Source organism: Streptomyces sp. Ru71 (genome assembly GCF_002920535.1).
In the GTDB taxonomy this organism is placed as follows: Bacteria; Actinomycetota; Actinomycetes; order Streptomycetales; family Streptomycetaceae; genus Streptomyces.
The window spans coordinates 55,121-111,645 of the sequence record NZ_PQSS01000015.1; the positions used below are offsets into that span (position 1 = coordinate 55,121).

Here is a 56,525-nt window from a genome sequence, read left to right on the forward strand (position 1 = left end):
GCCACTGGTGCGCGAGCGCCTGGGCGAGCGACTCCTCCCGCGGGGAGTCGGGTTCCGGCACGCGCAGGTCCAGGACGAGCAGCGTGATGGCGATGGCGAAGACGCCGTCGCTGAACGCCTCCAGCCGAGCCGTGCTGAAGTCGGTCGCGCTGCGGGGCTCGGGAAGGCCAGGCTCGGTGTTCATACAAGTCACCCTTCACTCGTGCGCGCTTCACCCGTTCGCAGGAAAGAGTGGCCCCGCTCGCGGCTCACCGCATGGACGACGCGCCGCGGGGGAGACTCGGACCGCCACCTTCCCGTGGCGAGGCAGGCGGCCACGGTCCCGTGGCGGCGAAGGGAGTGCGCCCATGAGCGAAGCCGTCTTCGTCGCCGACTTCGCCTCCGCCAGCCAGTGGGTCGCGGGGCGCACCTGGGCCTATCCCGACGGTGGCCCCACCAATCCGGGCGACGACAAACTCGACCGCCTCACCGCCGACCCCGGCCACTCCCGCACCGGCACCTTCCGCGCCACCCGCCGCGCCGACGGCCTGTGGGACACGGGTCTGCTGACCACCGAGGGCAGCACCGAGGCCTTCATGGTCCGCACCGGCGACCGTCTGGAGACCCGGGTGCGCCTGCCGGTCGGGCTGGGCGCCTGGCCGGCGATCTGGACCTGGCGGGACGGCGGCAACGAGGTGGACGTGTTCGAGTACCACCCGGACCACCCCGACCTGCTGGAGCTCACCAACCACGTCCGCCACGGGGGAGCGTACGTCCGCGACGACGCCGTCCGGCCCGGCGCCGTCGTCGACCTGAGCGTGACGTTCGGCCGGCGCGACGTGGTCTGGCGGCTCAACGGGCGCGAGGTCCTCGCCGACGGCCGGGGTGTGGGGCCCGCCTGGCGGGCCTACCTCATCGTCAACCTCTCCGTCTGCGCGGGCCGCTACCACCCGCCCCCCGACGCCGCCGCGACCGAGCTGTCCTACGAGGTGCAGGCCCTCACCGTGCACCGCGACCGGCACCAGGCCGCGGCGGCCGGCGGCTGACGGCGGGGGCTTGGGTACGGTGAGGGCCCCGACCCAGGAGAGTGCTGTGCCCGTCCGCCCCCGTGTGCTGTTCGTGACCGATCTCGCCTACCAGGCCCGGGGGCGGCGCTACTGCGACGAGGACATCTTCCTGTCGTCGCGGCTGCGCGGCGACTTCGACATCGCCCTGTGCCATCCGCTGGACGCGGCCGCCCTGCTGGACGCCTTCGACGTGGTCGTGGTCCGCAACAGCGGACCGGTGCTGCACTACCAGCAGGAGTACGACGCCTTCCGCCGCCGGGCCGTCGAGCGCGGCGCCCTGGTCTACAACCCGCTGTCCGGCCGGGCCGACATGGCCGGCAAACAGTACCTGCTGGATCTCACGGCCGCCGGCTACCCGGTCATCCCCACCGTCGACCGGCCCGAGGACCTCCACGCGCTGCCCGAGACCGACCAGTACGTGATCAAGCCGAAGGCGGGCGCGGACTCCATAGGCCTCACCTTCGTCCCCCGCGAGCGGCTGGGCGGCTTCGACCACGGCGACGTGCTGGTCCAGCCCCGCGTCGACTTCCGCCACGAGGTGTCGTTCTACTACGTCGACGACGCCTTCCAGTACGCCCTGTACGCGCCCGACCCGGATCGGCGCTGGGTCCTGGAGCCCTACCGGCCGACCGAGGCCGACCTCGACTTCGCCCGCCGCTTCATCGACTGGAACACCCTCGACCACGGCATCCAGCGGGTGGACGCCTGCCGCACCCGGGAGGGTGACCTGCTGCTGGTCGAGCTGGAGGACCTCAACCCCTATCTGTCCCTGGACCGGGTCGACGAGCCGGTCAGGGACGCCTTCGTGCGCAGCATGACGCAGTCCCTGCACCGGCTCCTGGACACGGGTCAGCGCATCAGGCGGTGACGCCGGCCGCCGCGGCGGAACCGGGTGGCCCCGTAGACGAGGTCGGCCACCAGGACGACGACACCGATGATCAGCAGGTAGAGGAGACCGTGGACGGTCGCCCCGATGATGCCCAGGATCAGGGCCACGATGATCAACAGTAGGAACAGGCTCATCCTGTCCTCCCGGTCCGTGCCGGTCAGCGACGGGCGAGGCGCCGTTCGCCCCCGGCACCAGGGGTGTACTCGATGTCGTAGTGGGCGAAGACGGAGGGCTCGTCCTCGGCCGGGAGTACCCCGTCCACATTGATGGACGGAGCCTTCTTGACCAGGTTCTTGGACGGGGCGACCTTCAGATAGCCCGGGCCGACGGTGGCTCCGTCGAGCGGGACGAACACCAGCCGGCGACGAGTGGGCAGGCCGACGGTGACGGTCGCGAAGAACGGCTGGTCGCTCGTCGTGTCCACGTAGACCGACTCCAGCGCGCCGATCTTGTGGCCCTCGCTGTCGACCACGTCGTGTCCACGCCAGTTACGGATGTCGTCGGCTTCGAACATGAAGGCCTCCCGTCGCGCAGACCCTTGAAGGGACTCCATGCCGGTACCACCGTGGGGCACGTCTCACACCCGTGCGGCCCCGGGCACGGCCACTCGGCCCCAGCCCGACCCACCGTCGAGACACAACCACGGGTTGTGCCTGTGCGATCGGTCGGTTGTTTGATCTCCAGGTGAGCTCCCGGCTTTGATACCGAGGGTCAGCAGGTGGTTGTCCGCGAGCGGTGAGGGGCACGTCGGGGATGAGGAATGGGCGGGCACTCGGACGCGGGTTCGCGTGGCTGTGGGCGGCGTATGCCGTCAGTGCGTGCGGCACCTGGCTCGGGTTCGGGGCGTTCCCCCTGCTCGCGGTCCTCGTACTGCACTCCGGGCCGGCCCAGGTGGCGGCCCTGTCCGCCGCCGGGCGAGCGGTGGGGGCCCTGGTCGCGGTGCCCTTGGGCCCCTGGGTGGAGTTCCGCCGCAAGCGGCCCGTCATGATCGCGATGGACCTGATCCGGTGCGCGGCGCTGATGAGCGTCCCCGCCGCCTTCGCCCTCGGCCGGCTCGACTTCGCGCAGCTCCTCGTCGTCTCCGTCGTCGTCGCCGCGGCGGACATCGCCTTCAACGCGGCCGGCGGTGCGTATCTGAAGGCGCTCCTGCCACGGCGGGACCTGCTCGTCGCCAACGGCCGGCTGGAATCCACGACATGGACCGTGACCATGATCGGACCACCGCTCGGCGGTGCCGCGATCGGACTGTTCGGCCCGGTGACGACCGTGATCGCCAACGCGGTCAGCTTCCTGCTCTCCGCACTCGGCATCCACGCCGCCGGCGGAACCGAGCCGCGGCGCGTACGGACCGGTGCGCCACGGATGAGAGCGGGCGATCTGCTCGAAGGCTGGCGCCACATCCTCGGCCGGAGCGCGCTGCGCCCGCTGTTCTTCAACACGATCGCGGTCAACGGCCTGATCATGGCCTCCGAGCCGCTGCTCGCCGTACTCCTGCTGGACCGCCTCGGGTTCACGCCCTGGCAGTACGGCCTGGTCTTCGCCGCACCCTGCGCCGGCGGCCTGGTCGGCTCGCGCCTGGCACGCCGGCTCGTGGCGCGGTGGGGCACCCACCGGGTGCTGCGCACCGCCGGACTGCTGCGCGCGTGCTGGCCGGTGGGACTGGCGTTCGTCCAGCCCGGCACGCCCGGGATCGTCCTGGTCGTCGCCTGCCAGCTCGGCCTGGTGACCTGCTGCGCGGTGTTCAACCCCGTGCTGGCCACCCACCGGCTCGACCACACCGACCCCGACCGGGTGGCCCGCACCCTGGCCGCGTGGTCGGTCAGCACCAGCACCGGCATCGCGGTCCTGACCGCCCTGTGGGGCCTGCTGGCCGCCGTGACCGGCCCCCGCATCGCGATCGGCGCCGCCGGAGTGCTGCTCCTGGCCACTCCGCTGCTCCTGCCGCGCCGCGCGAACCCGCCGCACGACAGAGTGAGTGAGCGGTTGGAAGTCCCCACGGCCACGGACAGGACCGGCGATCGGTAGGTTCCCGAGTCCGCGCTCGTCACTTCCGTCACAAGACCGGCGTTTCGGCCACAACCGGACCGCCCTGCGGCCGTGCACCGCCGCGTCCGGGCTCGTCGCGCCCTGGAAACTCCGGGTCCGTACGACGTCCGAATCGAGCGCGTTCGATTCCCGCGCGGCCTCGTTGTGCTGAGCATCGCCGGACCATCCAGGTGCGGCGCCGGCCCAAGGAGGACGCAGGTGCCCATGACCGACGCCTCGACCGAAAGCTCCCCGACCCCACCCCCTCCGCCCCCGGCCACGATCAGCTTCGGGGGCAAGTTCGGCAAGAACCCGCTGGAGGACGCGGGGTTCACGACGATGTGCGCACGGCTGCCCTCCGTCCTCGGGCACACCGCGCGCATGGCCTGGACCGTCGACCGGTCGGCGGCCGTCCTGCTGCTGGCCTGCCAGGTGCTCACGGGCGTCGCGGCCGCCGTCGTCCTCGGTTTCACCGCCAGGGCCATGACGCACGTCCTCGGCACCGGCACCGTGCCCGAACGCCTGCACGCGGCACTGCCCGCCCTGACCGTCGTGACGATGGCCGCCGCGGTGGGCCGGATCAGCGGCGCGCTGGCCTCCTACGCGGACGGCAGGATCACCCCGCGCCTGGTCACGGAGGCGGATGTCGCACTGGTCGCCGCCGTCTGCCGGGTCGAGGCGGCGGCGTACGGGGAGGACGGCTTCGCCGACCGGCAGGAGGCCGCCGAGGTCGGCGTCACGCGCACCACGATGATGGTCAAGGACGCCCAGCGGTTCATGGCCGCCCTCATCCGCATGATCGCCGCGGCCGGTGTGATCACCGCCCTGCACTGGCTGATGCTCCCGCTGTTGCTGCTGGCCGTGCTGCCCGCCGGAGCGGGCGCCGTACTGTCCGCCCGCGTCGACTACGAGACGCACTACGCCAACGTCGGCGACCGCAATGTGCGCGGCATGATGCGCTGGTGGGCCACCTACTCCCGGCACGGTGACGAGGTCCGCGCCAACGGCATGACCGGCTACCTCGTCTACTGGTACCGCGCCCTGTCCGAACGCATCGACCGGCGCACCCTGACCGCGGCCCCGCGCATGCTCCGGATCGTGCTGGCCACCTCCGCCCTGGGCGGCGTGTTCCTGCTGCTCACCTGGGCCGCCCTGGCCTGGCTGGCCGGCAGCGGACGCATCGCGCTGCCGGTCGCGGCCACCGCCGTCGTCGCGGTGCAGACCACGCTGGGCGCGCTGTCCCAGCTCGTCCAGAACGGCGCCGCGCTCTTCCACACCTCCCTCTACCTCGCCGACATGCGCGCCTTCCTCGACATGGCCGCCGAGAAAGCCCCCCGGCGCGGCGGGGCGACGATCCCCGAGCGGGTGGAGGAGATCCGGCTCGACGAGGTCGTCCACCAGTACCCCGGCAAGGACGAGCCCGCCGTCGCGGGGGTCTCCCTCACCCTGCGCCGCGGCGAGATCCTGGCGATCGTCGGGGAGAACGGCTCCGGCAAGTCCACGCTGACCAAGCTGATCACCGGAATCCTGCTCCCCGACAAGGGGCGTGTGCTGTGGGACGGCACCGACCTGGCCCAGGCCCGGCCGGACTCGGTGTGGCAGCGGACCTCCCTGGTGCCGCAGAACTTCGCCTGCTGGCCCCTGCGCGCACGGGAGAACATCACCCTCGGCCAGCCCAGGACGTACGACGACGGCCCGGTGTGGGAAGCCGTCGACGCCGTCGGCATGCGCGAGACGATCGAGAAGCTGCCCCAGGGGCTCGACACCCTGCTCGCCCGCGAACTGTTCGGCGGGGCCGAGCTGTCCGGCGGGCAGTGGCAGCGGCTGGTCTGCGCACGGGCCCTGTACCGCCGTACGCCCTTGCTGGTCCTCGACGAGCCCACCTCGCAGATGGACCCGCGCGGTGAGCACCAGATCTTCCTGGAGATCAAGCGCATCGCGGCCGAACGCATGACGATCGTCGTCACGCACCAGCTGGAGAACACCCGCCTCGCGGACCGGATCGTCGTCATGCGCGCCGGCCGCATCATCGAACAGGGCAGCTACGACGACCTCGCGCACGCCGGCGGCCTGTTCGCCGAACTCCTCGCCCTGGCCAAGGACCGCTGAGCCCCCCCACCGCTCAGGTGGTGCGGGTGCTGCGCCGTGGGCCGCCGTACTCCTCGTCCGTGACGTGCTCCAGCCAGTCGACCTCGTCGGTCTCCCACAGGGCGATGTGGGTCATGAAGTGCTCGGGGGCCGCACCGTGCCAGTGCTCCTCGCCCGGCGGCGTCCAGACGACGTCGCCGGGGTGGGCCTGGAGGATCTCGCCGCCACGCGACTGGATCAGGGCGATGCCCTCGACGATGTAGAGGGTCTGGCCGAGGCCGTGGGAGTGCCAGGCGGTGCGGGCGCCCGGCGCGAAACGGACCGCGTTGGCGCGGGCCCGGGACGGCTCCTCGCCGCGGTGGATGACGTCCGCCCAGGCGTCCCCGGTGAACCACTCGGCCGGCAGCTTCATGGTCGGCTGCTTCTTCAGAAGTTCCATGTGCCGTCTCTCCGTGCTGCTGGTGTGCCGCTCAGGCGCCGCGCTCGTCGGCGATCTGCTTCAGGCGGGTGATCGCGGACATGGCGTTGGGCCAGCCCGCGTAGAAGGCGAGGTGGGTGATCGCCTCGGACAGCTCCTCCACGCTGAGCCCGTTGTCGAGGGCGACACCGAGGTGGTAGCCGAGCTGATCGCCGCGATAGAGGGCGGCCAGCACACTCACGGTCACCAGACTCCGGTCGCGCGGCGACAGCCCGGGCCGTTCCCAGACGTCACCGAACAGGACGTCATCGGTGACCTCGACGAGCTTGGGCGCGACGGCGGCCAGCTCGGGGGGTGCGGACTGCTTCGGCATGACGACGACTCCTTGGTCGAAACGGGGGTTCCACGGCTGCCGTCTTCGAGGAAACCGCAGGCCGGCCGGGTGAAGAAGGGCCTGCCGTCACAGGTACTGACAGAACCCCCCAGGGCTGAGCCGTCCGTCCTAGCCTGGGGCGTGTGAGTACCGAGAGCGACATCCGCGAGTTCCTGGCCTCCCGCCGCGCCAAGATCACCCCACAGCAGGCCGGTCTGCCCGCCTACGGCGGCAACCGGCGCGTGCCGGGGCTGCGCCGCGAAGAGGTCGCCCTGCTCGCCGGTGTCAGCATCGACTACTACGTCCGCCTCGAACGCGGCCACCTCGCCGGGGCCTCGGAGGAAGTCCTCGACGCCGTCGCGGGCGCCCTCCAGCTCGACGACGCCGAGCGCGCCCACCTCTTCGACCTGGCCCGCGCCGCAGCCAAGCGTCCCGCCCGCCGCACCCGGCGCCCGCGCGGCCCGCTCCCGGACAGCGTCCTGCGCGTCCTGCGGTCCATGACCGACTCCCCGGCCTTCATCCGCAACGGCCGCCTGGACATCCTCGCCACCAACACCCTCGGCCGCGCCCTGTACGCCCCCCTGTTCCCCGACCCCCGGGCCCGCACGGCCAACATCGCCCGCTCCCAGTTCCTCACCCCGGCCGGGCGCGACTTCTTCCCCGACTGGGACGAGTCCGTGAACACCACCGTCGCCCTGCTGCGCACCGAAGCGGGACGCGCCCCGCACGACACCGAGCTCACCGGACTCATCGGCGAACTCGTCACCCTCAGTGAGGAGTTCCGCACCGCCTGGGCCAAGCACAACGTGCGCCTCCACCACACCGGCCGCAAGTCCTTCCGCCACCCCGCCGTGGGCGTCGTCACGCTCGACTTCGACGCGATGGAACTGCCCGCCCAGCCCGGCCTGACCCTCACCGCCTACAGCGCCGCCCCCGGAACCCCCGACCACGACTGCCTGCGGCTGCTCACCGCCTGGGCCGCCACGGAAGCCGTCGAACCCACCGGCAGCCCCGCACCCGGGACATACTGATCAACACGTCTGTTGTTCCCGACCCGAGGGATCGCGTCATGCGCACTCTGATCAGCACGGCCTTCGTCTCGCTCGACGGTGTGGTGGAGGCGCCCGGCGGCGAGCCCGGCTACCGCAACTCCGGCTGGACCTTCAAGCACACCGAGTTCGTCCCCGAGGCGTACGAGATCAAGGGCCGGGAGCAGAAGGAAGCCTCCGCGATGCTGCTGGGCCGGGTCAGCTACCAGGCCTTCAGTGCCGTGTGGCCCGCGATGGAGGAGTTCGCCGACTACAAGGTGATGCCGAAGTACGTCGTCTCCACCACGCTCACCGACGACCAGCTGGTCTCCGACTGGGGTGAGACGACGATCCTGCGCTCGCTCGACGAGGTCGCCGCGCTGAAGGAGACCGAGGGCGGCCCGATCATCGTCCACGGCAGCGCGTCCCTGAACCACGCGCTGTCGGACGCCGGCCTGATCGACCGTTACCACCTGCTGGTCTTCCCGCTGCTGCTCGGCGCGGGCAAGCGGCTGTTCAGCACCACGGACAAGGACGTCCAGAAGCTGAGGCTCGTCGAGTCGGAGGCGTACTCCAACGGCCTGCAGAAGATGGTCTTCGACGTCGTCCGCTGAGGACGCCGGCGGCCTTCCTGCACGCACGGTCCCGGCCGGCGCGGTGAGCGACCGGCCGGGAGAGGGAGAATCAGCGGGTGCGTCGCAGATCGAACCGGTCCAGGTTCATCACCTTGTCCCACGCCGACACGAAGTCGCGTACGAACTTCTCGCCCGCGTCGCTGGAGGCGTAGACCTCCGACAGGGCGCGCAGCTGGGAGTGCGCGCCGAAGACGAGGTCGACGGCGGTGGCCGTCCACTTGACCTCGCCCGTGACGCGGTCCCGGCCCTCGTAGACGTTCTCGGTGGAGGTGGACGCCTTCCACTCCGTGCCGAGGTCGAGCAGGTTGACGAAGAAGTCGTTCGTCAACGTCTCCGGCCGGTCGGTGAGGACGCCGTGCGGGGAGCCCTTGAAACCGGTGTTCAGCGCCCGCATCCCGCCGATCAGGACCGTCGTCTCGGGCGCGGTCAGGGTCAGCAGGTTGGCGCGGTCGAGCAGCAGGGTCTCCGGGGACAGCTTCTCCCCGGTGCGCAGGTAGTTGCGGAACCCGTCGGCCCTCGGTTCGAGCACGGCGAAGGAGTCCACGTCGGTCTGCTCCTGCGAGGCGTCCGTGCGTCCGGGTGCGAACGGGACCGTGATGTCGTGTCCGGCGTTCTTCGCGGCCCGCTCGACGGCCGCGCACCCGCCCAGCACGATCAGATCGGCGAGGGAGATCCGCTTCCCGCCGGTCTGAGCGCCGTTGAAGTCCTGCTGGATCCGCTCCAGGGTCCGCAGGGTCTCGGTGATCTCGGGCAGGTCGTTGACCTCCCAGTCCTTCTGCGGCGCGAGCCGGATGCGCGCCCCGTTGGCCCCGCCGCGCTTGTCGGTGCCGCGGAAGCTCGCCGCCGACGCCCAGGCGGTGGTGACCAGCTGGGGGATGGACAGCCCGGAGGCGAGGATCGTGCCCTTGAGGGCCGCGATGTCCTCCTCGCCGACCAGTTCGTGATCGACCTCGGGGACGGGGTCCTGCCACAGCTGCGGCTCGGGGATCCACGGGCCGAGGTAACGGGACACGGGTCCCATGTCGCGGTGCAGCAGCTTGTACCAGGCCTTGGCGAACGCCTCGGCGAGCTGGTCCGGGTTCTCGTGGAACCGCTTGGTGATCGGCCCGTAGACCGGGTCCACCTTCAGCGCGAGGTCCGTCGTCAGCATCATCGGAGCGTGCCGCTTCGACGGATCGTGGGCGTCGGGAACGGTGTCCCTGGCCGCGGGGTCGGTGGGCGTCCACTGGTGCGCGCCGGCCGGACTCCTCGTCAGCTCCCACTCGTAGCCGTACAGGTTGTCCAGGTAGCCGTTGTCCCACTGCGTGGGCCGGTTGGTCCACGCGCCTTCGAGACCACTGGTGAGCGCGTCGGCGCCCACACCGGTGCCGTAGGTGTTCCGCCAGCCGAGGCCCTGCTGTTCCAGGGGCGCGGCCTCCGGCTCCGGTCCGATGTAGGAGGGATCGACGGCACCGTGGCACTTGCCGAACGTGTGACCGCCGACGATGAGGGCGACCGTCTCCTCGTCGTTCATCGCCATCCGGCTGAACGTCTCGCGAATGTCCCGCGCGGCGGCCACCGGATCCGGATTTCCGTTCGGACCCTCCGGATTGACGTAGATCAGTCCCATCTGCACGGCGCCGAACGGAGTGGCGAGTTCCCGGTCGCCGCTGTAACGCTCGTCCCCGAGCCAGGTGTCCTCCGGTCCCCAGAAGATCTCCTCGGGTTCCCAGATGTCCTCCCGTCCGAATCCGAAGCCGAACGTCTTGAATCCCATGGATTCCATGGCGCAGTTACCGGCGAAGACCAGCAGATCGGCCCAGGAGATTTTCCGGCCGTACTTCTGCTTGACGGGCCAGAGCAGACGGCGTGCCTTGTCCAGGCTCGCGTTGTCCGGCCAGCTGTTGAGCGGGGCGAAGCGCTGGGCACCGCTGCCGCCGCCGCCCCGGCCGTCGGCGATGCGGTACGTCCCGGCGGCGTGCCAGCTCATACGGATGAAGAGGGGGCCGTAGTGGCCGTAGTCCGCGGGCCACCAGTCCTGGGACGTCGTCATCACCTCGAAGACGTCCCGTTTGAGGGCCTCGACGTCGAGGGTGGCGAATTCCGCCGCGTAGTCGAAGTCCTCGTCCATCGGATTGGCCCGTGGCGAGTGCTGATGGAGAACCTGCAGGTCCAGCTGATTCGGCCACCAGTCCCGGTTGGTCCGGGGCCGGGTCGACGTGGGGGTCGGGGAGGGGATTACTGGGTTTTCGCTTTCGCTGCCGGACACGTCCGCCCTTCTTCCTGTCTTCCGTGTTCCTTCTGTCGGCGTCCGTATGGTCGCGCACCGGCGACCGCGTCGCTGCGAGAACACGCAGGGCGCGCATTCCTGTGTATCCAGGAAACCCAGACTAGAACGGTTCGGCTTTCGGCTCGACGGTGCACGCGTCACCGCATGGCGCCGGTGGTGAACGGGCCGGACGGGCCCCCGCCGGTCCGCCGGCCGGAGTGCGGCCCGGCGGCGTGCGCCGGGCCGTGGTGGATCAACGGCACGGCGTGCGCCGGGCCGAGGTGGATCATCGGCACGTCGTCCCGTTGCCCGTGTGCTCCTCGGGCTCGTCGGGGTCACGACGGGTGCGCATACGGGTCGGCTCCATGGGGCTCTCCTCACTGCGTGAGTCCGCTGCCTACGGTCGTCGGAAAGCCCTGCGCAGGTTCCGGCCCCTGTTGTAGGGCCCGCCGCGAGGCGCCGGCAACGCCCTTCGCCGCAGGTCGGAGGAACCCCGGAAAACCGGAAAACGCCCGCCCTCGTCAGCGGCCCCTCAGCCGGTCCGCCTCCCGGCCCCGCCGGCCCGCTCCCGGGTCACGACGGCCCGCTTCCCGGCTCCGCGACGGCGGTTGGCCAGCCCCAGCGCGAGCGCCCCGGCCAGCAGGCCCGTGCTGCCGTAGCAGACCGGGCCGGGCCTGACCGGTCCCTGACCGGTGATCACATACGGTGCGCACACCAGCCACGACGTGACCGGCACCAGGACCGCCGTCCAGATCGCGACATGCCGGCCGCTGCGCGACGCCGAACCCATGCACCGGCCCGGACGCTCCCCGCACCACAGGCACCAGGTCGCCACGGCCGCGGCGTGGCCGAGCAGCGGCGCGATCAGCGCCGTCCGCAGGTCGGCGAGCGCGCCCGTCTCGCCGTACGCGCTGCCCGAGGCGGCGAAGGACCACGCACACGCCACCTGGACCCCGAGCAAGACCGGCGGGAGCACCGCGACCCGGACCGACCGCACCAGGGCACCGCCGCCCAGCAGCGCCGCCTGACCCAGCACTTCCAGCGCCCGGGTCACGGCGGACACCAGCAGGCGGGTCACGCAGACGAGGACACGCCAGAGCAGGTTGCCGAGCGCCACGAGCGCCCTCAGCAGCAGGTCGGCGGAGACGATGAGGATGTCGAGGACGACGCACGCCGCCGCCACCGCGGCCATGAGCAGCAGGTCGGCCAGCGCACCCACGACCAGGACGAGCTGGTCCAGGGGGCCGTGGCCCGCGGCCGGGCGCGGCCGCCAGCGAGGCCTGGGCACCTCGAACAGGGGCAGCGGCCGGGGACGCGGGATCAGCGGGGCCACCGTCGCGTCGAAGGTGCGCACACCGTGCAGGAGACCGGCCAGCACGGCGGTGAGCAGGGCACCGAGGACCGCGAGCCAGGGTGCTCTGGTCAGCCAGAGGCGGACCGCCTGCGGCGGATCCCACAGCCACCCGTCGGGGGAGTACCGCAGTGCCGCCTCGACGGCCAGCACCGGCAGCGCGCCCGCGGCCGCACCGAAGGTCAGCGCGCCCGGGAGCATCCACGCCTCGTGCCGGTCACGCGCGGCGCGGCCGGGCAGGCCCGGGCCGCGTGGGCGGGCCACCGTGCGCGCCGCGAGCCCGGTGTGGCCGCCGTGCCAGGCCATCCGGCCCGCGCACCAGGCCCACAGCAGGGCCGATGCCGCGAGCAGCGACGTCAGCGTGACCGTCCGTGCCGTGGCGCCGCCCCAGTGGACCACCGCGCCGGTCACCCCGGCGAGCAGCAGCAGGAGCGCCGCGACGCGCCGCGTGGTCGGGTAGGGGCGCAGCGGCGCCAGGGTGAACAGGGCCGCGCAGCCCAGTGCCGGGAGCAGCAACGGCAGCGGACTGTGCCAGCGCGCGCTCAGACTCACGGACCCCGGCAGCACCAGCGCCGGCAGGGACAGCACGACGCGCCGCACCCCGGGTGAGGCGTCTCGCAGCGGCAGGAAGCCGCCCGCCGGACAGAACAGGTCCGTCGGGGCGACGTCGTCCGGGTGGGAGCCGGAGCAGTCCGGGTGGCAGACCCGGGAGGGCGCAAGAGCGGGTTCCGCGCCCCAGCGCAGATACCAGGGGCGCGTGTCGCGCGCGGCGGGGACCGCACGGCCGTCCCAGGGCTGTGCGGGATCGCGTGGATCCCTCGTGTACGGACTCATCGCGGTTCCCCTCTGCGTCCACGGCGGCGGACGCGGCGAAAGATCGGACGGAGACGGACGGCTCGGCGCCGGGCCGCGGACACGGCATAGCGGGCCAGCAGCCGGAAGCGGTGCCAGGGCGCGTACTGCACCGAGCGGACGTGCGCCCAGTACTCGCGCGGCCCGAACACCCGGTCGGCACCGGGCAGCAGCACGGTGCGCGCGGCTCCCGCCACGGAACCGAGCAGGGTGTAGAACGCGGTCAGCTCCCGGTAGCGGGCGGCCAGTTCGGCGTCGGACGCCCGCGCGGCCTGCGTGGACGCGGTCGCGGACGGCGGCTCGTAGGTGTCGCGCAGCCGCCGGTGCCGGTAGCTCACCCAGGCCAGCAGGTTCCCCGCTTCGAGGACCGTCTCGGTGGGGCCCTCGGTGGCCTCCCGCCCGCGCGGCTGACCGGTGCCGATGCGGCGCAGGCTGTCCCTGAGATCGCTGCGGGTGGCGAACAGCGAGGCGCCCGCCGCCCGGGACACCTGCTCCAGGTCGGCGTGGTGCCGGCGGGCCAGGCGCCGCCCGAGGGGCCGCAGCTCCGGGGTGTAGGTCATGTGCTCGACCACCCGGCCCGCGGTCTCGCTCAGCATCAGATACTCGGCGCCGCCCCGGGCGAACCTCCGTCGGCGCAGCCGCAGCCACCCGTAGGCGGGCAGCAGCCGGCCCTGCACCCACAGCGAGGCCCCGATCCGCTCGGCACGCGCGGCGGCCAGCCGGCCACGGGCGCCCCCGGGAGCGGTACGGCGCCACATGCGGCGCAGATCGCGCCAACGCCCCTGCTCCCACAGCCACTCGGACCGAGCCCACCAGCGTTCCTCGTCGGACACGGCGCTCAGCCGTGAGCCGTCGGCGAGCATGGCCCCCAGCCGCCGGTGCAGCCCCAGCTCGCGGCAGAGCACGAACGTGCACGCGGAGCGCAGCGGATCGTCCGGCGCCAGGGCGAGGGTCGTGGCCTTCCTGGCGCCGGGCCGGTCCGGCAGCCGGGGCTCCGGACCGAGGTCCCAGCGCTCCCGCAGCAGCGGGTACAGCCGCGCCGTGTGGCCGCACACCACCGTGACGGTCGCGCCGGCCGCCGCGAGCAGCCGCACCAGCCGGGGCACCGAGGCGTCCTGCCGGGGCACCTCGTGCCAGGGATGGCCGGGCTGGAGGTGATGAGCGACCCACACCACGCGCAGCCCCGCCAGCGTCCCCGGCGGCCACCCGGCGACGGTGGTGTCCACGTCGAAGAAGTCGCTGCCCGAGTAGCCGAGGACGACGAGGAGCCGGCTGCTGCGCAGCGTGCGCAGCAACTGGCCGGCGTGGGCCGGGTCCAGCCCGCCCTGGGTGCTCGCGAGTGTCGCGCCGAGGCCCTCGCCGTCCGGGTTGCCCGCGAAGGAGTGGTGGAAGTGCTGCACCGCTCCGCCCGCTGGCAGGGCACCGGTCAGCTCGCGGTACCGCCGCTCGACACAGTCGTCGAAGTTGGCCGTGATGTGCAGTCCGCCGGCGGCGAGGTGCCGGGCGAAGAAGTCGTGCCCGGCGTTGGGCAGGGCGTCCCGTACGTCGGCCATCACCTCGATCGCCTTGTACGGTGTGCCCGCGCAGGCCCGCACCACGGCGCCCAGCACGGTCTCCAGCCGGGGGTGGGCGGGACCGGGCGGGCGGGCCGGGACCGTCCCGGCGCGGTCGAGCGGGCAGTTCGGCGGCAGCCACCAGCCGAACGCCGCGTGCAACTCGTGGATCTCCGCGAGCAGCCCGGGCTCCAGGAAGGCGTCGAAGACCCGCCGGGTCAGCGTGGGCCCGGACGGCAGACGGGACGGCGCGTCCAGGGAGATCCCGGCGCCAGTGAGGAAGACGCAGCCGCGGGGCCCGAAGCCGGCGACGAGATCCACGACGTCCGCGAACCGGTCGGGCACGAGACCCGCGACGGCCGCGAACCGGTCGGGCACGGGGTCGGTGTCGGACCGGCACCGGTTGGCCACGGCGTCCGTGTCGGCCGGGTGCCCGTTGGCCACGGGGTCCGTGTCGGCCGGGTGCGGGCCGGCCGCCGAGCCGCCGGCCGTCCCGCCGCCGGCGGCGGAGCCGGTCATGACGCCTCGTCCGGCGCGTCCGGATGGGCGGCCTTCCACAGGGCGTCGTACCGCCCGACCCAGTAGTCGAGCCACCGCGGCGACTCGTGCCCGGAGATGCGCAGATGCATCCGGTCGGCGATGTTGTCGTCCTGGAAGCCGTGGAACTCGACGATCGCGTACGCGTCCGGTCGGTGCGCGTTGACGATCAGCAGGCTGAACCCCGGGTTGAAGGCGAGCCTGCGGAAGTCGAACCTCGGCTGCTCCCGGGCCAGTCGGCGCAGGATCTCCACCGAGTGCGCGAGCGCGGAGCCGAGGTCGACGCTGTCGTCGAGCTGCAGCGTGGCGCCGGCGATCGCCGCCTCGTCCTGCGCGAGGACCACGCAGCGCACCGAACCGCCCTTGGCCAGCACGAGCCTGCGGATGTCCGCGTTGTGCAGCAGGACATGGGCGGCGGTCGGCCCGTAGATCCACAGGTCCTCCACGCCCGGCAGCAGCGACCCGAACGGCTGGAAGGCCTCGCGCCCGCGCAGCACCCGGTCCAGGGACGGGCCTCGGTCTCCTCCGGTGCGCCGCGAGGAGAAGAGGAGGACGTTGACGCCCAGCAGCAGGGCGGCCAGTTGGTAGTGGAGCGCGACGGCGTCGGCCAGGCTCAGCGCGGCGACCGCGAGCCCCACCAGGAACACCGTGTACGCCTCGATGTTGCGTTGCTGTCGCACGTCGGCGACGATCGACGTCACCGCCCGCCGCAGCCGCCGGGGTATGCCTGCCATGCCACCTTCCCTGTTCGCGTGGGAGCGCGCGGGCCCCTGACGTGTCCGCGCATGGCGGTAGGAGACAGCACCCGCGCACCGGCACGAGCCAGGGAGCGAGAAGGCGCGGGATACCCGCGAGTTGCCGTGGGCGCGGCCGAACGGGGGGCCGGTCGCCCCACCATGGCAAGCCCGACCACGCGGCACGCCGTGCCGCCCGAACCCGCGCGGCCGTTCGCGGTACCGCCCCAGCACGGCGTTTCGGCGTACCGCCCGGGCGCACGCGACCGTCCGCGTACCTTCGTGGTGCGGCCGTCCGCCTACCGCCACCCCGGCCTGTGACCGCCCGCGCCCGGACCTGCTCAGCGAAGGAGGAACCGCGTGGCACACCGCCCGTTCGACAACACCGAGGCCACCCGGCAGTTCATCGAGCAGTGCCTGACGGTCCTGCGCGGGCAGCGACGGCCGGTCGGTGCCGCTGCCGTCGGACAGGCGCTGGGGGTGTCCGAGAGCACCGTGCGCGGTTACCTCGCCGGGACCACCGACTCGGTTCCGGCCGGCTTCTGCGTGGAGCTCGGCCGGCTCGCGCAGATACCCGACCACGACGTGCTGCGCGCGCTCGGCCTGCTGTCACCCGGACCGCCCGAGGCCCCGGCGAGCTCCATGCCCAGTGCTCCGCTGCGTGCGGTGGAGGCGCTGCTGCACGACCCCGAGGGCGCGGAGCGCTTCGCCGCCCACCTCTTCCGGATCTCCTCCGGACACCGCTACCGCTGCCCGAGCCACGAGGTCGCCCGCTTCACCCTGCGCCCCGGCCACGCGCCCCTGCCCTACGACGACGTCGAGCGGCTGGCCCGGCTCGCCGCCGTGGAGGGCCGCCCGGAGGCGGAGCAACTGCACCGCGACGGGGAGTACTGGTCGCTCCGCCTGGAGCTGCGGGCCCGCGTCGAGGCGGCGCTGCGCTCGGCCGGCGAGCACAGCTGGCAGGGGGACCCCGGCACCGATCTGTGGGACCGGCTGCGCGCCGCGGACGGCCGCGCACCGCAGGTGCTCGTCCAGGACCCGGTGGCCGGCACGTCCACCGGCCCGGTCACCGCCCCGGACGGCAGCCTGCCGACCCTGCTGTTCGTGGGCGGGCGGCAACTGGTCGGCACGCCGCGGCGTTGCTCGCGCAGGCGCTCGGCCGCCAGTACGTCCTGGTGCGGTCGCTGACCGAAGTGGCCGAGGGCGGAGCGCTGGTGCCGGTGCGGCGCGACCTCGTCGGCGGCCGCACCACCGCGTGGACCTCGGTGGCGACCCACATCCGCGAACGGCACCTGGCCGGAACACCGTGGCCGGCCGTGGTCGTGGTGCGGCCCTATGCCTTCTCATCCAAGGGCGGCCTCGACGAGGTGGCGCTGGACCATCTGCGGCACACCCCGGCCCGGATCGTCTTCTGCCGTCCGTCACCCGCGATGCTCGCCTGGTGGGCGAAGCGGCAGGAGAGGACGGCGGGACGCGCCCGCTACCACGGGCCGGCCCGCCGCGCCGAGGCCGAACGGGTGCTGGACGCCGTGGCGGCGGTGCTCAGGGAGCGGGCGCGGGGCGACGACCTGCACCTGCGGCTGCCCGAGCCGCACCGGGAACACGACGAAGGGGCGGAGCCGGAGTTCGCCGCGCAGTTCCCGGCCGCCGTGGCCGATCTGCAGGCCCGGGTGGCGTGGTGGGTGCTGCGCCGGCTGAGCGAGACGGACCCGGGCTGTCTGCCCCGGCAGCTGGTGCCCGGCAGCCGGCTCGCGCAGTGGTCGGAACTGCTCGCCGCCGACCCGCGCGCCCTGTCCCCGGCGTCCCCCTGACGGGCTCGCCGGAACCGGTGGACACGGTCCGCCCGCACCCGGACAATGTCGGGCATGCCGCCTCGATCCGGGGGGAATGCATGGCGCGGCCCGAACAGCGACTCGTCCGTGACGGCACACCGCTGCGCGAACTGGCCTTCTGGCTGCGCGATCTGCGGACCGGATCGGGTCTGACGTACGCACAGCTCGCAGCCCGCTCCGGCTACTCGGTGAGCACCCTCCAGGAGGCCGCCGCGGGCCGCCGGCTGCCGACGCTGGCGGTCACCCTCGCCTTCGCCCGCGCCTGCGGGGCGGACCCGGAGGCCTGGCAGCGCTACTGGACGCAGGTGCGCCGGGCCGTGGACAGCGGCACCCGCGCGGCCCCTGGACCCCCGTGGAGCACGGGGACGGACGTCGAGGCGGCAGAGCCGGTCACGCCGCACGGGGCTGAGTCAGGGCTTCGGCGTGCTCGTGAGGCCTCTTCCGGGCCGGCGGCCTCGCCCGGTGTCGGCCCGGACGAGCCGGGCCCGCCGCTGCCCGCCGGGACGTCCCGGCCCAAGGCCGCCCGTACCGTCCGTATCGCCGCGGCCTCGGGCCTGTTGCTGGTCGCGGTCGGCGTGCCCGGCGGGCTGTGGTGGGCCCTGTCCCCGGATCGGCCGGAGTACCGCGACTTCGCCTCCGTCGTCGTCCAGAACAAGGTGGCCATCGGCCCCACCGCGCTCGTGGAGGACAAGACCCCGTCCTACCTGTCCAGTGAGACGATCTCCCACTGCGCCGCCCGCGGCTGCAAGCTCGTCGGCACCGAGATGTGGAGCGGGGCGAAACTGATCGTGTTCTGCTGGACCCGGGGGGAGAAGCTCACCAACGAGGACGTCACCTCCGCCGGAATCACCGCGAACAAGGGCGGCGTCACCTCCGACCTGTGGTACCGCGCCAAGTGGAAGGACGGCCGGACCGGTTACTTCCCCGAGGTCTACCTGACCCCCGCGGGCCGGGGCGGTTCGGGCCTGGCCCACTGCACCGGCTGACCGGCCACGGCCGCGACCGCCCCGTCAGCGCAGCCGGATGTGCGGCGCGAAGGCGTCCAGCAGCAGCTCCCGCATGCGCGCCGTCGACATGCCTCCCGTGCCCGACAGCACCTGGATCGCCAGACCGTCGACCATTCCGGTGAACCGGCTGGTCAGCGCCTCCGCGTCGGCGTCCGCGGCCATCCCCTCGCGCTGGCAGGCGCGCACCAGGTCGAGCACGACCTGCCGCCAGCGCGCGTAGACGCCGCTCTGCCCCGGGCGCAGGGTCGGGTCGAGGATGGCCTCGTTCCACGACTGCACCCACACCGACCACTCCTCCACGTCCTCCTCGCCGGCCGGCAGCTGCACCTCGATCAGTCTGCGCAGCTTCTCCACGGTGCTGCCGGCCGTGCGGAACTCGGCGTCCAGGCGGGTGTGGAAGCGGTCGGCGTAGTACAGCAGCGCGGCGCGCAGCGCGTCGTCCTTCGTCGGGAAGTGGTAGTGGACGGTGCCGGTGCTGGTGCCGCACGCGTGGGCGATGTCGGCGACCCGGACCTTGTGGAAGCCGCGCCGGGCGATGAGACGGGCGGTCGCTTCGAGGATCTGCGCGCGGCGGACCTCGGGCTCCAGCGTGTCGGCACGCCGGCGCGGCGCCGCCCCCCTGGCCGCTGCGCGCGGTGTGGGCGGCCGTCCCTCACCGGTGCGCAGGTAGCGCAGGGACACCTTGCCGACCTGCGCGATCGCGGCGATCTCGTGGTCCTTCAGCCGGCGGCTGCCGCGCAGCGCCTTGGACAGCGCGGTGGGGTCCATGCCGATGCGGTCGGCGAACTCGCGCTGGCTGATCGGAGCCGATGTCACGACCAGCCGCGCCCGCTCCGCCAGGGTCGAGGCCCCGGTGCCGGCGTCCTGCGGCGAGGCCGGTGTGGAGGTCATGCTGCGGGGTCCCTTCAGCCGTCGGCCTGCAGGGAGCCGATGACTTCGTCGGCGGCGCGGTGACCGGAGGATATCGCGCCGTCGATGTAGCCGTTCCAGGCCGTGGCGGTCTCGGTGCCCGCCCAGTGCAGGCGCCCGGTGGGCTCGCGCCAGCCGCGTCGGCCGTAGCCCGTCCATCCGCCGGGGGTCACGTACGCCTCGTAGCCGCCTCGGGCGAAGGGGTCGCGCGACCAGTCCTTCTCGGTGTAGTCGAGGGGGCGGGTGGCGCGCTCGCCGACCGCGCGGCCGAAGCTCGTCAGGACCGCGGCGCGGCGCTGCCCGGGGTCCAGCTCCGCCCACCGCGACAGACGGTCGCCGTAGACGAATCCGACCAGGACACCGGGTGTGCCGTCGGCGGGGGAGTTGTCGAACACCACGCCGACCGGTCCGTCGTCGTAGAGCGTGGCGATGCCGGACAGTCCGGCCGCGCGCCAGAACGGGGTGTCGTAGACGGCGTGGACCTTGGCGACGCGGCCCATCGGGGAGTGCGCCGTCCAGCCGTCCCGGGCGAGCGGAAGGCCGGGGGAGAAGCGCAGGGCGCGCACCGCGTGCGGCGGCAGCGCGACGATCGCCCGCCGGGCCTCGTAGGTCGTCGACGCCGTACGCACCCGGACGGCGCCGGCGTCCTGCTCGATCGCGCTCACCGGTTCGTTCAGGCGCAGCCGCTCACCGAGCAGGTCCGCGACGGCGCGGGCGGGTGCGGCGGCCCCGCCCGTGAACCGGCTGTCCTGGGCGCAGTCCCGTGTCTCCATCAGCTGCTCGTAGCCCCCGGCGGAGGCGATGTAGAACAGCACGTGGAACAGCGAGATCTCGTACGGCTCCGCGCACCACAGGCCCTGCACGGCGAGCGCCAGCCGGCGCAGCGCGTCCGGGTCCGCGGTCTGCGCCCGGAAGAAGGAGTCCGCCGTGCCGGAGTCGAACTCCGTGAAGCGCGGTGTCCGCCACGGGGCGGCGGTGTCCACCGACCGGGCGAGTTCGTCCAGCAGCTCGGTGACGCGGGTGTACTCGGCGATGCCCGGCCCCTCGGCCGGCGCGGCCCCGAGGTAGGGGACCGTGGTGCCGTCGTGCCACACCTCGATGTGTCTGCCCGTCTCCCAGGTCGGGAACGTGGCGCAGCCGAAGCGGGCCGCGAGGGCGAGCAGCTGCCGCTGCGCGGGGCCGACCCACTGGCCGCCGTGATCCAGGGTGAGCCCGTCGGCCCGGGTCTCGGACAGGACGCGTCCTCCCACCCGGTCGGCGGCCTCGACGACAGCGCAGTCCACCCCCGCGTCGTTCAGCCGCAGCGCCGCGGCGAGCCCGGCGTACCCGGCTCCCACCACCACGACCTCGGATTCGATCAGGGACATACCTGTCTCTTCCCACATGGCGGCCGAGCATGACGCAACACTGACCCATTGGTCAATCCTTGCGATCCAAGCCGTCCGCGGCATTGACAGCTTCCGGCCGTTCCGCATGATTGACCCAGGAATCAGCGTTGCGATTCCGCCGTGTACGAGCGCGCCGCTCCCCCCGGCGTGCGCGCCGATGGCTGCTCCCCGGCCCAGCCCGGGCGGCGCCCTGCCGAGGTCCCTGCGTCGCCGTCGATGCATGCGGCGCCGGGCCCCACCGTCGCGAAAGGCGCGGCACATTCCGTCGCCTTCCTCCGTGCGAGACCCTGGACAGGGGATCGATGATGGCAACCACCGCACACACCACATCCGACCCGGCCGCCGGCAAGGGCCTGCGAACCGGCGCGCTCTCCATGACGACCAGCCTGATCCTGTCGGTGGCGTCGGCCGCGCCCGCCTACAGCCTCGCCGCGACCCTCGCGTTCATCGTGGCCTACGTCGGTTTCCAGGCGCCGGTGATCGTCCTGCTCGCCTTCGTGCCGATCCTGTTCGTCTCCTTCGGCTACGCCGCCCTCAACCGCCGGGACCCGGACTGCGGAACCATCTTCACCTGGGCCGGCCGCGTCCTCGGCCCCCGCGCCGGCTTCATGGCGGGCTGGGCCGTCATCACCTCCTTCGTCCTGGTGATGGCGAGCCTGGCCCAGGTCGCCGGGCAGTACGTCTTCCTCCTGTGCGGCGCCGACGGCATCGGCTCCGATCCCTCCAGCCCCTGGGTCCTGTTGGTGGGACTGGGCTGGATGGCCCTGATGACCGCCGTCTGCCTGCGCGGCATCGAAGTGGCCGCCGCGGTGCAGCGCGCCCTGCTGGTGCTGGAGTTCGTCATGCTCGTGGTGTTCTCGGCGGTCGCCCTGGTGCGGGTGTGGACCGGGAACGCCCCGGCCGGCGCGCGGCAGCCGGGTCTGTCCTGGATGAACCCGTTCGAGATCTCCTCACCCAGCGCGTTCGTCAGCGGCCTGGTGCTGATGCTGTTCATCTACTGGGGCTGGGAGACCGCCGTCACCGTCAACGAGGAGACCACCGACCGCCACCGCACCCCCGGCCGCGCGGCCGTGTGGTCCACGATCGTGCTGCTGACGCTCTACCTGCTCGCCACCGTGGCCACCCTGGCCTTCGCCGGCACCGGCACCACCGGGATCGGGCTCGGCAACCCCGACAACTTCGGCGACGTCTTCTCCGCGATCGGCCAGGCCGTCTTCGGCGCCGGCGCGGTCGGCACCCTGCTGTGGCACCTGCTCGTCCTCATGGTGCTGTCCTCCGCGGCGGCGTCCACCGAGACGACTGTCCTCACGCTGGGGCGCACTCTGCTGGCGATGGGTCGGCAGGGAGCCGTACCGCGTCCCTTCGCCAGGATCCACCCGCGCTACGCGAGCCCGCACGTGGCCACCCTCGCCATCGGCGTGTCCGGGGCGCTGTGCTACATCGTCATGAACGTCCTGGCCGACGGTCTGGTCATCGGCGACGCCGTCTCCTCCTGCGGGCTGATGATCGCCTTCTACTACGGCCTCACCGGCCTCACCGCGGCCTGGGCCCACCGGGACCGGTGGCGGCACGGCGCCGCCGACCTCTGGCTGCGGATCGCCCTGCCCGCCGTCGGAGGCGTCGTGCTGCTCGCGGCCGGTCTGTGGAGCCTGGTGAACGACTGGGACCCGGCCAACAGCTCCACGTCCTTCACGCTCCCGTTCCCGCCGCACTGGCACATCGGCGGCGTGTTCCTCATCGGAGCGGGCACCCTCGCCGCCGGCTGGCTGCTGATGCTGGGCTACGCCCGCCTCGCACCCGGGTACTTCCGCGGCGGACCCCGCCGCGCGCAGGTCGCGAGCCACCCCGAGGCGAGTGACCGAGCCTGAGGCTCACTGAATCGCCATTCAGTACGCGCGCTCATTGACATGGGCGTTCCGCACTCCGAATACTGACTGGCGATTCAGTAGCTGGACCCTTCCTTCCCGTGTCTGGAGAGGCCATGTCAGAGCTGCCCACCGAGCTGGTCCCGCTGAGCCGGGAACAGCGGGACATCATCGACCTCACCCGCTCCTTCGCCCAGGAGGAGATCCGCCCCAGGGCCCGCGCCGTCGACGAGGCCGACACCGAGACCCCGTGGGACCTGTGGCGCAAGGCCGCCAAGGTCGGCATCACCGGCTTCATGCTGCCGGCCGAGTACGGCGGGGGCGGCTTCACCGACGTCTTCACCCAGGTCCTCGTCCAGGAGGAGCTGTGCGTCGGCGACCTCGGCATCGGCAACCTGCTGTGCTCCAACGGCTTCTTCGCCGACCCGCTCCTCGAACTCGGCACCGAGGAACAGAAGCGCACCTGGCTCACCCCCCTCACCGGCCCCGACACCCCCATGACGGCACTGGCCACCACCGAGCCCGGCGCCGGTTCCGACGCCGCCTCCATCACCACCACGGCCACCCGCACCACCGGCGGCTACCGCCTGAACGGCCAGAAGGCCTGGATCTCCAACGCCGGAGAGGCCGACCAGTACGTCGTCTTCGCCAAGACGGATCCGACCCAGCGCTCCCGAGGGGTGACCGCGTTCCTCCTGCGCAAGGGCACGGCGGGCATGGAGTTCGGCGAACCCATGCGGAAGATGGGCCAGCGCGCCATCGTCTGCCGCGAGATCTTCCTCAACGACGTCCTCGTCCCCGAGGAGGACCGGCTGGGGGAGGAGGGCCGCGGCTTCCACGGCCTGATGCGCACCTTCGACATCTCCCGCACCGTGCTGGGCGCGGCCGCCACCGGCGTCGCCCGCGCCGCCTACGAGTACGCCCGCGACTACGCCAAGAACCGCGTGCAGTTCGGCAAACCGGTGATCGAGCACCAGGCGGTCGCCTTCCGTCTCGCGGACATGCGCACCCGCATCGAACAGGCCCGGCTGATGACCTGGCGCGCGGCCAAGCGGCTGGACGCGGGCCTCGACGCCACCGCCCAGGCGGCCATGGCCAAGCTCACCGCGTCGGAGACCGCCGCCCACTGCACCTGGGCGGCCGTCCAGACACTGGGCGGCTGGGGCTACTCGCGCGAGTACCCGGTGGAGCAGTGGATGCGCGACGCCAAGCTGGAGGAGATCGAGGAGGGCACCTCCGACATCATGCGCCTGGTCATCTCGCGGAGCATGTGATGACGTCGGCCGTCTCCCCACCGAGCACACAGCCCATCCAGGCCGACGGCTGCGCGCCGAGCCGAACCGGCGGCGAGACCCTGGTGCGCGCACTCGCCGCGCACGGCGTGACCCAGGCGTTCGGCATCCCCGGCACCCACAACCTGGAGATCTACCGCCACCTGGCCGCCCACGGCATCGACCAGCTCAACCCCCGCCACGAACAGGGCGCGGGCTACGCCGCCGACGCCTACGCCCGCCTCACCGGCACCCCCGGGGTGGCGATCACCACCACCGGCCCCGCCCTGCTGAACATCGCCGCCGCCGTCGGCCAGGCCTACTCGGACAGCGTCCCGCTGCTCGTCGTGTCACCGGGCATGCCGCTGCGCCATCCACGGCAGTCGATTGGGCTGCTGCACGAGATGCGCAGCCAGACCGAGGCGCTGCGCGGAGTTGCAGCCGTCAGCCATCGGGTGTCCTCCGTCGAGGAGATCGGCGCGGCGGTCGCCCGGGCCTTCACCCTCTTCCGCACCCGGCGGCCCCGCCCGGTCCACATCGAGGTACCGCTGGACCTGCTCACCACCGAGGGACCGGCGCGACCGGTCGTCACCGCCCCGCCGGCCGGGCCCGCGCGGGCCGACGCGGACGCCCTCACAGCAGCCGCACGGACGCTGCGCTCGGCCGCCCGCCCGGCGATCGTCCTCGGCGGCGGGGCCCGCGGCGCGGCGGCCGAATGCCTGCGGCTGGCCGAGGAGTTCGGCGCTCCCGTGGTGACCACCGCCAACGGCAAGGGCATCGTCGCGGAGACCCACCCGCTCTCGCTCGGCGTCTGCCTGCACACCGCGGCCGTGCGCCGCTGGCTGGGGGAGCGGGACGTGATCCTCGCCGTCGGCACCGAACTCGCCGAGTCCGACCTGTGGGACGCCCCGCCCGCACTCGGCGGCACCCTCATCCGCGTGGATCTGGACCCGGCGCAGATGTACACCTCCCTGCCGGCGGACATTCCCCTGGTCGGTGACGCCCGTGCCACCCTGCGCGCACTGCTCGCCGCGTGCGCCGACGGCCGGGGAAGCGCGGGGGCGGACCCCGGCGGCACCCATCGGGCGCTCGCCGCACTGCGCGTCGAGCGCGACGCGGAGACACACGGCAGCGCCGCGCACCTGCTGCCGTATCTGGCGGCGATCCGGGCGGTGCTCCCCGAGGACACCGTCCTCACCTCGGACAGCGCCCAGTGCTGCTACTACGGTGCCATCCCGCACCTGCCCGTCGGCCCACGCGGCCGCTATCTCCACCCGACCGGTTTCGGCACCCTCGGCTACGCCCTGCCCGCCGCCATCGGCGCCAAGACGGCCGAACCCGGCCGGCCCGTCGTGGCACTCAGCGGCGACGGCGGACTGCAGTTCTGCGTCCAGGAACTCGCCACCGCCGTACAGTTGCGACTGCCGCTGCCGGTCGTCGTGTTCGACAACGGCGGCTACGGCGAGATCCGCGACGAGATGCTCGCCCGCGGCGACCGCCCCGTCGCTGTCGACCTGTCGCCGGTCGACCTGCCCGCCCTCGCCCGCGCCTACGGCGGCCACGGCGTCCGCGCCGACTCGCCCGACGCGCTCGCCGACGCACTGCGCCAGGCCCTGGTCACCGCCGGTCCCACCCTGATCACCGTTCCCGAGGAGCCCTCCCGATGAGCACGCCCCCCACGACCACCACGCCGACGCCCGCCGCTGCCGCGACGGGCGGACCGCGGCGGCCCGGGGCGGACGCTGCCGCCCCGCTGGTCTCCCTCACCTGGACCGACCCGGAGACCGGCCGCCAGGGCTTCCTGGTCATCGACCGCCTGGTGCGCGGCGTCTGCAGCGGCGGACTGCGCATGCGCGCCGGCTGCACCCTGGAGGAGGTCACCGGCCTGGCCCGGGGCATGACGATGAAGGAGGCGCTGCACTACAACCCGCAGGGCCGCTACATCCCGCTCGGCGGCGCCAAGGGCGGCATCGACTGCGACCCGCGCGACCCCGCCGCGTACGGCGTCCTGGTGCGCTACCTGCGCGCCGTGCGCCCCTACGTCGAGCAGTTCTGGACCACCGGCGAGGACCTCGGCCTCACCCAGGACCTCGTCGACCGCGCCGCCGCCGAGGCCGGGCTGGTCTCCTCCATCCAGGCCGTCTACTCCCTCCTCGACGACGAGGAGGCCGCCCGCCGGCGCCTCGCCGACGCGTTCGCCATCGACGTCGACGGCATCGGCCTGGACGAACTGGTCGGCGGCTGCGGGGTCGCCGAATCGGTGCTCACGGCACTGGACCGGGCCGGCGTGCCGTACCGGGAAACCCGCGTCGCCGTCCAGGGCCTGGGCACCATGGGCGGAGCCACCGCCCGCTTCCTGGCCCGCGCCGGGCTGAGGATCGTCGCCGTCGCCGACATCAAGGGCACCATCGCCAACCCGGCCGGCCTGGACGTCGAGGCGCTGCTCGCCGCGCGCGACGGCCACGGCTGCGTGGACCGCGCCGCGCTGCGCCCCGAGGACGCCGAACGGCCGGCCGGCGCGTGGCTGACGGCCGACGCCGAGGTGCTGGTGCCGGCCGCCGTGTCCTACGCCGTGGACACCACCAACCAGGCCGGGATCACCGCCCGCTGGATCGTCGAGGCAGCCAACATGCCCGTGGTCCCCGAGGCGGAGGCCCTGCTGGCCGCGCGGGGCGTCACCGTCCTGCCCGACGTCGCGGTCAACTCCGGCACCAACGCCTGGTGGTGGTGGACGCTGTTCGGCGACATCGGCGCCGACGCCGACGAGGCCTTCGCCCACACCCGCCGCTCGATGCGCGCCCTGGTCGAGCAGATCCTGGCCCGGGCCGAGGCCGAGGGCAGCACGCCCCGCGCCGCCGCGCACGCCCTGGCCGCCGACCGCCTGCCGGTCATCGCGGAGCGCTTCGGAGTGTTCCGTTGACGGCCCCCGCCCCCGGGCGGGCCGCCCCGCCCACCGGTGGATCGGGCCGCGAGCAGGCGGCCCCACCCGCCGGTGCCCCCGGCACCGAGCCGCCCGAGCCGTCCGCCCGCTGGCTGCGCGCACTCTTTGACCCCCGGTCGGTCGCCGTCGTCGGCGCCTCCGACGACCCCGCGAAGTGGGGCTACTGGCTCGCCTCGGGCGCGCTGGCAGGGCGGCGGCGCCGCACCGTGCACCTGGTCAACCGGCGCGGCGGCACCCTGGACGGGGCACCGTTCCTGCCGGACCTGGCCGCGCTGCCGGGCCCCGTGGACCACGTCGTGGTGGCGGTCCCCGCCGCGCATCTGCGCACGGTCGTCACCGACGGGCTCGCCGCCGGCGCCCGCTGCTTCACCGTCATCACCGCGCACGGCGCCGACGCCGACGAGGAGCGCGCGCTGGCGCGGCTGGTGACCGACCACGGCGCACGGCTGCTCGGCCCCAACTGCATGGGCGTCGTCGACACCACGGCCGAACTCCGCCTGAGCTGGGGCGACTTCCCGGCCGGCCAGGTCGGCCTGGTCTCGCAGAGCGGCAACCTCGCCCTGGAGATCGGCCGGCTGCTGGCCCGCGCCGGACAGGGCTTCTCCCGCTTCGTGTCCCTGGGCAACCAGCGGGACATCGACGCCACCGACGCCCTGGAAGCCCTGATCCACCACGAGCCGACGAAGGTCGTCGCCGCCTATGTGGAGGACTTCCGCGACGGCCGGCGCCTGGCACGGGCGCTCACCGCCGCCCACGCCGCCGGCAAGCCGGTGCTGCTGCTGACCGTCGGCCGAAGCGAGGCCTCCGGACGGGCCGCGGCCTCCCACACCGGCGCCCTGGTCAGCGCCCGCGCCACGGTCGAGGCGGTCTGCCGGGACGCCGGCGCGCTGCTGCTGGAGTCGGCGGGGGAGGTCGTGGACACCGCCGTGTGCCTGCTGGCCGGAGCCGGCCGCGCCCGGGGCACCGGCCGCGCCCGGGTCGCCGTCGTCGGGGACAGCGGCGGGCAGGGCGCCCTGGCCGCCGACGCGTTCGCCGTGCGCGGTCTGGACGTGCCGGCCCTGTCCGAGGACACCCGTACCGCCCTCGCCGCACACCTGCCCCCGGGCGCCGGCTGCGGCAACCCCGTGGACCTGGCCGGCGCGGGCGAGGCGGACCTGGCGGCCTACGCGCGGATCGCCCGCACCCTGCTGCTGTCCGGCGAGGCCGAAGCTGTCGTCCTCACCGGCTACTTCGGCGACTACGCCACCGCCAACCCCGCGCAGGAACAGCACGAGTGCGCCGTGGCCGGCCAACTCGCCGACGCCGCCGAGCAGTCCGGCCGGACCCTTCTGGTGCACACCATGGCCCGGGACACGGCCGCCCTGACCGTCCTGCGCGGCCGGGGCATCCCCGTCTACGAACGCATCGAGCACGCGGCGGCGGCCCTCGCCGCCACCGAACGGGTCCGTACGGCACTCCCCGCGCCGCCGGCCGCCCCACCGGCGCCGTCGAAGCCACCGCGGGTGACCGACGGCGGCTACCGCACCGTCCGCGAACTGCTGCGCGGATACGGACTGGCCTTCCCGGAGGCGGAGTTCGTCCGGACCGTCGACGATGCCGTGTTCGCCGCCCGCCGCATCGGCCGGCCGGTGGCCCTCAAGGCGATGGGCCTTTCCCACAAGACCGAAGCGGGCGGTGTGGCACTCGCCCTCGCCGACGAGGACGCGCTGCGGGCCGCGTTCACCGCCATGCGCGCCGCGACCGGCGCGGCACGGTACGCCGTCGAGGCGATGGCCGGCCCGCCCCACGCGGTCGAACTCATCGCGGGCGTCCGGCGGGACCCGGCGTTCGGCCCCGTCCTCATGGCCGGCATCGGCGGCGTGCGCGCCGAACTCCTCGGCGACGTCGCCCTGGCCCTCGCCCCGATCACCCTCGAACACGCCCGCGACCTGCTGCGCTCACTGCGCCACGCGCCGCTGCTCGCGGGCTGGCGCGGCGCACCCGCCGTCGACCTCGACGCGGCGGCACAGGCGCTGTGCGCGCTGGCCCGGGCCGCGGTCGACCACCCCGAGCTGGCCGAGCTCGAAGTCAATCCGCTGCTGGTGCATCCGGGCGGCGCCCTCGCCCTGGACGCGCACGCGGTCCTCGCACCGACGGAAAGGCCCCGCACATGACGACCCCCGGCCCCACGGAGTTCGCCGGCCGCACCTACCTCGTCACCGGCGGCGGCAGCGGTATCGGCCGTGCCATCGCACTCGCACTGGGCGCCGCGGGAGCCCGCCCCGTCGTCGCCGGCCGCACCCCCGAACGCCTCGACGAGACCGTCGCGCTGGTCGAGAAGGCCGGCGGCAGCGCGCTCGCCGTGCCCACCGACGTGCGCGACCCGCAGGCCGTCGACGCGTTGGTCGCCGCCGCCGTCGAGCGCTACGGCCGCCTGGACGGCCTGGTCAACAACGCCGCGGGCAACTTCGTGGCGCCTGGCATCGACCTCAGCCCGAACGGCTGGCGCGCGGTCGTCGACATCGTCCTCAACGGCTCCTACTACTGCACCCGCGCGGTCGCCCGCCACCTGCGCGAGGAGGGCATGCCGGGCTCGGTCCTCTCCGTGATCGCGTCCTACGCCTGGCACGGCCACCCGGGCACGGTCCACTCGGCCGCCGCCAAGGCCGGTGTGCTCGCCATGACCCGCACCCTCGCGGTCGAACTGGCGCCCCTGGGCATCCGGCTGAACTGCGTGGCGCCCGGGCCGACCGAGACCGACGGAGCCGGCGCGGCGCTCTGGGCGACTCCCGAGGCGCGCGCCGACGTCCTCTCCTCGGTCCCGGCGGGCCGCTTCGCCACCGTCGAGGAGGTCGCGGACGTGGCCCTGTTCCTGCTCGGGGACCGGGCGTCGTATCTGACCGGCGAGTGCCTGACGCTCGACGGCGGGCAGTGGCTCGGCAAGCAGATCTACGGGCGCACCACGACGACCGCGTAGAGCGCTGCCGGGCAACGGCGGCACGGCCCGTGGCCGTGCCGCCGCTCACCCGTGCCCGCGTACCGACCGCGTCGCCGTGCCCGCCCTCCCGCTCGCGGAAAACCTGCTCACGCTCTCTTGACGGACCGGTGCGACGCGCGCCACAGTCTGCCCACTACTGACTGTCCATTCAGTTAGTGCGCACAGGTCGTCCACCATCGACGGTCCGCCCACACCGCCACGTCCCCCAGGAGCCGTGCCCGTGACCCAAGCGACCCCACCTCCCGGCCCGAGCACCCCCGACCTGTCCGAGGGATGGAGCGAGCAACGCTCCCACCTCCGCAAGGACCTGCGCCGGCTCGATGTGCTCTTCTTCCTGATCTGCACCCTCGTCGGCCTCGACACCATCGGTTCGGTCGCCGCCCAAGGACCGCAGGGACTGACCTGGATGGCCGTCCTCGCGCTCGCCTTCTTCCTGCCGTACGGCCTGCTGGTCGCCGAACTCGGCTCGGCCTTCCCCGTCCAGGGCGGCCCCTACGTGTGGACCCGGCTCGCCTTCGGCCGCCTCGTGGCGGGCCTCAACCAGGTGCTCTACTGGCTCTCCAACCCCGTGTGGCTGGGCGGCAGCCTGTGCATCATCGCCCTGACCACTTGGGAGGAGTTCTTCACCCCGCTGCCGGGGCTGTGGAAGTACGCGGCCGGGCTCGCCTTCATCTGGATCGGGGCCCTGGCCGTCGTCCAGTCCGTCCGCGTCGGCAAATGGGTGCCCACCGCCGGAGCCGTGGCCCGGATCGTGCTGCTCGGCTTCTTCCTCGTCTCCGTGGTCGTCTACGCCGTCGAGCACGGCGTCCACCCGCTCCCCGCGGGCGAGTTCAGCCCCACCTACGCCGGGTTCGTCGCCCTGGTGCCGGTCCTCATCTTCAACTACGTCGGCTTCGAGCTGCCCAGCTCCGTCGCCGAGGAGATGACCAACCCCAAGCGGGACATCCCCCTGTCCATCCTGCGCTCCGGCTTCGCCTCGCTGATCCTGTACGGCGGTCCGATCCTCGGCATCCTCTTCGTCCTGCCGTCCGACGAGATCGGCAGCCTCGGAGGCTTCATCGACGCCTGCAAGGCGGTCTTCACGGTCTACGGCGGCCATGTCGCGGCCGACGGCACCGTCGTGCTGACCGGCGCCGGTTCGGTGCTCGGCGGCATCGCGGCGGCCGGGCTCATCATCGGCCTGCTCACCAGCGGCGTCACCTGGGCGATGGGCGCCCACCGGGCGCAGGCGGTGGCCTGTGCGGACGGCGCCGGGCCCGCCTGGCTGGGCAAGGTCTCCGAGCGCCACGGCACCCCCGTCCGCGTCAACCTGCTCTCCTCCGTCCTTGCCTCGGTGCTGCTGGTCGTCGCCCTCAACCTCACCGGCGGCGACGGAGAGAAGTACTTCGCGGCCGGCCTCGGCCTCGCGATCAGCACCACCTTCATCTCCTACGTCATCACCTTCCCGAGCCTGATCGTGCTGCGCCGCAAGTACCCGGACGCGCCCCGGCCGTACAGCGTGCCCGGCGGCCGGCTGGGCCTGTGGACGGTCACCGTCCTCGCCACGGGCCTGGTCGCCTTCACCGTGATCGTCCTCATCTGGCCGGGCTTCGGCGTCGGCTGGTTCGGCAGCGCGGGTTCCGCGGCCGACTCGCTGCCCCCGAGCTTCGCGGGCGAGCGGCTGCAGTACACCCTCAGCCAGGTCGTCCCGCTGCTGCTCTTCCTCGGGGTGGGCGCCCTCTTCTACGTCTGGGGCGCACCGGCACGCCGCCGCGCCCGCGTGGCGGAAGCCACGACGGCCCACGCCGGGCAGGACGTGGCGCACCCCGCGCCGCGGGCGGCCTCGACGGCCGAGTGAGCGGGGGGCCGCGATCCGGCCCCCCGCCGTCGTGTCACCAGGCGTAGGCCTCCGGCGCCGGCTTGGCCCCGTTCGGTGCCGGGGGCGGGAACAGACGGTCCAGCTCGGCGAGCGTGTGGTCGTCGAGGCGGATCTGCAGGGCGCGCAGCGAACCGTCGAGGTGCTCGGTGGTCCTCGGGCCGATGACCGGCCCGGTGACCCCGTCCTGCGCGAGCAGCCAGGCCAGCCCGACATGGGCCGGGTCCTCGCCGATGCCGGCGCACAGCTTCTCGTACTCCTCGATCGCCTGCCGGTGCTCGGCCACGGCGAGGGCGGCACGTCCCGAACCCCCACGGGGTGCGCCGCCCTCCCGCTGCTTGCGCAGTACGCCGCCGAGCACACCGCCGTTGAGCGGTCCCCACGGGATCACGCCCAGGCCGTAGGCGCGGGCGGCCGGGAGCACTTCCAGTTCGGCCCAGCGGGTCATCAGGTTGTACCGCGACTGTTCGCAGACCAGTCCGAGCAGGTGGCGGGAGCGTGCGGCCTCCTGCGCCTGGGCGATGTGCCAGCCGGCGAAATTGGAGGAGCCGAAGTACAGCACCTTGCCCTGCTGGCGCAGCACGCTGAAGGCCTCCCAGACCTCCTCCCACGGTGTGTTCCGGTCGATGTGGTGCATCTGGTACAGGTCGATGTGGTCGGTCCGCAGCCGCCTGAGCGACGCTTCGCAGGCACGCCGGATGTGCAGCGCCGACAGGAACGACTCGTTGGGTCCGTCGCCGGTCGGCAGGTAGACCTTCGTGGCCAGCACCGTCGCGTCGCGCCGCGCGCCGCCGGTGGCGAACCAGCGTCCGATGATCTCCTCGGTGACGCCGTCGCCCGGCGTGAGGCCGTAGACGTCGGCGGTGTCGAAGAAGTTGATGCCGTGTTCGTGCGCCCGGTCCATGATCGCGTGGCTCTCGGTCTCGGACGCCTGCGGCCCGAAGTTCATGGTGCCCAGGACCAGCCGGGACACCTTCAGGCCGCTGCGGCCGAGGTGGGTGTACTGCATGGGTGTCACCCCTTTCAGAGGGTCGGGCCGAACTGCTCGGTGAAGCGGCCGGTGAACAGGTCCATGCCCTTGATCTCGGAGACCGTCGACGTCGGTGCCGCGAACGGCCCCTCGGGCGAGGGGAGTTGGCCGACGCCGCCACGCGTGCCGAGCGGGAGCAGGATCACGGGGTGGGACAGTGGCCGGTAGGTGGCCGTGGGCCGCTCACCGCGCAGCTGGGCGGTGATGTTCCGGGCGACCACCTCGGCGTGCTGCAGCGCGTGGCCGGCCATCTTCTTCTCCGCGACGTCGGTGATGTCACCGACCGCGTAGACGTGGTCGTACCCCCTGACGTTGAGGCGCTCGGTCACCGGGACCCGGCCGTACGCGTCGAGGCCGGTGAGCCTGCCGTCGGCGAGGTAGTCGCTGTTGGTGCGCGTCCCGTGGGCGCGGAACCAGATGTCGGCGCCGATCTCCTCGCCCGCGCCGGTCGTCACGGTGACGGCGCCGGCCCGGCCGGGCTCGGTGCCCGGCAGCGAGGTCACGGTGGTGCCGAGGCGCACCTCGATGCCCAGGGCGTCGAGCTGGGCGCGCAGGTCCCGCACCAACTCCGGCTCGAAGCCTCGGAGCAGCTCCTCGGCGGGGTCGACGATCGTCACCCGCTTGTCGGGCCAGACCTCCTTGATCTCCCCGGCGAGTTCCAGGCCGACCGGGCCGGCGCCGAGGATCAGCACGCGGCCGGCCTGGCGCAGTTCCTTGTGCGTCCGGCGCAGGTCGTCGATGGCCTCCGCGGCCGAGTCGGAGACGGGCTTGGCCGGGTAGGAGTAGCTGGAGCCGGTGGCCAGGACCACGTAGTCCGCCGTCACCTGGCGCCCCGAGGCCACGGTGACTCCGGTCGGGCCCACGGAGACCGCGCGCTCGCGGATCACCGTGCCCCGGCCGAGAAGGGTGGCGAAGGGAAAGAACATCTTGCCGGCCCAGTCCGGCCGGGCCAGTGCCCGCAGGGACCCGGCCGCGTTGACGAGCGCGTCCCGCGGGTCGATGAGGACGACGTCGGCCTCATCCTCCAGCGCTTTGGCGACCGCTGCGCCTCCATAGCCTCCGCCGACCACTGCGACTGTGCGACGCATCTTTCTTCCTCCCCGAGTACGGCGATCGCACGGTCCGGGACCGGACCGCGCGGTGAAACGTAACGTTTCGTTTCGATCGTAAGGAGGTCAGAGGTGGCTGTCAAAACGGAACGTAACGTTTCCGGGGTAGACTCGTCGGGTGAGTGACAAGAACACCCGGCGCGGGCCGCGCTCGCGTGAAGCGATCCTGGAAGCCGCCGCCGACCTGTGCCGGGAGCAGGGCTATGCCGCCGTGACCATGGAGGCGATCGCCACCCGGGCCCGCGTCGGCAAACCGACGCTGTACCGCTGGTGGCCCTCGAAAGGGGCCGTCTATCTCGACGTGGTGCTCGACAGGGTCGTCGAGCCCGCCATCGAGCTCCCCGACACCGGCGACATCGCCGGTGATCTGCGCACCTGGATCCGCGGCTTCGCCGACCTCTTCAGCGACCCGCACGCGAAGGAACTCCTGCAGGGCCTGCTCGGCGCCGCCCAGACCGACGCCGAACTCGCCGGCATGCTGCGGGAGAAGATCCAGCGCCCGCTCCAGGCGGGCAACCGGCAGCGGATCGCCGCCGCCCAGGCGGCCGGGGAACTCCCCGCCATGGACCCGACCCTGCTGGAGGAACTCCTCATCTCCCCGCCCTGGTACCGCCTGCTGATCTCCGGCGAACCCGTCACCAGGGAGTACGCCGACGCCCTGGTCGACGCGGTGCTCAGCGCCGGGGGAGCGCGGCCGGCGTAGCGCTCCGCCCGTGCGTCAGGCCCGCAGCTCCGAGCGGACCAGCTCCAGCAGGCGGCCGGTCCAGTTGCGGCCCCGGCCGCCGTTGTCGCCCCAGAAGGCGGAGTGCATGTCGTCGTAGACGAGCGTGGCGTCGGCGGTGTCCAGCAGGATGCGGGCCAGGTCGGGGTGCTGGGTGAACTTGGCACGCAGCAGCCGCGCCATCACCGCTGTACGGACGTGCTCGAAGTCCGGGCGCAGGCCGGCCTCGGCCGCGAGTTCCCGGGCAGCCGTGGAGTGCGGAGCCCGGGCGATGGCGGCCCGGGCCGACGGCACGTCGGTGGCCAGGGCCCAGTAGGCGTGCGTGACGGTGGGGTAGGTCGTGCCCTCGACGGTGACAGGGGCCTGATAGCCGTTGCGCAGGCCCCTGGTGCCCGGGTCCTCGGCAGGCGTCAGCGGGAAGCTCTCGTAGAGGTGGATCGCCGGGGCGAGCGGGGTCTCGGGCCCGTCCGCCGGGACGCGCAGCGGGCGCTCGGCCAGCCACTCGGCGCGCTCCTCGAAGTAGGAGATCGCCTCGTCGTAGTCCTCCTGCCCGACCGGCTCGGACAGGCCCTCCACCAGCCCGCCGGGCCCGGCCGCGAGCACCTGCAGCGGCCAGTCCTTGAGGTCCATGTCCCCGAGGGCGTAGCGCCGTCGCGTGCTGGGGATCGCGAGGTAGGCGTCGCGGACGGCGGCGCGCTTGTCCTCGGTGCGGTCGGCGAGGAAGGCGTCGACGGCCTCAAGGCACCGGTCCGTCGAGTCCGGACGCCCGTTGAGCTCGTCGATGGTGTCGCGCACCTCGGCGAGCAACAGCTCAGGGGTGTGCCAGGTGCGCGGCTCACCGAACCGCCACGCCGCCAGCTCATGGCCGGACGCCCGCGCCCCGTCCGGGAGTTCGGTGGCCACCCACCCGCTGCGCAGCTTCTCCTCGAACTCCTCAAGCGTGACCAGACCCCAGCAGTCGATGAGGCCGTCGGCGTAGATGAACAGGTCGGAGAGGAAGTAGTCGCCGTTACGGATGAACACATGCCGCCAGGTACCGGGCACCCGAATGCCGTCCGCCATACGGTGGGTGACGCGTCTGCTGATCATCCAGGCATTGTCACGGACGGCCGAGAGCCACCGCACGGATTATCGAGCCCGGCCCCGAGGCGGTTCGAGCGGCTGGGCGTCCACAGCCGTGCCGGCAACCGGCGGCAGCAGCCCCTTCGCGGCGAAGTCCCGCACGCGCGCCGCCCAGTGGGGCCGGTCGGCGATCAGTGCCCCGCAGTCGCGCACAGCCGACCTCGGCGTCTCCGCCGGCCAGCCGGGCCCGGGCGCGCAGGAACCGCAGGTTCCCCTCGTCCGGAGCGCCCGACAGGCTTGCCCTCGCAGCAGCGGTGATCAGGGCGTGAGCAGCCGGTCCTGCTCCACCAGGGGCGTGCCGTCGTGCCAGTTCAAGGGTTTGCCGAAGCGGACCAGTTCGCCGTACAGGTCGGGGTCGACCTGCTCGGCGAAGACCAGGTCGAGCACGGCCTCGGCGGCCTGCGCCGGCGACTGGGCCTGGCTGTAGTCGCTGAACCAGGGGCGCGAGGTCGCGGTGTCGACCATGCCGGGGCACACGGCCGCGACCAGAGTGCCGGTGGCGAGGTCCCGCGCGCGGCGCTCGGCGGCGATCGCGCGGACGGCGGCGACCTGAGCCACCTTCGACGGCACGTTCAGCCAGACGGGCCAGCCCGCCTCCTGTGCGGTGCGGCTGTGGACGGCGCTGCGCCACGATTCGACGGCGTACTCGACCTGGTCGAGGTCCGCGCCGTCGAACAGGTGGTGCAGCCGGCGGTCGAGATGGCCGAGCGTGCCGAGGCTGCTCGCCACGACGAGCAGCCGGCCACCCGGCCGCAGCGCCGGGCCGAACGAGCGCAGCACCGCATGCGTGGCGGTGTTGGACACGTCGATGAACTCGTCGGCCCGCGCCGCCTGCGACTCCGCGGGCAGCACCCGCGCGACCGCGTTGGAGATGACGACGTCGACCCCGCCGAACCGGGCGTGCAGGTCATCGGCGAGTGCGGCGATGGCGTCGGTGTCGGTGACGTCCAGGACCCGGCCCTCGACACGGGCACGGGTCCCGGGCAACTCGGCCACCTCGCGGACGGCGTCCGTCACCCGCCGAGGGTTGCGACCGGTGAGCAGGACCAGGTCACCGGCGTTCATCCGCGCCGCCAGCCCTTCGACGAGAGCGCGGCCGAGTCCCTGGTTGGCGCCCGTGACAAGCGCGATGCGTGAAGCGTTCATGCCTGCCACGCTAGAAAGGCCGGGTCCATGAGTCCAACGAGACTTCCGCACCGCTAGTATGCGCAAACGTCATGGACTTCACCGATGTGTCACTGACCGCGCTGCGCGTCTTCCGCGCCGTCGCCGAACAGGGAACCTTCACCGCCGCCGCCGCGTCGCTGGGCTACACCCAGTCCGCGGTGTCCCGGCAGATCGCCGCCATCGAACGGGCCGCCGGGGCGGAACTGCTGGAGCGGCGGCGCGACGGCGTACGCCTCACCGCGGCCGGCCGCATCGTCATGCGCCGCGCCACGACCGTCCTCGACGAGATCGACGCGACCGCGCGCGAGCTGTCCGGTCTGCCCGGGCAGGCCGGCACCGTCCGCCTGGGCTGGTTCCCCAGCGCCGGCGCCGTCCTGGTGCCCCGGGCCCTGGCCGAACTGCGCCGCACCGAGCCCGGCCTGCACGTCGTCGGCCGTGAGGGCAGCTCCACCCCGGCGCTGGTGCGCGCCCTGCGGGCCGGCAGCCTCGACCTGGCCGTGCTCGCCTCGGGGCCGCCGTTTCGGCCACCGGACGCCGAGTCGCCCCCGCTGGCGCTGACCACACTCACCGAACGCGCGCTGTGTCTGGCCGTACCCGCGGCCCACCCGCTCGCCCGCGGTGACTTCGTCGACGTCGCGGATCTGCGCGGGCAGCGCTGGATCGCCGGTTCCACCTCGGGGGAGGACCGGCTGATGGGCGTATGGCCGGGTCTGGACGAGCGGCCCGACATCGCCCACACCGCACGCGACTGGCTCGCCAAGCTCCAACTCGTCGCCGCGGGCTGCGGCCTGACCACGGTCCCGGCCGCGCTCACCGCCGCCGCACCGCCCGGCGTCCGGGTCCTCCCGGTCCGCGGCGGGCCCCAGGAGCAACGGCGCCTGCTCCTGGCCCGCCTGCCCCACCCGCCGACCGAGTCGGTCACCCGAGTGGCAGCCGCCCTGCGCGCCGCCGCCCTGGACATCGACACGCCGGGCCCGCCCCGGTGACGACGCCCGGGGCGGCGGCGGCCCCCGGCCCGTCGTCACGGCGGATTCCGCTTCCGGAAAGCCGGTGTGCGAAGGGGAGTGAGCCCCTACTGTGAAGCCCGATGACACTCCTACACGCTCATGACTTCGGGGGCGACGGCCCTCAACTGGTTGTTCTGCACGGCTTCGGACGCTCCCTCATCGACTGGGACGCCGCGGCCACCCTGCTCGCCGCCGGGCACCGTGTCCTCGGCGTCGACCTCCCCGGACACGGCCGCTCGGCCGGTATCTCCCCCTGGACCGTCCCCGCCGTGGTGCGCGACATCGGGGACACGCTCGATGCGCACGGCGTGTCTCAGGCCGTCGTGGTGGGCCACTCCCTCGGCGGACTGATCGCGGTCGAGTACGCCCGGGCGAACCCGGACCGCACCCGTGCGGCCGTGAATCTCGACGGTTTCTGGTGGGCACCCGAGCGCCCCGGCGCCGAGCGGATCAGCGAAGGGCTGCCGGCGTCGGCCGGGGTCATCGTGCCACCCGAGTACATCGAGGAACAGGTCGCCAACGCCGCCCATCTGGGCATCCCCGCCGACCTGGCGCGGGCCGCCGCCCGCGGGGCCCTGCGCCCCCTGCCCGACGGCAAGTGGCAGACCCTGCCGGAACGGGCGGCGGCACTGGAGATCCTCGACGAACTGCACAGGATCGGCGCCCTCGGTGTCAGCTCCTGGCTGGACGGGATCGACAGCCCGCTGCTGATGGTGCAGGCCGCACGGCAACTGCCGGCCGCGCCCGGCATCGAGTGGTTCGCCGAGTTCAACGCCCGCTTCGCGCAAGAGGTCTCCGACGAGCTGACCGCGCTCTCCCGTAGCCGAGAGACGATCGACGCCGTACGGCTCGACGCCACCCACCTCATGAACGTGGAGGCCCCGCAGGCGGTTGCGGAGCTGGTGGCCGACTACGTCCGGGGGCTGCCCGGCTGAACCCGCGCCGGCGCCACCCCGCGTTTCAGTCGAGCAGGCCCAGGTCCGAGAGCTGCCGGCGCTGCTCTTCGGACAGCGATGCCTGCCGGCTGCGGACGTTGCTGCGCCACACCCCGAGTCTGACGGTGTGCTCCTGGTCGTCGATCACCACCGTCTCCACATGGCCTCGGGGCACGGTGAGGTGTCCTTCGCGCGCCTTGAACTGCTGTGCCGCGGCGATACCCCGCTCGAAGGCACGGGAACGACTCGTGGACGGCTTCGCGGGAGCGGGCTGCGCCGGCAGGGGAGTGACACCGAGCGCTTCAAGGCGCCGGCGCTGTTCGGGCAGCAGCCCCTGCCAGACAGTGGGCTGACGCTGCCGGGCGAGCCATCGGCCGATGTCGAGGCCGTTGACGGTGACCCCGGGCAGCACCGGCGTCGGCCCGGCCTCCTCGCGCAGCAGTTCCCGCAGGGCGGCGTAATGGCGTTGCCAGGCGGTCGGCCATGCCGGGTTCCAGTCGGGGTCGATCGCGGCGAGTGCCGCCTCCCGCTCGGGGTGCCCGGCCAGCGCCCCGGGCCTGCGCAGATGGGACAGCCACTGCCCGACCGGCTTGCCCAGCGCGACGGCGGTGCGAGGAGCGCAGAGCGTGAAGTGCTGCTCGTGGTAGATGCGGGCGGCGGCCAGGTTCTCCTGGAAGGCGGCGTCGGCGGCGTCCCAGACCATGCCGAGCTGCTCCAGCCGCTCCGCCCGCTTCCCGGCCAACTGCCCGGCCCCGTGGGCGCGTCGCTGCTCCGCCACCCACTGGCCGAGCGGATACGGCCCGGGGGGCTCCCGGTGGTCGTAGGGGACGCGCGCGTGCCCCTCCCGCTCCACGTACCGGCGCAGGGCGGCGTAACCGCGCGCCCAGTCCTGGCGTTCGGTGTCGATGACGTTGAAGGAGACCCACTCGGCGAGCAGCACCGGGTCCCGGGGGACCGCGAACCGCAGCAGCAGCCGGGACTCCGGCTCGCCCTCCCCGGGAGCCTCCCCGATGAAGGCGACCGGCTTGGTGCGTGCCGGGCTGTTCTGCGGGACGGCGAGCAGTTCGACGGCCTCCTCGTCATGCGCGCGCAGCCCCTGCAGGACCTTGATCAACGGCCGGTAGGACTGGGAGGCGAACATCTCCTCGGGCTGCTCGCCGGGCTGGAGGAAGACGGGCACGATGAGCGAGGCGAGTTTGCCCTGCCCGGGTTTTTGCCGCAGCGCCCGGCCGATGGCCTGCACGATGTCGTGCGGCGCCCCCTTGGGGTCCAGCAGAGCCACGGAGTCGACGGCGCGGATGTCCACGCCCTCCCCCAGGACACGGCAGTTGGACAGCACCGCCCGCCGCGTGGTGGTGGCGAAGGAACCCAGCACGCCGCGACGGTGCGCGGGGTCGTGCTCCCCGCACAGCCAGTCGGCCCAGATGCGCTCGGGATAGCGCTCGGGCCGGTCGGCGTGCAGCTTGCCGGCCACCCGCTCCAGGCCTTCGGCGAAGGCCTGCGCCTCCAGCGTGCGGTGGTGGAAGGTGATGGTCGTCTGCAGCCGGTGGTCGGCCATGGTCCGCAGCAGCGCGGCCTGCAGCGTCGCGAGCCGCTGCCCGCGCACCTCTTCCTCGTACCGCTGGGGACCGTACAGCCGCTCCGGGGTCACCACCGGGTCCTGCAGTTCCACCACGATGATCTGATAGCGCGCCAGCAGACCCCGGGAGATGGCCGAGGCGAGGGTGAGCTTGTACAGGACGGGGCCGAAGACGCTCTCGTCGTCCATGGACGCCGCCATCTCCTGCGGCAGCGGGTCCCGCAGCGGCTCGCCGGCCTCCCGGCGCTCCGGCCGGTCCTGCCAGATGCGCGGGGTGGCCGTCATGTACAGCCTCCGCGCCGCCGGCACGACCGCCTGGTCGTGGATGTCCGCCCACGCCTTCCCCAGCGACCCGGACGTGCGGTGGGCCTCGTCGACGACCGCCAGGTCCACCGGAGCCAGCCGCTGCCCGTAGGCACCCTCGAACGCCTCCGCCAGCACCCCCAGGGACGCGTAGGTGGCGTAGATGGTCACCGGCCCGCTGCCGTGCCACAACGCCAGCTGGATCGGGTTGGTCGTGGCCCGCACGCCCAACCGCCACAGGTGCGGGTCCTCCTGCATCGAGCAGACCGCGACCGCCGGGCCCGTGTGCCCCACCGCCCGCCACGCCGTGACCGTCTGGCCGAGAAGATCCAGCGTCGGCACCACCACCAGCACGCGCCCGCGCGGGGCGATGCGCCGGGCCGCGGCCGCCGCCATGATCGTCTTCCCGGTTCCGCAGGCGGCATGGACCTGCCCCCGCAGACCGTCCGCGGGAAGCCCCGAGGGCGGGATGTCCAGACCGCGCACGATGGCGTCCACGGCCTCGATCTGGTGGTCGCGGAGTTTCACGGCCATGGTCCGGTGATCTCCTTTTCGCGGAAGTCGGGCACGGGGCCGGACAGGAATATCACGGAGTGCACCGGATCGTGGCATGAACGTCGGCGCCGTCCCACGGCCACGACCCTCACCCGCTCCGCTGCGCGTCAGCGTCGACGGGGACGCCGAGCCGGCCGGCCACGGCGGTGAGGGCCGCGCCCAGCGGGAGCGCGACACGGGTGGCGGCGTGTGCGTCACCCCGGGTCGGGTCAAGGTTGACGATCAGCACCCGCTTGCCGGCCTCGGCCGCCTGGCGAACGAACCGGAACCCGGACATCACCGTCAGCGAGGAGCCCAGGACCAGCAGCGTGGCCGCCTCGCGCACCAGTGCCCGGCAGTGCTCGACCCGCTGCGGCGGAACGGTCTCGCCGAAGAACACCACGTCCGGTTTGAGGATGCCGCCGCAGACGGCGCAGGGCACCACGCGGAAGTCCCCGACCTGTTCGTCGGTGAGGTCCGCGTCACCGTCGGGGTTGATCCCGGCGGCCACCGGCGCGAAGCCCGCGTTGGCCTCCTCCAGCCGCCGGGCCAGCTCCCGCCGGGGGCTGGCGGCGCCGCAGGAGAGGCAGACGACCCGGTCCAGGCTTCCGTGCAGTTCGACGACGCCCTCGCTGCCGGCCGCCTGGTGCAGGCCGTCGACGTTCTGGGTGATCACCCCCGAGAGCAGGCCGTGCCGGCCGAAGGCGGCCACGGCCCGGTGCCCGGCGTTGGGGCGGGCACGGCCGAAGGTGCGCCATCCGAGATGGCTGCGCGCCCAGTACCGGCGCCTGGCCTGGGCGCCGCCGGTGAAGTCCTGGTAGGTCATCGGGGTGTGCCGGCTCAGGCTGCCGCCCTCACCCCGGTAGTCCGGGATGCCCGACTCGGTGGAGATGCCGGCCCCGCTGAGCACCAGCACACCGCCGGCGCGCAGCGCCTCGACGACCGGCTCCAGATCCGTGGTGCCCGGCGGCAGGTCCCCGGTCGCCGTCCAGCTCAGGGTGGGGCGCATACGCATGCCGCCAGGGTACGCAACCGGACGCGCCCGGCAGGCGGCGGCGTTCCGGGCGGGCCCGACGCAAGGGCGGTGTCTCGCGGGCGGGCCCGAACGCCACGGGCTCAGGCCTTGCGCGCCATCACCGCCACGATGAGGTGCTCCCAGACGGTGAGCTCCCGCTCCCCGCGGTCGTTCCACGGGGAGTCGACCACGTCGGGATGCCAGTGGGACGCGGGGACGATCCCGGGGGGAAGGATCTCCAGTCCGTCCAGCAGGGCCTCGATCTCCTCGTCCGTACGCCACCGGCCACGGCCGAAGGTCTCCTGCAGGACCTTCTCCGCCTCCTCCGTCTCCGCGTTGTTCCCGGAGCGGAAGTGGCTGACGAAGAAGTAGCTGCCGGAGGGCACTTGATCCCGCCAGTAGCGGACGAGCCCGGCCGGGTCCTCCTCGTCGTTGACGTGGTGCAGGATGGCGCTGAACATGACGGCGACGGGACGGTCGAAGTCGATCAGTTCCACGGTGTCCGGGTGGTTGCGGATCTCCTCCGGGTTGCGCACATCGGCCGGAACGACGCGGACCTGGTCGTTCTCCTCCAGCAGCGCACGGCCGTGGACCAGTACCTGCGGGTCGATGTCGACGTAGACGACCCGGGAATCCGGAGCGTGCCGCTGCGCGACCTGGTGGACGTTGTCGGCGGTCGGCAGACCACTGCCCAGGTCGATGAACTGCCGTATGCCGGTGCTCGTCGCGATCTCCCGGACCGCCCGGGTCAGGGCCGCCCGGTTGGCGAAGGCGATCGCCACCGAGCCGGGGAGGTCGCGTTTGAACACATCGCCGATCTCCCGGTCCACGGCGTAGTTGTCCTTGCCGCCGAGCAGATAGTCATAGACACGGGCGATGCTCGGCCTGGTGGAGTCGATCGAGGAACCGTCATACGTCATGGCACCATCTTGGCCTGAAACAGCACTCGTTGACACACACTTGCATCCTTTGGCCGCCGCCGGTGAAGGGCTGTTGAACACCTGCTTCTTCAGACGTCCACCGATGACGCCGGGTCGGTGCGGCCGCGCTCGCGGAGGTACGCCTCCAGTTCGGCGGCGCCGGTCAGCATCGCCCGCGCGCGGGCGGACAGGCGCTCCTGCCAGTCGCGCAGCGTGGCCGCCAGCGGCGCCGGCCCGCCGGCCGCCCGGACCTGGGCGATCAGCGGGGCGATCTGCTCCAGCAGATACCCGCCCCGCCTGAGCTGGTGGGCCAGCTGGGCGTCCCGCACGTCGGCCTCGTCGTAGACGCGGTACCCGGTGCGCCGGTCGCGGCGCGGGTGCACCAGCCCGGCGTGCTCCCACTTGCGCAGCGTCGCCGGCCGGATGCCGAGCTTGCGTGCCAGCGGCCCGATGAACGTGCCGCCGGACCCGGTGCCGTCGGCCGGTTCGGTGGTCGTGGCCGGCTTGGACCTCGGCCCGGGCGGTGTGCCGCGCTCCAGGTCGCGCAGCGCGCGCTGTACGGCCTGGAGGGTCTGCCGGTCGTCGAGAAGCTGGGCGTGGCTGACGTCGATGAGGCGGAAGGCCTCGTCGAGGGCGTCCTGGTTCACGGCCCGCATGATCGACGTCGCGGTCCCGTGGCCGTGGCCGGGCAGCAGGGCGAGGAAGGCGCGCAGGGCCCCCGCGTGCAGCGAGGTGTAGGTGCGGTAGCCGTGGGCGGTGCGAACGGCGGCCGGAAGGATGCCGGCCTCCTCGTAGTTCCTGACCGTCTGCGTGGACAGACCGTGCGCGCGTGCCAGATCGACCGGCCTGAGCCGCTCACTGTTTTGAAGGTTTCGCCCCATGACCGTCGACCCTAGCGCGGAAAGTTTCAACCGAAGGTTCAACGATAGCGTTGAAGGCATGGCTACCGACCTCACGAACGCCACCCGACCCGTCGACGCCGCCGCCCTCATGGCGCTGCTCCCGGCCCGGCCCCGGCTGCTCGCCCTGGGGGAGCCCACCCACGGCGAGGGCACCCTGCTCGACCTGCGCAACGAAGTCTTCCGGCAGCTCGTCGAGCAGGAGGGCTACCGGACGATCGCCATCGAGAGCGACTGCGTGAAGGGCCTGCTCGTCGACGCCTACGTCACCGGCGGCACGGGCACCCTCGACGACGTCATGGAGCACGGATTCAGCCACGGTTGGGGCGCCTTCGCCGCCAACCGCGAACTGGTGCGCTGGATGCGCGCCCACAACGACGGCAAACCGGCGTCCGAACAGCTGCGCTTCGCCGGCTTCGACGGCCCGCTGGAGATCACCGGCGCGGCGAGCCCCCGGCAGGCCCTCAGCGCACTCCACGCCTACCTCGCGGCCCGGGTGGAGCCCGGCCTGCTGCCCTGCACGGCGGACACGCTCGACCGTCTGCTCGGCACCGACGACCGGTGGAGCGATCCCGCCGCGATGATGGACCCGGCCCGATCCGTGGGGCAGTCGGCGCAGGCCCGCGAACTGCGGTTGCTGGCCGACGATCTGGCGGCGCTGCTGGAGGAGCACTCGCCGCACCTGCTCGCGGAGACGTCGCGGGACGACTGGGACCGGGCGTGTCTGTACGCGCGCACCGCAACCGGCCTGCTGCGCTACCACCACTGGATGGCCGACCCCTCACCGGCCCGCATGAGCCGGCTGCTGGGAGTGCGCGACCAGATGATGGCCGGCAACCTCCTCGCCCTCGCCGAACGGGGCCCGGCCCTCGTCCACGCCCACAACGCCCATCTGCAGCGGGAGAAGAGCACGATGCGGATGTGGCAGGGGCCGGTGGAGTGGTGGAGCGCCGGCGCGCTGGTGAACGCCCGGCTCGGCGAGGAGTACGCCTTCGTGGCCACGGCCCTCGGCACGATCCGGCACCAGGGCGTGGACACACCGCCGCCGGACACGGTCGAAGGACTGCTGTACGCGCTCCCGGAGGACCGCTGCCTCGTCGACGCCCCACGCTTGGCCACCGCCCTCGGCGCCACGCGACCCACGCCCAGGGTGTCCCCCTGGTTCGGCTACGCCCCCCTCGACCCGGCCCGCCTGGCCGGCACCGACGGCATCGTGTTCGTCAAGGACGTCCTCCGGAGCTAGCCGCTGGAGACCGTCCGGGAGGGGGATTCGTCGTCCTGGGAGGCGCCCCAGGAGGCCAGCAGGCGCAGCCTCTCCTCGGAGGGTGAGCCGGGTTCGGCGGTGTAGACGAGCAGGGTGAGGCCCGGCTCGTCGTCGAGAGCCGAGCCGAGCCAGGAACCCGGCCTGCTCGGGCGTGATCTTGGCTGGCCGCGAGGTCGGGAACTCGCGGGCTTCGTCGCGGCTGTCCACATCTCGACGGTACGTCGTGCTCCCGGCCGGAGGGGTGTACTGCCGGTACACCCCTCATCAGTGCCTCGCACCCCACCCGAAATCCGGTTCCCTGGGGCGTGACGTCACTCGTCATCGGTGTCGCCCTGCCCGTGGACGGCGGCTTCACCACCCACTGAGCTCACTTCGTGCCGACCCACTGGAACTCGGCCGTCACCCGTGCGCCGAGCGGGCCTGCTGTGTTGCGCGCAGTACCGCCCAGGAGTCCGCCACGGGGCCCAGATGGCCGAGTTTGTCAGGGTTGCTCACCGTGCGGATGGTCTGGATCCGCCCGTCGAGGACACCGAGCGTCCAGGTGCTGACGATTTTGCCGTCCGGGTCGCGGAGCACCGCGCCGGGCTCGCCGTTGACCTGGTGCGGTTCCACTACGCCGCCGATCCGGGTGAACGGCGGGAGGAGGGCGGCGAGCACCTCGGTGACCTGGCCGGCGCCGAAGAAGCCGTCCGCCCACTGCGGGGCCTTGCCGCCGCTGTCCGCGACCAGTGCCACGTCGGCGGCGAGCAGTTCTCGCAGCCCGTCGACGTCGCCCGCGGTGACCGCGTCGAAGAACCGCGCCGCGAGGCGGTCCCGCTCGCGGCGGTCGGCCTCGAACCGGGGGCGACCGTCGCCGTGCATGTGGCGGCGGGCCCGTACCACCAGCTGACGGCATGCCGCTTCGGACCGTCCCACCGCCGAGGCGATCTCGTCGAAGCCGAAGGCGAAGACCTCCCGCAGCACGAACACCGCCCGCTCCAGCGGTGAAAGCCGCTCCAGCAGCATCAGCGCGGCCATGGACACCGAGTCGGCCAGCTCCGCCGAGCGCTCGGGGTCCTGGTAGGGGTCCGTCAGCAGCGGCTCGGGGAACCAGGGTCCGACGTACGCCTCACGCCGGACCCGGGCCGATCGCAGCACGTTGATCGAGACACGGGTGACCACGGCCGAGAGGTACGCCTTGGCCGAGGCGGGGGAGGACCGGGCGGCCGCGTAGCGCAACCAGGTCTCCTGGACGGCGTCCTCGGCCTCGGCCACGCTGGCCAGGATGCGGTACGCGATCGAGAACAGCAGCGGTCGCAGCTCCTCGAACTCCGCGGCCCTGCCCGTCGTTCCGGTCACGCCAGCTCCTGCTCGAAGCCCTGCCGCCACGACGGATAGCGCAGCTGCCAGCCGAGTTCACGCTTGGCCTTGGCGTTGGAGAAGCCGCGCCCCTCGGTCATCATCACCACCGCCTGGTCCCCGGCCAGCAGCCGGGCCAGCCACACCGGCACCCACATCGGCCGCTTCGCTCCCGCGCAGGCCGCCAGGTGGGGCAGCCACTCACTCGCCGGGGCCGGTTCGTCGTCGACGATGTTGAACACGCCCCTCGCCTTCTGCTCCACCGCCAGGACGGTGGCGCTCGCCGCGTCGTCGAGATGCACCCAGGAGCTGTAGCCGGTGCCCCGCCCGATGAGCGGATACTGCCGCTTGCGGAGCAGCTCGACCTGGTCGTCGATGGCCCCAGGACCGTAGAACGCGCCGTAGCGCAGGAACGCGCCCCCGGCCCGCAGGACCATGTCCTCGGCGTAGCGCAGCGTCTCCAGGCCCGGCTGCGCGGCCGTGCCCTCCAGCACGTCCAGCGGATCGTCCTCGGTCTTCACCCAGCCGCCCTCCCGGACACCGTTCCAAGAGGCGTAGCCCTGGGCGACGACATGCGACACACCGGTCGCCTCGGCCGCCGCCAGCAGGTTGTCCGTACCCTCCCGGCGCAGCCGGTTGGTGAGGGCGAACCACCGGTCCGGGTGCTTGATGTCGGGCTTGCCGGCGTGTGCCGGGGAGATCGCGGTCATCTGGTGCACGATCACCTCCGGCCGCGCCCTGGCCACCGCCTCCCCGACGGAGGCCGCGTCCAGCCCGTTCATCACCACCGCCTCCGCGCCCAGCCGCGCCAGCCGGTCCAGCTTGTCCGCGCTGGTCGTCGTGGCCGTCACCTGGTGGCCACGCGCCAGGAGCTGCGGCACCAGCCGCCGTCCCAGCACTCCGCTTCCTCCCGCCACGAACACCCGCATGACCATCACCCTCCTTGTGTGCGCATCCGCCGTCACCTCCCAAGACAAGACAGCCCCCCGGTTTGTGACATGGAGGACGGGTCGGCGTGGTCAGAGCACGTCGTACGTCAGATGGGTCGCGGTCGATGTCGGGGTCACGCTCCGCTGCACCAGCGTGCGCGGGGCCGAGCCGGTGAACAGAGGCGTCCCGGTGCCCAGGACGACGGGCGCGAGGTGCAGGCTCAGCGCGTCGACCAGCCCCGCCTCGAACGCCGAGCCGATCGTGGCGCCGCCGCCCATGAGGACGACGTCGAGGTCCTTGCCGCTGTGCGACGACGCGGCCTCGGCGCGCTCGCGCGCGGCGGCCACGGCATCCGGCAGTCCGGTGGTGACGAAGGTCCAGTCGAGGTCGGCGAGCCGTACCGACTCCGGCGGTGAGCTCGTGACGACGACGAACGCGGGTTTGCCCACCTCGCCGGCGCCGTAGCCGGTCGTCTCGTCCCAGCCGGTGGGCCCGTCGACCAGGTCGAAGAGCCGCCGGCCGAGGACGACGGCGCCCGAGCGGACGGTCCCCTCGTGCAGGACCCGGCGGTCGTCGGGGTCGTCGGAGAACGCCCAGGTGTGCAGAGCCTCGCCACCGGTGCCCAGACCGTTGTCCGGGCCGGGGTCGGGCCCGGTGACGAAACCGTCGAGGGAGACGGAGATGTCGGCGATGATGCGTGTCATACCAGGGCAGACCCGGCCCGCCGCCCGAACTCATCGCCGCCTCGCCCCTCGGCCCGAGGTGGTGACGCACCCGTGAAAGCCGTCGCATCCCTCCCATAGCATGTTCGAGCTCGCGATGAGTGATCTCAGTGCATCCCACCGATCAGACCCATATCGAACAAAGCGGCCGAACAATTGATATCTAGAGCGTTGCGAAGGCTTTCGCGAAACGACGGCGGAAGCGCGTTGACCACGTGGTCTCAACGGCGAGTGCTGCTGTGGGGCGTGGGCGGTTCGGCCGCTCTCCTCCTGCTTGTCGTCCTGGAGATCGCCGCCCGCCGGTACGGCGAGCCGGGGCCGATCACGACGCAGGTGCAGGGGGTGATCGTCGCGCCGAAGTCGGGACCGCTGTACGGCGGTCTGGCCTTGATGACGGTGGTCCTCACGTGGCGGCAGCGGTTCATCGCCGTGGGCGTCGCGCTCGGCGTGGACCTCGTGCTGGCACTGGTCCGGTGGGCTGCCGGCTCCACGTTGACCAGCGAACAGTCCTTCGGCACGGGCGCGCTGTGGGTGATGCTGGGCTGTGCGGTCATCGCCGTCACCCGACGCACCGGAGCGGAACGCGTCGTGCTGCTCAAGGGCGTCGGGCTGGGCCTGTTGCTGGTGGCCGGCCGCAAGATCGGCGACACCTGGCTGCTGATCACGGCGAAGGCCCACCCGACGGTGCTCGACCAGTACGTGGCGACCGCCGACCACGCTCTGGGCAACCCGTCCTGGGCGGCGGGCCGGATCCTGGAGGCCACCGGCCCGGCCGGCTCCCGACTGCTGCACGTCGTCTACGCCCAGCTCGCGGTCGCCGCCATCGTCGTCGCGCTGTACCAGCTGCGCAACGTGGCGGCCGAGCGCCGCTTTCCGGGCCACCACCTGGTGCGCACCTTCCTGGTGATCGGGCTGCTCGGGCCGGCCGTCTACATGATCTTCCCCGTGGTCGGACCCGTCTTCGCCTACGGCCCGGGCGCCTCCGGCACCGGCGGAGTGCAGTGGGCCGCGGCCGACCTGTGGCCGCACACGGCGCTGCCGATCGCCACGCCGCACCCGATGACGTACGACGACCTCACCCCCCGCAACTGCATGCCGAGCCTGCACACGGCGTGGGCCACCGCGATCTTCATCCATACCCGCCAGGGGCCGCGCACCCTGCGATTCGCCGGTGCGTTCTGGCTGATCGCCACTCTCTGCGCCACGCTGGGCTTCGGCTACCACTACGGCGTGGACCTCGTCGCCGGCGTGGTGTTCGCGCTCACCGTCGAGGTGGCGCTGCGCACAGTCGACCGGGGCTGGGACCGGCGGGGCATCCAGCTGGTCGGCTACGGCGCCACGGTCTTCGCCGCGCTCTTGCCGGCGTACCGCTTTCTGCCGCTGGAGATGGCCCGGCACCAGGTGGTGTTCGGGCCGCTTCTCCTGCTCCTGATGGGCTCGGTGATCTTCGGCTACATACGGACGACCAGAGCGTGGAAGCCGGCGGTCCTGCCCGCGCGCCAACCGGAGCCGCAACCCGAACCGGCGTGAGCCTCGCAGTCATGGGCCAGGCCAACCGGGGCAGGTGCTCCGTGGGCGGAACCGGCTACTCGATGGCGTCGGCGAAGCCGACACGCACCGCGACCACGGCACCCGAGGCGTCCAGATCGGCTGACACGGGGAAGACGCCGTCGCCCCGCCCGGTCATGGCGCAGAGCAGTCGCGCGTCGCCGATGTCCACCGTCCCCGCCTCCCCTGCGGAGGCGCGCACCTGCCGCATGACCTGCCAGTGATGGGAATGGGGCCGGAAGTCCACCATGATGCGGCGCCCGGTCCGCTCCTTCCACCGCTCCAGAGCGATCGCCTTCTCCACGGCCTCCGCCACCGGCAGCCCGGTCCACCCGAGCACACCCTCCTCGCCCGGCTCACCCAGGGGCGGTGCCGCGAACGCCGCGGCGGCCTCCTGAGCGGCGGCACCCCAGAAGGCGACGTCGGCCAAGCCGTCCACGGGCTCGTCGTGCTGCCATTCGTCGAGGGCGTCGGCGTCGCCGAAGAGGACCCTTGCCCAGTCGACGCCGACGTCACCCAGCCGTACGGTCGACGCCACCGGGGCTTCGCTCATCCGGACCGATATCTCGGACCAGCGCGGTCCCATCCCGTCGCCGGAGCCGAAGCGCGAGGCCAGCACCGGCAGAGGACGATCGCCGGGCACTCCGCCCACCGCGACGACGGGCACTCCGAAGATCAGGAACCCGCCGCCACCTCCAGCGGCGGTACGGCGTACGCGCCGGGCGTGCGGTTCGCGGCCCGGCAGCGCCTCCAAGCGCGCGTCCAGACCCTCGGCCAGGCAGTGCTCGTCGAACATCCTGCTGAGCTCCGCCGCCTTGGAGGCAGGGATGTCGTGCAGCACGGCACCCGGCTGCCGGCCGAAACCGCGAGCCGCCGCCGAGGCGTCCGGGCCGGTCACGGCGAAGTCGACCGAGCCGAGCACCTCGGCTGCCAGCTCCGGGTCATCGATGCCGAGAACCGCGGGATCGATCTGAGCCGGCGACCGCTCTCCGCTCCACAGCCCCATATGGCCACCGTCGACGACGACCAGGGTCCCCGAAGGGCAACGGATCTCGCCCAGCCTGAAGATCTCTTCCACGGCGCGTGAGTCTACGACTCACCCCTGCCCCCGGGCGTCAGGCGGAGACAGGCCGGCACACCAGGCCTGCAGGGCCGGGCTGGCAGCCGCGGTGTTCCACACCCTGGACGGCCCTTGGCCAAGTCGTGGGCCTGTTGTACAAATAGGCCCATGATCTCCGAGCCCCTGGTGCGACGCCTGGTCATCGACCTGTGCCTGCGCGCGGGCTCGTGTTGTTGCTGAACCGGCCTTTTCCCGCACGTCTCGTCGTCCGGTGACACCACCCGGACGGGGGCCGCTGCCGCGCCCTGCCCCGGGCGCCCAGTCCGCATCGTTCAGCAACATCCGCGCCGGGACCGGCCGCTGCCGTCGGTCGACGGAGGCTTCCTGACCCGGCGCCCCCATGGAGGCCGCCCGTGTCCGCAACTCCCCGTCTGTCCGAGCCCGTACACGCCGAGGCACCTGTCGACGTGCCGTCCGCACGCCCCGCCCCGGTACGGCGGGTGTGGGTGCGTGTGCGCTCCTTCCTGCTGCCGCTCGGCTCACTGCTCGTCTTCCTCCTGCTGTGGCAGTCGCTGGCGGCGAGCGGCACATGGAGCGAGACGCTCGTTCCGCCGCCGGCCAAGGTGTGGGACGCGTTCGTCGACGTGTCCACGACGCACGACGGCGTGCGCGGCTACAACGGCACCTACCTGGTCGAGCACCTGGGCACCAGCCTGCGCCGCATCGCGATCGGCGCCGGCCTCGGCATCGCCTGCGGGGTGCTGTTCGGGCTGCTCATGGGAACCGTCGGCCTGCTGCGCGCGCTGTTCGAGCCCTGGATCACCTTTCTGCGGACCCTGCCGCCGCTGGCCTACTTCTCGCTGCTCGTCATCTGGCTTGGCATCAATGAGGAACCGAAGATCACGCTGCTGGCCGTGGCCGCCTTCCCGCCGGTGGCGGTGTCGACCACGACGGCCGTCGCGGTCGTGCCGAGGCAGCTGACCGAGGCCGCCCGCGCCCTCGGCGCCTCGCGGTGGGACCTGGTCAAGGACGTCGTCGTCCCCTCCGCCCTGCCCGAGACGCTGACCGGTGTCCGGCTCGCCGTGGGAGTGGCCTACTCCTCCCTCGTGGCAGCCGAGTTGGTCAACGGGCTGCCCGGCATCGGCGGCATGGTCAAGGACGCCGCCAACTACAACAACACCCCCGTGGTCCTGGTCGGCATCATCGCCATCGGCGTCTCCGGCCTGATCATCGACGGTCTGCTGCTGAGTCTCGAACGCGCCGTCGTACCGTGGCGCGGCCGCGCCTAGCACCAGCGGCACACCCACCCCCGGCGCACCGGTACACCGACCCCCGGCGCGCACCGGCACACCAACCCACGCGCACTGGTACACCGACCTCCTGCGCACCGGCGCACCGCCTCCCACGGCACAGACACCCGCGCCCCTCGCTCCCACGCGTCACCTTCCGTCCCCCCGACAGCACCCCCAGCACAGAAACGGCTTCGCCATGTCCCGTGTCCCCCAAGGCCCTTCCCGACGGCTCCTGCTGGCCGGCGCCCTCGCCGCCGTCTCCGCGGCGGTCACCGGCTGCTCCGCGGACAGTGCGGCGTCGACGTCCGGCGGCTCCAGGCGGCTGCGCATCGGCTACTTCGCCTTCCCCAGCGGCGACCTGCTCGTGAAGAACAGAAAGCTGCTGCAGAAGGCGCTGCCGGACCACACCATCACCTGGATCAAGTTCGACTCCGGGGCCGCCGTGAACCAGGCCTTCCTCGGCAAGGCGCTCGACATCGCCGCGCTGGGCTCCAGCCCGTTCGCCCGAGGGGTGTCGGGCAACTCGCCGATCCCGTACAAGGTCGCCTGGGTCCTGGACGTCGCCGGGGAGAACGAGGCGCTGGTCGCACGCAAGGACACCGGCGTCGTCGACGTCGCCGGGCTCAAGGGCAGGACGATCGCCACCCCCTTCGCCTCCACCTCGCACTACAGCCTGCTGGCCGCCCTGCAGACCGCCGGGCTGAAGACCTCCGACGTCAAGCTCGTCGACCTCCAGCCGCAGGCCATCCTCGCCGCCTGGCAGCGCGGCGACATCGACGCCGCCTATGTGTGGCTGCCCACGCTGAACGAACTGCGCACCACCGGAACCCAGCTCACCAGCAGCAAGGAGATCGGCGCGGCGGGCAAGCCGACGCTCGACCTGGCGGTCGTCTCGGACGACATCATCGCCAGGGACCCGGCGGCCATTGACGCCTGGCGCACTGAGCAGGCACAGGCCCTGCGCCTGCTCAGGTCCGACCCGGAGGGCTCCGTCAAGGCCGTCGCGGCGGAACTCGGCATCAGCGCCGCGGACGCCAGGGCCCAGCTCCGGCAGGGGGTGTTCCTCACCCCGGAGCAGGTGGCGTCCGCCGACTGGCTGGGCACCGACGGCAGCCCCGGCAAGCTGCTCACCTACGTCACCGACACCGCCCGGTTCCTGGCCGGCCAGAAGCAGATCGACGCAGCGCCGTCCCAGGACGTCGTCCGCAAGGCGTTCTACCTCAAGGGGCTGCCCGATGTCCTCAAGTGAAGCCACCGCGACCCTGCGGGAGCCGGACGCCGCGCTCCCGGGAACCGTACGCCTCGACCGGGTCGTCCACCGGTACGGCCGGGGCGGCGAAGCCGTCACCGCCGTCGGGCCCGTCGACCTGACCGTCCCCGCCGGGGAGTTCCTGGTCCTGGTCGGTGCCTCCGGGTGCGGCAAGAGCACACTGCTACGGCTCGTCGCCGGGTTCGAGCGGCCCACGCACGGCTCGGTGCGCGTCGGCGGTGCCGCGCCGCGCCCGGGGGTTGCGGCCGGCGTGGTCTTCCAGACCCCGCGGCTGTTCCCGTGGCGGACCGTGCGGGGCAACATCGACCTGGCGCTGCGGTACGCGGGCGTGGAGCGCGCCCAATGGCCCACGCGACGGGCGGAGTTGCTGGCCCGGGTCGGCCTGGAGGGCACCGAGAAACGCCGCGTCTGGGAGATCTCCGGCGGCCAGCAGCAGCGCGTCGCCATCGCCCGCGCCCTCGCCGCCGACAACCCGCTGCTGCTGCTCGACGAACCCTTCGCGGCGCTGGACGCGCTGACCCGGGAACGGCTCCAGGAGGACGTCCGCCGGGTGACCGAGCGGACCGGCCGGACCGCGGTGTTCGTGACGCACTCGGCGGAGGAGGCGGTGTTCCTCGGCTCCCGCATCGTCGTGCTGACCAAGGGCCCCGGCACCGTGGCCCTGGACCTCCCGGTCCCCCTGCCACGGGGCGACGTCGACGCCGGTGAACTGCGCGAGTCCGGTGAGTTCGCCGAGCTGCGCGCGCAGGTGGCCCACGCCGTCAAGGCCGCAGCGGCCTGACCCCCGTACCCGTATCAAGGAAAGGACACACAGGTGAGCATCCTCAGCGAGCGGCCCGCGCCGGCGCGGCTGCCGATCATCGAACTCGGCCCGCGTTTCGGCGCCGAGATCCACGGCATCGACCTCGGGCGCCTCGACGATGACGACATCCTGGCGCTGCGCGAGGCGCTGGTGGCGTACAAGGTGCTCTTCGTACGCGGTCAGCACGCCCTCGACGACGCCGCGCAGATCGAGTTCGGCAGAAGGCTGGGCGAGGTCACCGTCGGGCATCCCGTCCACGACTCCGGGGACGTGGCGCCCGAGGTGTACGCGCTGGACAGCCAGGACAACGGGTTCGCCGACGTCTGGCACACGGACGTGACGTTCGTGCCGCGTCCGCCGGCGATCTCCGTCCTGCGGGCCGTGGTGCTGCCGCCCAACGGCGGCGACACCAACTGGGCCGACAGCCAACTGGCCTACGAGTCGCTCTCGCCGGGGCTGCGGGACTTCGTCGACACGCTGAGCGCCGTGCACGACGGCACCCGCGAGTTCGGGTACTACCTGGCCCAGCGCCGAGGCGGCCGCGGCAACCTGTGGGAGGGGGAGGTGTTCACCGCGCTGACGCCGGTGGAGCACCCGGTGGTGCGCGTCCACCCCGAGAGCGGCCGCAAGGGCCTGTTCGTGAACCCCGGCTTCACCTCACACATCGTGGGCGTCTCGGAACACGAGAGCCGGGGCATCCTCGACATCCTCTACGCCCACCTCACCAAGCCCGAACACGTGGTGCGCCACCGCTGGCAGCCGGGTGACGTCGCCCTGTGGGACAACCGCAGCACGGCCCACTACGCCAACCGGGACTACGGCGACCGGCACCGCGTGATGCACCGCATCACCCTGCGCGGCGACGTGCCGGTCGGACCGGGGACCGCCCGCGGCTGACGGCAGCTGCGGGGAGGCCGGCCGCGGCCTCCCCGCACGAGCCGCGCCGCAGATCAGCCTCTGGAGCCGACAGGCACCCGGCTGAGCAGGTCACGCGCGCGGGACAGCGCCTGCTGGGGATCACGGAAACCGGTGTAGACGCAGACGGTGTACTGAACGTCCTCCAGCCGCCGCCGGGTGTCCGGTCCCGGGTTCCGTTGCGGTGTGAGCGCGTCGAATTCGTCGATCAGGTCACGAAGTACGGAGTAGTTGATCAGAGGCATCTCAGCTCCCGTTCCCGCACCTCACCGGTGCGTGCTCTTGCCTTCGTGTCTTTCCGACCGCGCCGCGCTCGGTGGTCGCATCGTGAGCGAGGGCAACGGCTCGTGCGTCGGAGCCGTCTGCTTGCGCGGGACGATGGGCCTACCGCATCCGTGGAACACAGCCCGAACCCCTCCCCGGAGCGGACGAGGGCGGTACGCGGAACCGTGAGAGCCCCAGCACAGCGAAAACGGCTGGGCGGCGGTAAGCAGGCGGTGGTGCGTCGGCCGGGTCTCGATCCGGCACCGTCGCTGCGTGACCGCGCTCACACTAGTTCAGCCGAGGGACAGGGGAAAGACCTTGGGGGTGCCTTCTCCTCACGGAGCGCATCTGACGCCGCACGCTGCGCCACTGACGGCGGGGGTGTTCCGGCCGAAAAAGTCCTAACCGTCGATGTCGAGCGCCGTTCCGTACAGCCGGTCCACCCTCAACCGGATGACCACTCGGCGCTCGGTGACCAGCTGCTCCAGGAACGCCTCTTCGTCCTCGGGCTTCGCGGCCTGCGGGATCATCCCGAGCAGCTCCCGCCCCACCGCGTCGCCGGGAACCGTCGTGCTCTCGGAGACCTCGGCCTCGCCTTCGGCCACGGCGAACGACCACACGTCGCCGCCCTGCACATGCAGTGCCACACGCGGGTTGCGCCGCACATGGCCGACCTTGACCCGGTCGGCGGTCGTCGAGAACCGCACGATGCGGGCGTCGGGGTCCCAGCTGTACAGCATGGTCGTCAGATGGGGGTGGCCACTGCGCTTGACGGTGGCGAGCGTGCCGAACTGCTGCTTGCCCAGCAGGTCGGAGAGGGCTTCGTCGGACAGGGGGCGAGGCGCTGGTCCTTGAGTCATGACGTGATCAACGCCCGTGCCCGCTCAGGAATTTCGCCCACGACCCGTCGGTCGGCCCGAGACGGCAACTCGTCGGTCGTCCCAGATCGGTCGTGCG

Annotated in this window: 51 protein-coding genes and 1 pseudogene (1 of these 52 cut by a window edge); 25 read left to right on the top strand and 27 right to left on the bottom strand. The window is 72.8% G+C overall.

Translation table 11 applies throughout. The features are described from left to right. Positions 1-184, bottom strand: partial view of a TMEM175 family protein gene (locus tag C3489_RS12300; protein WP_103781799.1) — the start only. It extends 491 nt beyond the left edge of the window; the window shows 184 of its 675 coding nt (coding positions 1-184); the start codon lies at positions 182-184; the stop codon falls past the left edge of the window. A 163-nt stretch (positions 185-347) separates the two neighbouring features. Here C3489_RS12300 and C3489_RS12305 point away from each other — a divergent pair, with 163 nt between their 5' ends. Together C3489_RS12305 and C3489_RS12310 are read left to right on the top strand one after the other, a co-directional pair. Further along, entirely contained in the window at positions 348-1,025 is a 678-nt protein-coding gene (locus tag C3489_RS12305; RefSeq protein WP_103781800.1) for a beta-glucanase, read from the top strand. Between the two features lie 46 nt (positions 1,026-1,071). After that, a complete protein-coding gene (locus C3489_RS12310) occupies positions 1,072-1,914 on the top strand; it encodes a hypothetical protein (RefSeq protein ID WP_103781801.1) in 843 nt (280 codons plus the stop codon). Here the strand turns inward: C3489_RS12310 and C3489_RS38655 are convergent. After that, positions 1,896-2,069, bottom strand: coding sequence for a hypothetical protein (locus C3489_RS38655; RefSeq protein WP_181139645.1), 174 nt, complete (start codon positions 2,067-2,069; stop codon positions 1,896-1,898). The two genes, C3489_RS12310 and C3489_RS38655, sit on opposite strands and share 19 nt — an antisense overlap. Positions 2,070-2,092: 23 nt before the next feature. Further along, the gene (locus tag C3489_RS12315; protein ID WP_103781802.1) at positions 2,093-2,449 is read right to left on the bottom strand and encodes a PRC-barrel domain-containing protein; all 357 of its coding nucleotides are present in this window, start codon (positions 2,447-2,449) and stop codon (positions 2,093-2,095) included. 239 nt (positions 2,450-2,688) lie between these two features. Here C3489_RS12315 and C3489_RS12320 point away from each other — a divergent pair, with 239 nt between their 5' ends. Together C3489_RS12320 and C3489_RS12325 are read left to right on the top strand one after the other, a co-directional pair. Further along, positions 2,689-3,960, top strand: coding sequence for an MFS transporter (locus tag C3489_RS12320; protein WP_103781803.1), 1,272 nt, complete (start codon positions 2,689-2,691; stop codon positions 3,958-3,960). Positions 3,961-4,185: 225 nt separating this feature from the next. Further along, positions 4,186-6,069, top strand: coding sequence for an ABC transporter ATP-binding protein (locus C3489_RS12325; protein ID WP_103781804.1), 1,884 nt, complete (start codon positions 4,186-4,188; stop codon positions 6,067-6,069). Between the two features lie 13 nt (positions 6,070-6,082). On the opposite strand, the gene C3489_RS12330 is transcribed toward C3489_RS12325, so the two are convergent. Further along, complete coding sequence (locus C3489_RS12330; protein ID WP_103781805.1) at positions 6,083-6,487, bottom strand: cupin domain-containing protein; 405 nt, start codon at positions 6,485-6,487, stop codon at positions 6,083-6,085. Between the two features lie 31 nt (positions 6,488-6,518). Continuing rightward, complete coding sequence (locus C3489_RS12335; protein ID WP_103781806.1) at positions 6,519-6,839, bottom strand: carboxymuconolactone decarboxylase family protein; 321 nt, start codon at positions 6,837-6,839, stop codon at positions 6,519-6,521. Between the two features lie 143 nt (positions 6,840-6,982). Between C3489_RS12335 and C3489_RS12340 the strand changes: the two genes are divergently transcribed. Together C3489_RS12340 and C3489_RS12345 are read left to right on the top strand one after the other, a co-directional pair. Beyond that, positions 6,983-7,870 (top strand): helix-turn-helix transcriptional regulator, encoded by an 888-nt coding sequence (locus tag C3489_RS12340; protein WP_103781807.1) that lies wholly within the window; start codon positions 6,983-6,985, stop codon positions 7,868-7,870. Between the two features lie 38 nt (positions 7,871-7,908). Continuing rightward, complete coding sequence (locus C3489_RS12345; RefSeq protein WP_103781808.1) at positions 7,909-8,481, top strand: dihydrofolate reductase family protein; 573 nt, start codon at positions 7,909-7,911, stop codon at positions 8,479-8,481. Positions 8,482-8,551: 70 nt separating this feature from the next. Here the strand turns inward: C3489_RS12345 and katG are convergent, their stop codons facing one another. The 5 genes from katG to C3489_RS12365 form a co-directional block, all read right to left on the bottom strand. Continuing rightward, positions 8,552-10,720 (bottom strand): catalase/peroxidase HPI, encoded by a 2,169-nt coding sequence (gene katG, locus C3489_RS12350; RefSeq protein WP_258054672.1) that lies wholly within the window; start codon positions 10,718-10,720, stop codon positions 8,552-8,554. A gap of 188 nt (positions 10,721-10,908) precedes the next feature. Then, positions 10,909-11,046: a hypothetical protein gene (locus tag C3489_RS38660; RefSeq protein ID WP_181139646.1), complete on the bottom strand. Its 138-nt coding sequence runs from the start codon at positions 11,044-11,046 to the stop codon at positions 10,909-10,911. Positions 11,047-11,282: 236 nt separating this feature from the next. Then, entirely contained in the window at positions 11,283-12,935 is a 1,653-nt protein-coding gene (locus C3489_RS12355; protein ID WP_103781810.1) for a hypothetical protein, read from the bottom strand. Beyond that, positions 12,932-15,025: a hypothetical protein gene (locus C3489_RS12360; protein WP_103781811.1), complete on the bottom strand. Its 2,094-nt coding sequence runs from the start codon at positions 15,023-15,025 to the stop codon at positions 12,932-12,934. Before C3489_RS12360 ends, C3489_RS12355 begins: the two co-directional genes overlap by 4 nt. Further along, entirely contained in the window at positions 15,022-15,777 is a 756-nt protein-coding gene (locus tag C3489_RS12365; protein WP_103781812.1) for a hypothetical protein, read from the bottom strand. Before C3489_RS12365 ends, C3489_RS12360 begins: the two co-directional genes overlap by 4 nt. Positions 15,778-16,137: 360 nt before the next feature. Here C3489_RS12365 and C3489_RS12370 point away from each other — a divergent pair, with 360 nt between their 5' ends. The 3 genes from C3489_RS12370 (at position 16,138) to C3489_RS12380 (ending at position 18,595) form a co-directional block, all read left to right on the top strand. Beyond that, positions 16,138-16,965, top strand: coding sequence for a hypothetical protein (locus tag C3489_RS12370; RefSeq protein WP_103781813.1), 828 nt, complete (start codon positions 16,138-16,140; stop codon positions 16,963-16,965). Beyond that, complete coding sequence (locus tag C3489_RS12375) at positions 16,917-17,588, top strand: hypothetical protein (protein ID WP_103781814.1); 672 nt, start codon at positions 16,917-16,919, stop codon at positions 17,586-17,588. The genes C3489_RS12370 and C3489_RS12375 overlap by 49 nt, the downstream gene beginning before the upstream one ends. An 80-nt stretch (positions 17,589-17,668) precedes the next feature. Beyond that, positions 17,669-18,595 carry a helix-turn-helix transcriptional regulator gene (locus C3489_RS12380; protein WP_103781815.1) on the top strand — a complete coding sequence of 309 codons (927 nt, stop codon included), beginning with the start codon at positions 17,669-17,671 and terminating at the stop codon, positions 18,593-18,595. Positions 18,596-18,619: 24 nt separating this feature from the next. Here the strand turns inward: C3489_RS12380 and C3489_RS12385 are convergent, their stop codons facing one another. Next, a complete protein-coding gene (locus C3489_RS12385; protein WP_103781816.1) occupies positions 18,620-19,507 on the bottom strand; it encodes a TetR/AcrR family transcriptional regulator in 888 nt (295 codons plus the stop codon). Positions 19,508-19,521: 14 nt separating this feature from the next. Continuing rightward, the gene (locus C3489_RS12390; RefSeq protein ID WP_258054669.1) at positions 19,522-20,892 is read right to left on the bottom strand and encodes an FAD-dependent oxidoreductase; all 1,371 of its coding nucleotides are present in this window, start codon (positions 20,890-20,892) and stop codon (positions 19,522-19,524) included. Positions 20,893-21,218: 326 nt separating this feature from the next. Here C3489_RS12390 and C3489_RS12395 point away from each other — a divergent pair, with 326 nt between their 5' ends. From C3489_RS12395 to C3489_RS12425, 7 genes are all read left to right on the top strand, one after another. Continuing rightward, on the top strand, positions 21,219-22,781 hold the full coding sequence (locus C3489_RS12395) for an APC family permease (protein WP_258054670.1): 1,563 nt from the start codon (positions 21,219-21,221) through the stop codon (positions 22,779-22,781). A 113-nt stretch (positions 22,782-22,894) separates the two neighbouring features. Continuing rightward, positions 22,895-24,052, top strand: a complete 1,158-nt coding sequence (locus C3489_RS12400; RefSeq protein WP_103781819.1) for an acyl-CoA dehydrogenase family protein — start codon at positions 22,895-22,897, stop codon at positions 24,050-24,052. Continuing rightward, complete coding sequence (locus C3489_RS12405; RefSeq protein ID WP_103781820.1) at positions 24,052-25,716, top strand: 5-guanidino-2-oxopentanoate decarboxylase; 1,665 nt, start codon at positions 24,052-24,054, stop codon at positions 25,714-25,716. Before C3489_RS12400 ends, C3489_RS12405 begins: the two co-directional genes overlap by 1 nt. Beyond that, positions 25,713-26,969 carry a Glu/Leu/Phe/Val dehydrogenase dimerization domain-containing protein gene (locus C3489_RS12410; protein WP_103781821.1) on the top strand — a complete coding sequence of 419 codons (1,257 nt, stop codon included), beginning with the start codon at positions 25,713-25,715 and terminating at the stop codon, positions 26,967-26,969. The genes C3489_RS12405 and C3489_RS12410 overlap by 4 nt, the downstream gene beginning before the upstream one ends. After that, the gene (locus C3489_RS12415) at positions 26,966-29,143 is read left to right on the top strand and encodes an acetate--CoA ligase family protein (RefSeq protein ID WP_258054671.1); all 2,178 of its coding nucleotides are present in this window, start codon (positions 26,966-26,968) and stop codon (positions 29,141-29,143) included. Before C3489_RS12410 ends, C3489_RS12415 begins: the two co-directional genes overlap by 4 nt. After that, a complete protein-coding gene (locus C3489_RS12420) occupies positions 29,140-29,946 on the top strand; it encodes an SDR family oxidoreductase (RefSeq protein WP_103781822.1) in 807 nt (268 codons plus the stop codon). Before C3489_RS12415 ends, C3489_RS12420 begins: the two co-directional genes overlap by 4 nt. A gap of 241 nt (positions 29,947-30,187) precedes the next feature. Continuing rightward, the gene (locus C3489_RS12425; protein ID WP_308460807.1) at positions 30,188-31,804 is read left to right on the top strand and encodes an APC family permease; all 1,617 of its coding nucleotides are present in this window, start codon (positions 30,188-30,190) and stop codon (positions 31,802-31,804) included. Between the two features lie 34 nt (positions 31,805-31,838). Here C3489_RS12425 and C3489_RS12430 read toward each other — a convergent pair whose 3' ends face one another. Continuing rightward, positions 31,839-32,831, bottom strand: coding sequence for an aldo/keto reductase (locus tag C3489_RS12430; protein ID WP_103781823.1), 993 nt, complete (start codon positions 32,829-32,831; stop codon positions 31,839-31,841). Between the two features lie 14 nt (positions 32,832-32,845). After that, positions 32,846-33,940 (bottom strand): NAD(P)/FAD-dependent oxidoreductase, encoded by a 1,095-nt coding sequence (locus C3489_RS12435; protein WP_103781824.1) that lies wholly within the window; start codon positions 33,938-33,940, stop codon positions 32,846-32,848. 139 nt (positions 33,941-34,079) lie between these two features. Here C3489_RS12435 and C3489_RS12440 point away from each other — a divergent pair, with 139 nt between their 5' ends. Continuing rightward, positions 34,080-34,664 (top strand): TetR/AcrR family transcriptional regulator, encoded by a 585-nt coding sequence (locus tag C3489_RS12440; RefSeq protein WP_103781825.1) that lies wholly within the window; start codon positions 34,080-34,082, stop codon positions 34,662-34,664. Between the two features lie 15 nt (positions 34,665-34,679). On the opposite strand, the gene C3489_RS12445 is transcribed toward C3489_RS12440, so the two are convergent. Both C3489_RS12445 and C3489_RS12450 read right to left on the bottom strand, forming a co-directional pair. Then, the gene (locus tag C3489_RS12445; RefSeq protein ID WP_103781826.1) at positions 34,680-35,771 is read right to left on the bottom strand and encodes an NADAR family protein; all 1,092 of its coding nucleotides are present in this window, start codon (positions 35,769-35,771) and stop codon (positions 34,680-34,682) included. Positions 35,772-36,062: 291 nt separating this feature from the next. Then, positions 36,063-36,950 (bottom strand): SDR family NAD(P)-dependent oxidoreductase, encoded by an 888-nt coding sequence (locus C3489_RS12450; protein WP_103781827.1) that lies wholly within the window; start codon positions 36,948-36,950, stop codon positions 36,063-36,065. A 71-nt stretch (positions 36,951-37,021) separates the two neighbouring features. Between C3489_RS12450 and C3489_RS12455 the strand changes: the two genes are divergently transcribed. Continuing rightward, positions 37,022-37,957, top strand: coding sequence for a LysR family transcriptional regulator (locus C3489_RS12455; protein ID WP_103781828.1), 936 nt, complete (start codon positions 37,022-37,024; stop codon positions 37,955-37,957). A 101-nt stretch (positions 37,958-38,058) separates the two neighbouring features. Further along, positions 38,059-38,913 (top strand): alpha/beta fold hydrolase, encoded by an 855-nt coding sequence (locus C3489_RS12460; RefSeq protein WP_103781829.1) that lies wholly within the window; start codon positions 38,059-38,061, stop codon positions 38,911-38,913. Between the two features lie 25 nt (positions 38,914-38,938). Here the strand turns inward: C3489_RS12460 and C3489_RS12465 are convergent, their stop codons facing one another. The 4 genes from C3489_RS12465 to C3489_RS12480 form a co-directional block, all read right to left on the bottom strand. Next, positions 38,939-41,329 (bottom strand): DEAD/DEAH box helicase, encoded by a 2,391-nt coding sequence (locus C3489_RS12465; RefSeq protein WP_103781830.1) that lies wholly within the window; start codon positions 41,327-41,329, stop codon positions 38,939-38,941. Positions 41,330-41,438: 109 nt separating this feature from the next. Then, positions 41,439-42,344, bottom strand: coding sequence for an NAD-dependent protein deacetylase (locus C3489_RS12470; protein WP_103781831.1), 906 nt, complete (start codon positions 42,342-42,344; stop codon positions 41,439-41,441). Positions 42,345-42,445: 101 nt separating this feature from the next. Then, on the bottom strand, positions 42,446-43,264 hold the full coding sequence (locus tag C3489_RS12475) for an SAM-dependent methyltransferase (protein WP_103781832.1): 819 nt from the start codon (positions 43,262-43,264) through the stop codon (positions 42,446-42,448). A gap of 89 nt (positions 43,265-43,353) precedes the next feature. Continuing rightward, positions 43,354-44,145, bottom strand: coding sequence for a TioE family transcriptional regulator (locus tag C3489_RS12480; protein ID WP_103781833.1), 792 nt, complete (start codon positions 44,143-44,145; stop codon positions 43,354-43,356). A gap of 58 nt (positions 44,146-44,203) precedes the next feature. Here C3489_RS12480 and C3489_RS12485 point away from each other — a divergent pair, with 58 nt between their 5' ends. Further along, positions 44,204-45,406: an erythromycin esterase family protein gene (locus C3489_RS12485; protein WP_103781834.1), complete on the top strand. Its 1,203-nt coding sequence runs from the start codon at positions 44,204-44,206 to the stop codon at positions 45,404-45,406. Here C3489_RS12485 and C3489_RS12490 read toward each other — a convergent pair. From C3489_RS12490 to C3489_RS12505, 4 genes and pseudogenes are all read right to left on the bottom strand, one after another. Then, positions 45,403-45,537, bottom strand: a pseudogene (locus C3489_RS12490) (transcriptional regulator); the annotation flags it as partial. The gene C3489_RS12485 and the pseudogene C3489_RS12490 sit on opposite strands and share 4 nt — an antisense overlap. 289 nt (positions 45,538-45,826) lie before the next feature. Beyond that, positions 45,827-46,765, bottom strand: a complete 939-nt coding sequence (locus C3489_RS12495) for an RNA polymerase sigma-70 factor (protein WP_103781835.1) — start codon at positions 46,763-46,765, stop codon at positions 45,827-45,829. Continuing rightward, positions 46,762-47,700: an NAD(P)-dependent oxidoreductase gene (locus C3489_RS12500; protein WP_219821953.1), complete on the bottom strand. Its 939-nt coding sequence runs from the start codon at positions 47,698-47,700 to the stop codon at positions 46,762-46,764. The genes C3489_RS12495 and C3489_RS12500 overlap by 4 nt, the downstream gene beginning before the upstream one ends. Before the next feature lie 84 nt (positions 47,701-47,784). Beyond that, positions 47,785-48,399, bottom strand: a complete 615-nt coding sequence (locus C3489_RS12505) for a dihydrofolate reductase family protein (RefSeq protein WP_103781836.1) — start codon at positions 48,397-48,399, stop codon at positions 47,785-47,787. 225 nt (positions 48,400-48,624) lie between these two features. Between C3489_RS12505 and C3489_RS12510 the strand changes: the two genes are divergently transcribed. Continuing rightward, complete coding sequence (locus C3489_RS12510; protein WP_374936735.1) at positions 48,625-49,947, top strand: DUF5933 domain-containing protein; 1,323 nt, start codon at positions 48,625-48,627, stop codon at positions 49,945-49,947. Between the two features lie 55 nt (positions 49,948-50,002). Here C3489_RS12510 and C3489_RS12515 read toward each other — a convergent pair whose 3' ends face one another. Further along, entirely contained in the window at positions 50,003-51,043 is a 1,041-nt protein-coding gene (locus C3489_RS12515) for a hypothetical protein (protein ID WP_103781837.1), read from the bottom strand. A 494-nt stretch (positions 51,044-51,537) separates the two neighbouring features. On the opposite strand from C3489_RS12515, the gene C3489_RS12520 reads away from it, so the two are divergent. The 4 genes from C3489_RS12520 (at position 51,538) to C3489_RS12535 (ending at position 55,286) form a co-directional block, all read left to right on the top strand. Next, positions 51,538-52,314, top strand: coding sequence for an ABC transporter permease (locus tag C3489_RS12520; protein WP_103781865.1), 777 nt, complete (start codon positions 51,538-51,540; stop codon positions 52,312-52,314). 199 nt (positions 52,315-52,513) lie between these two features. Further along, positions 52,514-53,566, top strand: a complete 1,053-nt coding sequence (locus tag C3489_RS12525) for an ABC transporter substrate-binding protein (RefSeq protein ID WP_103781838.1) — start codon at positions 52,514-52,516, stop codon at positions 53,564-53,566. Next, entirely contained in the window at positions 53,553-54,368 is an 816-nt protein-coding gene (locus C3489_RS12530) for an ABC transporter ATP-binding protein (protein ID WP_103781839.1), read from the top strand. The genes C3489_RS12525 and C3489_RS12530 overlap by 14 nt, the downstream gene beginning before the upstream one ends. Positions 54,369-54,401: 33 nt before the next feature. After that, entirely contained in the window at positions 54,402-55,286 is an 885-nt protein-coding gene (locus C3489_RS12535; RefSeq protein WP_103781840.1) for a TauD/TfdA family dioxygenase, read from the top strand. Positions 55,287-55,339: 53 nt separating this feature from the next. On the opposite strand, the gene C3489_RS12540 is transcribed toward C3489_RS12535, so the two are convergent. Then, positions 55,340-55,549 carry a DUF5133 domain-containing protein gene (locus C3489_RS12540; protein ID WP_103781841.1) on the bottom strand — a complete coding sequence of 70 codons (210 nt, stop codon included), beginning with the start codon at positions 55,547-55,549 and terminating at the stop codon, positions 55,340-55,342. A 420-nt stretch (positions 55,550-55,969) separates the two neighbouring features. Then, positions 55,970-56,428, bottom strand: coding sequence for a PPOX class F420-dependent oxidoreductase (locus C3489_RS12545; protein ID WP_103781842.1), 459 nt, complete (start codon positions 56,426-56,428; stop codon positions 55,970-55,972). Positions 56,429-56,525 lie beyond the last annotated feature (97 nt).

What these genes read in the sequence shown, in the direction of transcription:
- C3489_RS12325 (WP_103781804.1), top strand. Translation starts at nt 4,186, where the DNA reads ATGACCGACGCCTCGACCGAAAGCTCCCCGACCCCACCCCCTCCGCCC.
- C3489_RS12400 (WP_103781819.1), top strand. Translation starts at nt 22,895, where the DNA reads ATGTCAGAGCTGCCCACCGAGCTGGTCCCGCTGAGCCGGGAACAGCGG.
- C3489_RS12435 (WP_103781824.1), bottom strand. Translation starts at nt 33,940, where the DNA reads ATGCGTCGCACAGTCGCAGTGGTCGGCGGAGGCTATGGAGGCGCAGCG.
- C3489_RS12380 (WP_103781815.1), top strand. Translation starts at nt 17,669, where the DNA reads ATGGCGCGGCCCGAACAGCGACTCGTCCGTGACGGCACACCGCTGCGC.
- C3489_RS12320 (WP_103781803.1), top strand. Translation starts at nt 2,689, where the DNA reads ATGAGGAATGGGCGGGCACTCGGACGCGGGTTCGCGTGGCTGTGGGCG.
- C3489_RS12410 (WP_103781821.1), top strand. Translation starts at nt 25,713, where the DNA reads ATGAGCACGCCCCCCACGACCACCACGCCGACGCCCGCCGCTGCCGCG.
- C3489_RS12480 (WP_103781833.1), bottom strand. Translation starts at nt 44,145, where the DNA reads ATGGGGCGAAACCTTCAAAACAGTGAGCGGCTCAGGCCGGTCGATCTG.
- C3489_RS12335 (WP_103781806.1), bottom strand. Translation starts at nt 6,839, where the DNA reads ATGCCGAAGCAGTCCGCACCCCCCGAGCTGGCCGCCGTCGCGCCCAAG.
- C3489_RS12475 (WP_103781832.1), bottom strand. Translation starts at nt 43,264, where the DNA reads ATGACGTATGACGGTTCCTCGATCGACTCCACCAGGCCGAGCATCGCC.
- C3489_RS12395 (WP_258054670.1), top strand. Translation starts at nt 21,219, where the DNA reads ATGGCAACCACCGCACACACCACATCCGACCCGGCCGCCGGCAAGGGC.
- C3489_RS12315 (WP_103781802.1), bottom strand. Translation starts at nt 2,449, where the DNA reads ATGTTCGAAGCCGACGACATCCGTAACTGGCGTGGACACGACGTGGTC.
- C3489_RS12470 (WP_103781831.1), bottom strand. Translation starts at nt 42,344, where the DNA reads ATGCGTATGCGCCCCACCCTGAGCTGGACGGCGACCGGGGACCTGCCG.
- C3489_RS12540 (WP_103781841.1), bottom strand. Translation starts at nt 55,549, where the DNA reads ATGCCTCTGATCAACTACTCCGTACTTCGTGACCTGATCGACGAATTC.
- C3489_RS12360 (WP_103781811.1), bottom strand. Translation starts at nt 15,025, where the DNA reads ATGACCGGCTCCGCCGCCGGCGGCGGGACGGCCGGCGGCTCGGCGGCC.
- C3489_RS12330 (WP_103781805.1), bottom strand. Translation starts at nt 6,487, where the DNA reads ATGGAACTTCTGAAGAAGCAGCCGACCATGAAGCTGCCGGCCGAGTGG.
- C3489_RS12385 (WP_103781816.1), bottom strand. Translation starts at nt 19,507, where the DNA reads ATGACCTCCACACCGGCCTCGCCGCAGGACGCCGGCACCGGGGCCTCG.
- C3489_RS12525 (WP_103781838.1), top strand. Translation starts at nt 52,514, where the DNA reads ATGTCCCGTGTCCCCCAAGGCCCTTCCCGACGGCTCCTGCTGGCCGGC.
- C3489_RS12355 (WP_103781810.1), bottom strand. Translation starts at nt 12,935, where the DNA reads ATGAGTCCGTACACGAGGGATCCACGCGATCCCGCACAGCCCTGGGAC.
- C3489_RS12430 (WP_103781823.1), bottom strand. Translation starts at nt 32,831, where the DNA reads ATGCAGTACACCCACCTCGGCCGCAGCGGCCTGAAGGTGTCCCGGCTG.
- C3489_RS12305 (WP_103781800.1), top strand. Translation starts at nt 348, where the DNA reads ATGAGCGAAGCCGTCTTCGTCGCCGACTTCGCCTCCGCCAGCCAGTGG.
- C3489_RS12455 (WP_103781828.1), top strand. Translation starts at nt 37,022, where the DNA reads ATGGACTTCACCGATGTGTCACTGACCGCGCTGCGCGTCTTCCGCGCC.
- C3489_RS12500 (WP_219821953.1), bottom strand. Translation starts at nt 47,700, where the DNA reads ATGGTCATGCGGGTGTTCGTGGCGGGAGGAAGCGGAGTGCTGGGACGG.
- C3489_RS12545 (WP_103781842.1), bottom strand. Translation starts at nt 56,428, where the DNA reads ATGACTCAAGGACCAGCGCCTCGCCCCCTGTCCGACGAAGCCCTCTCC.
- C3489_RS12460 (WP_103781829.1), top strand. Translation starts at nt 38,059, where the DNA reads ATGACACTCCTACACGCTCATGACTTCGGGGGCGACGGCCCTCAACTG.
- C3489_RS12530 (WP_103781839.1), top strand. Translation starts at nt 53,553, where the DNA reads ATGTCCTCAAGTGAAGCCACCGCGACCCTGCGGGAGCCGGACGCCGCG.
- C3489_RS38655 (WP_181139645.1), bottom strand. Translation starts at nt 2,069, where the DNA reads ATGAGCCTGTTCCTACTGTTGATCATCGTGGCCCTGATCCTGGGCATC.
- C3489_RS12485 (WP_103781834.1), top strand. Translation starts at nt 44,204, where the DNA reads ATGGCTACCGACCTCACGAACGCCACCCGACCCGTCGACGCCGCCGCC.
- C3489_RS12345 (WP_103781808.1), top strand. Translation starts at nt 7,909, where the DNA reads ATGCGCACTCTGATCAGCACGGCCTTCGTCTCGCTCGACGGTGTGGTG.
- C3489_RS12420 (WP_103781822.1), top strand. Translation starts at nt 29,140, where the DNA reads ATGACGACCCCCGGCCCCACGGAGTTCGCCGGCCGCACCTACCTCGTC.
- C3489_RS12465 (WP_103781830.1), bottom strand. Translation starts at nt 41,329, where the DNA reads ATGGCCGTGAAACTCCGCGACCACCAGATCGAGGCCGTGGACGCCATC.
- C3489_RS12390 (WP_258054669.1), bottom strand. Translation starts at nt 20,892, where the DNA reads ATGTCCCTGATCGAATCCGAGGTCGTGGTGGTGGGAGCCGGGTACGCC.
- C3489_RS12450 (WP_103781827.1), bottom strand. Translation starts at nt 36,950, where the DNA reads ATGAACGCTTCACGCATCGCGCTTGTCACGGGCGCCAACCAGGGACTC.
- C3489_RS12365 (WP_103781812.1), bottom strand. Translation starts at nt 15,777, where the DNA reads ATGGCAGGCATACCCCGGCGGCTGCGGCGGGCGGTGACGTCGATCGTC.
- C3489_RS12505 (WP_103781836.1), bottom strand. Translation starts at nt 48,399, where the DNA reads ATGACACGCATCATCGCCGACATCTCCGTCTCCCTCGACGGTTTCGTC.
- C3489_RS12405 (WP_103781820.1), top strand. Translation starts at nt 24,052, where the DNA reads ATGACGTCGGCCGTCTCCCCACCGAGCACACAGCCCATCCAGGCCGAC.
- C3489_RS12445 (WP_103781826.1), bottom strand. Translation starts at nt 35,771, where the DNA reads ATGATCAGCAGACGCGTCACCCACCGTATGGCGGACGGCATTCGGGTG.